Consider the following 55,527-nt stretch of genomic DNA (forward strand, 5'->3'; position numbering starts at 1 on the left):
GGCGCTTCACCGGTCGCGCGCTGGCCATGGCATCGCCCGCCGATACGGACGAGGTGGCGGCCCTGGTCAAGCTTTGCGCCCGGCATGGCGTTCCGATCGTGCCTCAGGGCGGCAACTCCGGCATGTCTGGCGGGGCAACGCCCGACCGGACCGGCAACGCGCTGTTGCTCACCCTGCGCCGTATGAACGCCATCCGTGCCATCGACACCGAAAACCGCACCGCTACCTGCGAAGCGGGCGTCGTGCTGCAAGTGCTGCACGAAGCGGCCGAAAAGGAAGCCTTGCGCTTTCCGCTTTCGCTGGGCGGCAAGGGTTCGGCGACGGTGGGGGGCCTCATCTCCACCAATGCCGGCGGCACGCAAGTGCTGCGCCACGGATCGATGCGCGCGCTGGTGCTGGGGCTTGAAGCGGTGCTGCCCGATGGTTCTGTGTTCGATGCGCTCACCCCGCTGAAGAAGGACAATCGCGGTTTCGACCTGAAGCAGCTGCTGATTGGATCAGAAGGCACGCTTGGCATCGTCACCGCCGCCACGCTCAAGCTGGAACCGGCGGTTGCTGCGCGCGCGGTGCTGTGGGCGGGCGTGGAATCGCTCCCGGTCGCGCGTACCCTGCTGCTGCACGCCGAAAGCGTCGCCGGCGGCGCGCTGGAGGGTTTCGAGGTACTGCCGCAGCACAGCCTCGATGCGGTGATCGATTAGGGTCTGACTCAAATTCCGTGCAGATTTGACATTTCTGCGCTGTGTGCGGCCAACTGGATTGGGGGTCAGCAAGGAGCACACGTCGATGGCCTCGAAAGCATGGGACAGTAGCCTGCAGTTACCGGGATTAATCGTGGAAAGCCGGACTGTGATCGACGGAATCGTCGAGATGTCGGGCCGATTGGCGGCCGTGGGAGCGGATTGCCCGGATTGCGCGATGCCATCGACGTCTCTCCACAGTCGATATGACCGCATGCTTTCGGATTTGCCGGTCAGCGGCAGCATCGTCAGGCTGAGACTGTCGGTTCGACGGTTTCGGTGCACGCATACCCTTTGTCCAAGGCGCACGTTCAGCGAGCCGCTGGCGCCGCCGGTTGGCCGGCGATATGGCCGCAGGGTGGGTCGTTGCGACGCGCTAGTGCGCGCGGTGGCGGTCGCGCTGGGTGGTAGGCCGGGCTCGCGCATGATGGCGCGTCTGTCGGCGCCTTGGTCGCGCGACACGATGCTTCGAGTTCTGAGACGCAGCGATCCTGCCTCCGTGCCGCCGCCACCTGCGCGGGTGGTTGGCATCGACGACTTCGCTTGGCGCCGCGGCCACAGCTACGGGAGCATCGTGGTCGATCTCGAACGACGCGAGGTGATCGACCTGCTTCCCGATCGTCAGCGCGACACGGTCATCGCCTGGCTGCGCCAGAACCCGCAAGTCGAAATCATCTGTCGCGACCGTGGTCCGGGTTATGGTGCGGCCGCAAGCGAGGCGGCGCCGCAGGCACAGCAGGTGGCCGACCGCTGGCACCTGTTCGAGAACGCCTCGGCAGCATTTCTGGCGGCAGTGCGTTCGGAAATGCCATGTTTGCGGCGCGCGCTGGCGCCGACGGGGCCGGTCGATCCGGCGACCCTGACCCGTGCCGAGCGCATCCAGTGGGATGGCTACCAATTGCGCGAGGCCCTCAACCGCCAGATTATCGATCTGGCCGGGCAAGGCGTGCCGATCAGGGTCATGGCACGCACGACCGGCGTGTCGCGCAAGACCATCCGCAAGGTCCTGCGCGGCCAGCGTCACGACACCTTCCGCACGCGCCAGAGTTCGCTCGATGTCTGGTCGCTGACCCTCGAGGCGGAGTGGAATGCAGGCTGCCGGATTGGGGCTGAACTGTGGCGGCGGCTGAAGGCTTCCGGTTTTGGCGGTTCGCTGCGCGTAGTCAGCGAATGGGCGACCCGTCGTCGTCGCGACGAAAAACTTGGCCACACCGGCGGTGCGGGGCTGAGTGCACGGACCATCGCGCGCAGCATGACCACCGAGCGCGACACCGGATCAGCGCAGACCGCCCTGATAAACGCGGTGATCGAAAAGGCCGTGCCAGCGCTAATCAGCGCACGCGAGGCTCTCGATTGCTTCCACGCCATGATGCGCTCAAAGGACAAGGCCCGGCTCGATCCTTGGATCGCCATGGCGGCCGAGACCAAGCTTGCTGGGTTCGCTGCCGGCGTCGAAGCCGACAAGGACGCCGTTGCCGCCGCGATCTCGACGCCGTGGTCCAGCGGTCAAGTCGAGGGCAAAGTCAACCGCCTCAAGGCCATCAAGCGCCAGATGTACGGGCGCGCCAAAATCGACCTTCTCAAAGCCAGAGTTATGGCGCCAGCGTGACCTGGATTGCACGGAATTTGAGTCAGACCCTCGATTACCTGCCGACGGCGCGCGCACCGCTGGCGGAACCCCATCCCTGGCATGTGCTGATCGAACTGGTTGCCGATGCCGACCGAGCGGAAGGCCTGCCCGACCTGGCCGAACGCCTGCTGATCAGCGCGTTCGAGGCGGGGCTGGTCACCGACGCGACGATCGCCGCAAGCGAGACTCAGGCCGAACAGATGTGGCTGATCCGGGAATCGATCGCCCCGGCGGAGCGCGCGATCGGCCCGGCGGTCCAACACGACATCAGCGTGCCGGTGGAGCGAATGCCCGAATTCGTCGAAACGGCCGTTCCACTGATCGAAGCCGCCTGGCCCGGCACCCGCGCGGTGGGCTTTGGCCATCTGGGCGATGGCAACATCCATTTCCACGTTCTGGCGCCCTCCGGGGTCGATGCCGCGGAATGGCAGGCAGGCGATGGCAAGGCGATCAGCCGCCAGGTCCACGATCTCGTCACCCAGTGGAAGGGGTCGATTTCGGCCGAACACGGCATCGGGCAACTCAAGCGCGACGAACTGGAGCGGCTGGGCGATCCGGTGGCGTTGCACATGATGCGTGCCATAAAGCAGGCGCTCGATCCGCAGGGGCTGATGAATCCCGGCAAGCTGATCTGAAACGGTTCGCCGTGGCCCTGCAAGGGTGTGGATGCGTGGTTACCGGCCTTGCCTCGCCCCGATGGACCGCTTAAAGCCCCTGTTCCCGCCGGACCCGCGGCCCGCCCGCGCGTTTTCGCGAAAGTTTTTTCGGAGAGACCTCATGGCCAGCGCGCCGCAAGCCAACCTTCCGTTGTTCTACAATGACCTGATGCCGCTCAACAGCCGCGATCACGCCACCTGGCATGCCCGTGGCGCGAATGCCGCTCCGTGGCTGATCGACCAGCACGCCGTGCCGCTGACGGTGGAAGAGTTTCCGCAGGCCGCGCGCCATTTTCCCATCGTGTTCTCGTCGGGCGACAACCCGGTGCCGCTGGCGCTGATGGGGCTGAACGAAGGCGTCAACGTGTTCGTCGACAGCGAAGGCAAGGTCGATCAGCCGGTCTATCTGCCGGCCTATGCCCGCCGCTATCCGTTCCTGCTGGCCAAGCTCGATCCCAGCAGCGAGGAACTGTCGCTGTGCTTCGATCCGTCCTCCGGTCTGATCGGAGAGTTCGAGGAAGGCGACGCACTGTTCAACGGCGATCAGCCGTCGGACGCGACCAAGGCCGCGCTGGAATTCTGCGAACAGTTCGAACAGGCCGGGATGCGCACGCAGGCTTTCATCGATGAATTGAAGAAGCACAACCTGCTGATGGACGGCGAAGTCTCGATCCAGCAGACCGGTCTGGAGCAGCCGTTCGTCTATCGCGGCTTCCAGATGGTCGATCAAGAAAAGCTGCGCGAAACCCGTGGCGACGTGCTGCGCGGCTGGGCGCAGAGCGGCCTTCTGCCGCTGCTCTACGCCCATGTCTTCTCGCTCGATCTGATGAGCACGATCTTCGGCCTGCAGGCACAGCAGGGCAAGGGTCCGGTTCCGGCGATTCCCGTTCCGGCGGAATGAATCACCAGCCGCAGGCTGGAAACCCGCTTTATTTCAAGAGTGTGAATGCGGTGGTCGGATTAGCGTCCGGCCGCCGCATTTTTTTGCGCGCAGTCGCCAAAACGCAGCAAAAATTCCAAACGAAACCACTTGCGCGCCCATGGCGCCTCACCTATCTTTAGTACGTCGCATCGGTGCTCCCCTCATGGCCCGGTGTGACTGGTGCACTTTGTGCACCTCCTCCCTGAACCTTGGCCACCTGGAGCATGTCTCCAGGTGGTTTTTTATGGGGTTTCTGCGTGAGGATCGTCCGAACCGAGAGCCGGTTGACCGCTCCGGTTTCCTCGCCGGCCCACCTGCCTCGCTGATCTACTCGGCGGCCGCGCGCCACCGTTCGCGTTGCCGATCGCGGCCCAGTTCGGCCACATCGCCGGCCAGCCGCTGGACCATGCCCACCAGCAGCGCGATCGTTTCATCCATGCCCGGCCCCGGTTCGCTGAATCGGGCATCAAGGTAGCAGCGCCGGTCGATCTCGATCTGGATGCAGTGAATGCCTTCCTTGCGCCGCGCATGCCGCTCCAGCACGTAGCCGCCGGCATAAGGCCGGTTGTGCGCCGCCAGCCGCCGCGCCGCCGCGAAGTGCGCGAAGGCAGAAGCGACCAGCGCGCCGGCGCAACTCGCCCCGAACCGGTCGCCCAGCACGAATTCAGGCGCAGGCTCCGCTCCGCAATAGGCCGTAAGCGGCGGCATCGAATGAAGATCGATCAGCAGAGCCGCTCCCCAGCGGTCGCGCGTGTCTTGCAGCGCATCGCCCAGGGCGCTGTGATAGGGTTCGTGGACCAGCGCGATGCGATCGTCCAGTTCGGCCCGGTCCAACCGCCGCTTCCACAGTTCCCCCAGCCCCGGCAGCCGGCGCGGGATCAGGCCCAGCCCGGTGCGCGCCCGATGGGCAAGGCCCTGCAGGGCGGAAGAAGCATCGGGCGGCGGGCCGCCAACCATATCCCAGTCGATGTCGTCGGCAGCGCGATTGAGATCGATCATCGCGCGCGGCGCATGGGCGACCAACAGCGAGGCGCCGGTCTGCCGCGCCACCGCATCGGCCACGAGGTCGACATAGCGGTCTTCCAGGCGCAGCGCGGCGAACGCCGGGTGGCGCATCCGGTCCAGCAAGGTCCGGGCATAGCTGCGCCCGGCGTGCGGCACAGCGATGATGACGGGAATCGCGGACGGCTCCACCAGCCGCAGCGCATAGGCGGGCACATCCGGGCAGCCGGGCACTGCCCCGCCCTGCAGCAGGCGCGAATCGCCCCCTGGATCGCCTTCGTCACGCATGGAATAAAGCTGCAACTGATTCGCGGCTGTGTCAAAGTCGGCCACCGCGAACAAGGGCGCAGAAACTTAACCCATCCCGGTATATATTCGTTTCCTGCCATGCCTTAAACCAAAACGTTACGACATGGCCCGATGAGGCGACCACTCGAATCGCGAAGGTAATCATGATCCGGATTCTACTGGCCGAAGACGAAGAAGCGATGCGCACCTATCTTGCGCGCGCCCTGGAAAACGCCGGGTACAGCGTGGTTGCGGTCGATCGCGGAACGGAGGCCCTGCCCCTGCTGCGGTCGGAACACTTCGATCTGCTGCTGTCCGACATCGTCATGCCCGAGATGGACGGCATCGAGCTTGCCAAGCATTGCGCCGAGATCAGCCCCGAAACGCGGGTTATGTTCATCACGGGCTTTGCCGCCGTCACGCTCAAGTCCGATCGCGAGGCACCGCAGGCCCGTGTCCTGTCCAAACCGTTCCACCTGCGCGACCTGGTGCTCGAAGTCGAACGCGTCTTCGCCGATGGCGCGCTGACGGGGGCCGGGCCTTACGCCTGACAGCCCGCCAGGCGCGCGCACGGGATGGGGAAAAGAGCCTGCAAAAGTCTCTTGCCAGCATTCCCAAGCGCCGCTAATGGGCTGCCTCCCGCGCCGGAAACGGCCGGGCGCACGATGGTTCGGGCGTATAGCTCAGTGGTAGAGCACTATGTTGACATCGTAGGGGTCGCAAGTTCAATCCTTGCTACGCCCACCATCGAAAAAGCCCGCTAAGCCCTTGGCTTGAGCGGGCTTTTTTCATGGCGATCATGACATTCGCCGACACAAGGCGCGGAACGCCCACCCCGCTGCGACTAGCACCACCTGCGGCGGCGCACGTCTCGCTCCCCTCCCGCCCGCGGGAGGGTTTGGGGGTGGGAAATGCCCCAGCCGGCATTTGACCTCCGCGTTTATTATGGCATTATGCGTGCCACAATAATCAACTGGGGGATGCCATGGAGATCCTGCGCACGCCGGACGAACGCTTTGCCGGCCTGGATGGCTTTGATTTTTCGCCGCATTACAGCGAGGTGATCGACGGACAGGACGGTACGCGCCTGCGAATCCACCATCTCGACGAAGGCCCGCGCGATGCCGCGCCGGTGCTGCTCATGCACGGCGAGCCGAGCTGGTGCTACCTCTATCGCCGTTTCATCCCCGATCTCGTCGCGCGCGGTCATCGTGTCGTCGCCCCCGACCTCGTCGGCTTCGGCCGCTCCGACAAGCCCGCGCGGCGCGACGACTATACCTACGAACGCCATGTCCAGTGGATGAGCGACTGGCTGACGCAGCTTGATCTCACCGGCATCACCCTGTTCTGCCAGGACTGGGGCGGCCTGATCGGCCTGCGACTGGTCGCAGCCTTCCCCGATCGCTTCGCCCGCGTGGTCGTCTCCAACACCGGGCTGCCGGTGGGCACGGGTGCAACCGACGGCTTCCGCGCATGGCTCGATTTCAGCCAGAACGTGCCCGTCTTCCCAGTCGGCATGATCGTCAACGGCGGATGCCATCGCGATCTTTCGTCGGCAGAAATCGCCGCCTACGACGCCCCCTTCCCCGACGAAACCTACAAGGAAGGCGCCCGCCAGTTCCCCACGCTCGTGCCGATCACGCCCGAACATGGCTCGGTGGCGGAGAACAAGGCGGCCTGGGACGTGCTGGCGCGTTTCGACAAGCCGCTGCTGACCGCCTTCGGCGCCGAGGATGCCATCACACGCGGCGGCGAACGGCCGTTCATCGATCGCGTTCCGGGCGCGAAGGGGCAGGCGCATACCGTGCTGCAGGGCGCGGGCCACTTCCTGCAGGAAGATGTTCCCGCCGAGCTTTGCACGATCATCGACACACTCATCCGCGGCTAAGGGAGGCCACCATGGAAGTCGTCAACGCCGTCACCCCCGGCCCCGAACAGATCGCCGCCTTCTTCGGCAGTGGCGAGGACGGGCCGTTCGTGATGATCAACCTGCTCAAGTTCAAGCCGCACGCAACCTATGCCGATGGCAGCGAACCCGAACTGACCGGACGCGAGGCCTATGCCCGCTATGGCGCGGCGGTGCAGGCCTGTGTCGCCGCCGTCGGCGGACGGCAGGTCTATGCCGGCGCCGTCACCGGTCTGATGATCGGGGAGGTCGGCGAACTGTGGGACATGGCGGCGCTGGTCGAATACCCCTCACTCGCCGCGATGATGCAGATGATCCAGTCACCGGAATACCAGGCAATCGAGAAGCACCGCCATGCGGGGCTGGCGGGCCAGCTCAACATTCGCACGAAGCCGCTGGGCCGATAGAATGGCGCGGGAGGCGCGAGCCTCCCCGCTTTCACACCGGCGCGAGCGGCTGGTGCGGCTCGGGCGGCAGGCAGACCTCGATAAGGTCCCCCACGGCCATTTCGCCGCCGGACAGGGCCACGCTCATAACCCCGGCCTTGCGCACGAGTTCCCCGTCCGGCCCACGATCGAGCACGGCGGCCAGCAACCCCTTCTGGAATGCCTCGATCTGTGCGCAGGGATTGCGCAGCCCGGTCACTTCCAGTTCTACATCCGGCCCGATGCGCAGCACGGCGCCCCGGGGAGATCGAGAAGGGCGATCCCGGCCGTGACGATGTTCTCGCCAAGGTCGGCAGGCCCAACGGCGAAGCCCTTTTCGCGCAGTTCCTCGAACAGTTCTGCATGGATCAGGTGGACCTGCCGCAAGTTCGGCTGGTCGGGGTTCGCCTTCACGCGGGAGAGGTGCTGGACCTTCTCGCCGGCATGAGCGTCACCCTCGACGCCGATCCCCTGGATCACCTTCACGCGCTCGATCGCCTGTTTCGAGAAGGCATGGTCGCCAGATAGCGCGAGCGAGACCACGCGGGCCGGTGCGGATGGCGCCTTGTCCATATCCGCAACGGCTATCGCGTGCGGCGGCCCGAAGCAACGGAAACCCGGCTACGTCGAATCATCTGACCGACCATGTACGCAGTTCCATGCCCTTGCCGCCGGCCGGCAGGCTGAACACCATGCCGTCCTCGCCCACCGTGATTGTTCCGTCGAATTTCTGGCGCGCGTTGCCGAGATAGGCGGGATACATCGCGCGCGCGGGCAATTGCGGCACGTTGTGGCTGAACACCAGATTCTTCACGCCGGCCTCCTGCGCCTCGGCCGCAGCGGCCTCTGGCGAGGTATGATAACCGGGGATGTCGCTCATGATCTTTGCGAGGCCTGGCTGTCCGCGCTTGCGCAGCGTTTGCTCCATCGGGCTGACCAGCCGGGGCTGCAACCCTTCATGCACCAGCAGGTCCGCGCCGCGCGCGTTGCGCACCAGCAGCGGCGTGGGCGCGGTATCGCCGCTGAACACGATCGAGCGCCCCTTGTAGTCGAAGCGATAGCCCACCGCCGGATCGACCGGCCCATGATCCACGCGGAACGCGGTCACCGTCAGCCCGTCGCGTTGCAACACGGTGACGGGCGTGCCATCGCCCCTTGGCGGCAGCGCGAAAGGATAGGCGGTGCCACCCCTGCCCGATGGCGGCGCAACCGCTGGGCCATGGTGCGCGGTGCGATAGCCCCCGTCGATCGCATAGGCCTCGTTGATGCCCGCCACGACGCGCTCGGTTCCGGCCGGTCCGTAGATCGGCAGCGGCACGGTGGCATTCGCCCCGGTCCAGCGCAGCAGCATCATCGGCCCCAGCCCATCGATATGGTCGGAATGGAGATGCGTGAGGAACACCGCCTCGACATGGCCATTGGGAATGCGCATCAGCGTCATGTTACGTGCGCCGCCCTCACCCGCATCGACGACGAAGACATGCTTGCCGGCGATTACCACGCTGCACGGCCCGGCGCGGGTGGGATCGGGCAGCGGAGAACCGGAGCCGCACAAGGCCACATGCAGCCCCTCGGGCAGTTCCTGCGTGGCATCCACGCCGGCACGCGCATCGATCGCCAGCCGCGCCATCGCCAGTCCGATCGGCGCCGGAAATGCCGCCAGCGCCAGCACGCCGGCGAGCATCGCACCACCAAGGCCCCATTTCACCGCCCCGTGCATCCGCGTTCTCCCTTCCTGTTTTGCGGAAAGATACGCGATATTATGGCATTTACAATGCCGATATATTGCCACGCGCCCGGAACGTGATAGTCTGGCTCGAACAGTGGGGAGAGAATGACATGAAAAATGCCATGCGCGTGATCGCCGGCCTGCTCGGCCTGTTCAATGTGGCGATCGGCCTCGGTTTCCTGCTCGATCCGGCGATCGCGGGCCAGCGCTTCTTTCTGGCCTCGCTCGGGTCGCAGGGAATGGCAACGCTGCGAGCCGATTTCACCGCGCTGTTCGTGGGCATGGGGTTGTTCGCGCTGGCGGGCGCCTGGAAGGCCAGCCGCGCGCTGGTGCTGGTCCCGGTGGCGCTCCTGCCGCTGGCGCTGATCGGACGCGGCGTCAGCCTGATCGCCGATGGCGCGCCCGCCACGGCCTTTCCGCCGATGGTGGTGGAAGCCGCGATGATCGCGATCCTGGTGCTTGCGGCACGCAGTTTCGACGAGAAGCGGGGCTGAGGCCATCCGCGCCTGCCCCTCCACGCTTGACCGTTGCAATCGATCGCGGGCTTGGTAGGGCGCAAAACGGAAATGCAAGCGCATACTGGACATACGGGATTGCCACAGAAACAGGCCACCATGGACATCACCGCGACGGACGGACGCCGCAAGCGTTCGGAAACCAGCCGTCAGCGCATTGTCGAGGCGATGATCGCGCTGGTGGGCGAAGGGCACATGAGCCCCAGCGCGGAACAGGTGGCGACGCGTGCCGGCGTGGGCCTGCGCACCGTGTTTCGCCACTTTGCCGACATGGACAGCCTTTACGCCTCGATGGCGCTACGGCTGGAGCGCGAATACGAGGACTGGCTCGATCCGTTCGAGGGGCCAGACTGGCGGGCCAAGCTGGCGGAAATGATCGAACGCCGGCTAAGCACCTATGAAAAGCTGATGCCCTACAAGCGCGCTGCCGATGGCCACCGCCATTCGCTGCCCACGATCCAGCGCAACTACGGGCAGAGGCTGGCGATGATGCGCGAACGGCTGGTCGCAATCATGCCTCCCGCGATCGCCGAGGATCCGATCCTGCTGGAAACGATGGACCTACTGCTCAGCTTTGAAACCTGGCAACGCCTGCGGCTGGACCAGCACCTGCCCCCGCCTCAGGCGCGCGCGGTGATCGAAAGCGCGGTGGCACGGCTGACCGAAACGGTCAGTCCCTGACCGCGCGGCGCAGCCCGGCGGCAAGTTCGTCGAGCGTCTGCGCCATTTGCCCCAGCCGCGCATGGTCGATGCCGATCGCCTCGCCGATCTGCGGCGGCACGCATTCGATATCGATCGCCAGCGCCCTGCCCGCGTCGCTCAGGCTGACCCGCACCACGCGTTCGTCGCGCGTATCGCGCCGGCGCTCGACCAGCCCGGCCGCTTCCAGCCGCTTGATCAGCGGCGTCAGCGTGTTTGATTCCAGGAACAGCGCTTCGCCCAATTCGCTGACCGTCCGCCCGTCGCGCTGCCGCAGCGCCACCAGCACCAGGTATTGCGGATAGGTCAGCCCGAAGCGATCGAGCACCTGCTTGTACAGGCGGTTAAACGCCAGCCCCGCCGCATAGACGGAAAAGCACAAGTAGCCTTCGAACGGGCCAGCGGCGGTTTGGGAAGCGTCTGTCATTCCCCGAAATATAAATCGCACACGATTTAATCGCAAGAGGTTGACGACTCGGTGCGGCGAACGCATATAGGTCGTACACGATTTAATCGCCCTCGATTTTAACTCTTCTCAAGCAAAAGGAAGCATCCCATGAGCACCAAGATCCTCTATTCGACCAGCGCCACTGCCACCGGAGGCCGCGATGGCCGCTCGCGCACCGCGGACGGTTCGCTGGACGTTGTGCTCGCAAGCCCCAAGGAGCTGGGCGGCAACGGCCAGGGCAACAATCCCGAACAGCTGTTCGCGGCCGGCTATGCCGCCTGCTTCCTGGGCGCGATGAAGTTCGCGGCCACGCAGGACAAGAGCCTGCCCCGCGTGCCGGCGGATGCCACGGTGACGGCCACGGTCGGCATCGGTCCGCGCGCCGACAAGGGCTTTGGCCTCGCGGTTTCGCTGGAAGTGAGCCTGCCGGGCGTGGGCCGCGCCGCCGCCGAGGAGCTGGTGGCGGAAGCCGACACGATCTGTCCCTACAGCCACGCCACGCGCGGCAACATTGAAGTCACGCTCAGCGTCGCCTGAGACCATTTCCCGGACAACAAAAGGCCGGACCATCGCGTGATGGCCCGGCCTTTTGCGCATTCGGTGCGTGGCAGCTGCCGCGCGTTACTTGCCCTGCCAGTTCGGCTTGCGCTTCTCGGCAAAGGCTGCGGCGCCTTCGCGCGCGTCCTGCGAGGTGAACACCGGGGTGATATAGGCCTGCTGCTTGTCCCACATGTCGGCCTCGGTCCATTCGTGCGAATCGCGCACGATGGCCTTCGACGCGGCCAGCGCCAGCGGGCCGTTTTCGGCGATGCGCGCGGCCAGTTCCTTTGCCGCCGGCAGCGACGGGCCTTCGACCACGCGGTTGACGAAGCCCAGCTCGTAGGCCCGGGCCGCATCGATGAAGTCACCGGTCAGCGCCAGTTCCATGGCGATACGCGGCGGAATCTGGCGCGGCAGCTTGATGAGGCCGCCGGCCGCCGCGGCCAGCCCGCGCTTCGCTTCGGGAATGCCGAACTTGGAGGCGGAACTGGCCACGATCAGATCGCACGACAGCGCCAGTTCCATGCCGCCCGCCAGCGCATAGCCATCGACCGCCGCGATGATCGGCTTCTTCGGCGTCCACTGCGAAAGGCCGCCGAACCCGCGCCCGGGAAGCGACGGCGATTCCCCGCGCAGGAAGCCCTTGAGGTCCATGCCGGAACAGAAAGTTCCGCCCGCGCCGGTCAGGATCGCGACCTGCAGGCCGGCTTCCGCGTCAAGCCGGTCCATCGCCGCGCTGATGCCTTCGGCCGCCGCCTTGTTCATGGCGTTCTTGGCGTCGGGCCGGTTGATCGTGACCACCAGGACGTTGCCGTCCACTTCGGTCAGCACTTCAGGTTCGCTCATCCCCATCACTCCTGCAAAATTCCCGGACCTTTAACCGGTCACTTAAAATTCTTGGACCGGACCGCTTCCCGTGTCCAGAGGGAGCGGCCGGCGGGGATGCAGAAAATTGCGCTCTAAGACGGAAGTCCGGGGCGTCCTTGCCTTGCACCACGGCGCGCCTCTGCTAAGGGGAGCCTAACTTTTCTCCCCCAGACGAGGCACGGAACGGCTATGGCGAAGATCAAGGTGAAGAACCCGATCGTCGAAATCGACGGCGATGAAATGACGCGGATCATCTGGGAATGGATTCGCGAACGCCTGATCCTCCCCTACCTCGATGTCGATCTCAAGTACTATGACCTGTCGGTCGAAAAGCGCGACGAGACCAACGACCAGATCACCATCGATTCCGCCAACGCGATCAAGCAGTATGGCGTGGGCGTGAAGTGCGCCACGATCACCCCCGACGAACAGCGCGTCGAGGAATTCAGCCTCAAGAAGATGTGGAAGTCGCCCAACGGCACGATCCGCAACATCCTGGGCGGCGTGGTGTTCCGCGAACCCATCGTGATCCAGAATGTGCCCCGGCTTGTTCCGGGCTGGACCGACCCGATCGTGGTCGGCCGTCACGCCTTCGGCGATCAGTACAAGGCTACCGACACCCTGATCCCCGGCCCCGGCAAGCTGCGCCTGGTGTGGGACGGCGTGGACGGCGAGAAGATCGACCTCGACGTGTTCGACTTCCCCTCGCCCGGCGTCGCCATGGCGATGTACAACCTGGACGATTCGATCCGCGACTTCGCCCGCGCCAGCCTCAACTATGGCCTCAATCTCGGCTGGCCGGTCTATCTCTCGACCAAGAACACCATCCTCAAGGCATATGACGGGCGCTTCAAGGACCTGTTCCAGGAAGTCTACGAGACCGAAGGCTTCAAGGAAAAGTTCGCCGCCGCCGGCATCGAATACCAGCACCGCCTGATCGACGACATGGTCGCCTCCGCGCTCAAGTGGAGCGGCAAGTTCGTCTGGGCCTGCAAGAACTACGATGGCGACGTCCAGTCCGATACCGTGGCGCAGGGCTTCGGCTCGCTGGGCCTGATGACCTCGGTACTGATGACGCCGGACGGCAAGACCGTGGAAGCGGAAGCCGCCCACGGCACCGTCACCCGCCACTACCGCCAGCACCAGCAGGGCAAGCAGACCTCGACCAACCCGATCGCGTCGATCTTCGCCTGGACGCGCGGCCTGATCTATCGCGGCAAGTTCGACGATACGCCCGATGTGGTGAAGTTCGCCGAAACGCTGGAACGTGTCTGCATCGAAACCGTCGAAAGCGGCAAGATGACCAAGGACCTCGCGATCCTGATCGGTCCCGACCAGCCGTGGATGACCACCGAAAAGTTCTTCGAGGCGATCGTTGCCAACCTCGAAAAGGAAATGACCGCCTGGAACTGAGCCAGACGCGTTCCTGACGGATACGAACAGAGGCCCCGGCAATGCCGGGGCCTCTTTCGTTTGGCGCGTGCATCCTTGGCGGGCGATGGGGCGCTGCCCACCCCCTACCCCTCCCGCCAGCGGGAGGGGAGAATAAGGGGCATCCCTCGCGAAGCGCTTGCAAGCGATATGATCGCCTTTCATTTTGTTGCTGAGGGCGTTTTCTCTACCGCCGGGGTTGGCAAGGCCGGTTAACGAAGGTTACGGTGCCCCATGGCCGGTTCCCTTGCTCCTTCCGCTGCGCTTTCCGATGCACTGGTCATTCTCGGCGCCGCCGGAATCGTGATCCCGGCTTTCGCCCGTTTCCGCATCACCCCGATCATCGGGTTCATTCTGGTCGGCCTCGCGGTCGGCCCCTATGGCCTGGGCTCGCTGGTCGGGCAGACTCCGTGGCTCTATCACATCACGATTTCCGATCCGGAGGCGATCGCGCCGTTCGCGGAGTTCGGCATCATCCTGCTGCTCTTCGAGATCGGGCTGGAACTGTCGTTCAACCGCCTGTGGTCGATGCGGCGGCTGGTGTTCGGGCTGGGCGCGATGGAGCTTGCGGGCGGCGCGCTCCTGATCGGCCTCGCCCTGATGAGCATCATGGGAGAAAGCCTTTACGCCGCGCTCGGGCTGGGCCTCGCGCTGGCGCTGTCCTCCACCGCGCTGGTCCTGCCCATCTCGGGCACGCAGGGTCCGGTCGGGCGCGCGGCGCTGTCGATGCTGCTGTTCGAGGATATCGCGCTCGTTCCCATCATCTTCCTGCTCGGCGCGATCGCGCCCACGGCGGCGGCGGATGGCGGGGCGGTGCTGCTGGATACGCTGTGGCGCGGCGGTCTCGTCATCATTGCCCTGCTACTGGCCGGGCGCTTCCTGCTGCCAAGCCTGTTCGCGCAGGCCGCGCAGACCAAAAGCCCCGAACTGTTCCTCGCCGCCAGCCTGCTCGTCGTCATCGTCGCGGCGCTGGCCACGGGTGCGGTCGGCCTTTCGCCAATCATGGGCGCGCTGCTCGCCGGCCTGCTGATCGCGGAGACCGAATACCACAACGAGGTCGAGGCGATCACCAAGCCGTTCAAGGGCCTGGCGCTGGGCGTGTTCCTTATCACCATCGGCATGGGCATAGACCTGCGGGTGGTGTGGGCGAACCTTGGCCCGCTGGCGGCGGGCGTGGTTGGCGTGGTGGTGATCAAGGCGCTCGTCACCGGGCTGCTGCTGCGCGTGATGGGCAAGGGCCGGGGCACCGCGCTCGAGACGGGCATTCTCATGGCCAGCCCTTCGGAAACCACCCTGATCGTACTGGCGACGGCCACGCAGGCACAACTGATCCTGCCCGCGACCGCGCAGTTCTGGCAGATCGTCACCGCGATCGGCCTCACCATCACGCCGGCGCTGGCCAAGGTGGGTGAAGCCTTCGCCAAGCGGCTGGAAGCGCGCGAGCCGGCCTCGGCCGACCTGCCGCGCGAGGAGCCGGCCGGCGACCGTGCCGTGATCCTCGGCTTCGGCCGCGTCGGCAGGCTGGTGGGCGAGATGCTGGCAATGCACGATGCGCCTTACATCGCCATCGATTCCGACCCCCGGCTCGTCCGCGAAGCACGCCTCGCCGGCTTGCCCGTACTGTTCGGCAACGTCGCCAGCGAAACGGTGATCGACCGGCTCGATCTCGATCACGCCCGCGCGCTGATCGTCACCATGGACGAGCCGGTGCTGGTCTCGCGCATCGTCAAGAAGCTGCACAAGCTGCGGCCGGAACTGCCGATCATTGTGCGCGCCCGCGACGCGGACCATGCTGGCGAACTCTACCGCGCAGGCGCCTCCCATGCGGTGCCGGAAACGCTGGAAAGCTCGCTGCAACTGTCCGAAGCCGTGCTGGTTGATCTGGGCGTGCCGATGGGGCCGGTGATCGCCTCAATCCACGAAAAGCGCGACGAGCTGCGCCAGCAGATCATGGAAGATGGCGATCTGGCCATAGCTCCCAAGCTGAAGTCCGCGACCCTGCGCGAACGAACTGTCTAATTCCCGTCAGCCTGATCCGACTCAGGCAACCGGGCGCGGCTGGAATACCGACCAGCCCGTCCGCTGGGTCAGCCGTTCCAGCGCCAGCGCGCCCAGCTGCGAATTGCCCTTGTCGTTCAGCCCCGGCGACCATACCGCTATCGACGCGATGCCCGGCGCCACGGCGAGTATCCCGCCCCCCACGCCCGATTTGCCCGCAAGGCCGGTGCGGAACGCGAATTCGCCAGAATTGTCGTAGTGCCCGCACAGCATCATCAACGCGTTGATGCGGCGCGCACGGCGTGGCGATACGACGCTAAGGCCCGTGGCGGGGTTGCGCCCGTCGTGCATCAGGAACCGCCCCGCCATGGCCAGCTGGCGACAGCTCATCGCCAGCGCGCACTGGTGGAAATAGACACCGAGCGTGCGCTCCACGGGATGGCGAATATTGCCGAACGCCCGCATGTAGTTGGCCAGCGCGAAGTTGCGGAAGCCGGTTTCTCGCTCGGCATTGGCCACGCGTTCGTCGATGATCACGCTCTCGTCGCCCGCCAGCGCGCGCACGAAGTGCAGGATGCTGCCGATCGCCTCGCGCGGTTCGTGGCCGGACAGCAGCACGTCGGCCACCACGATCGCGCCGGCGTTGATGAACGGATTGCGCGGAATGCCGTGCTCGCTTTCAAGCTGCACGATCGAGTTGAAAGCGCTGCCCGATGGCTCCCGGCCCACGCGGCGCCACAGGGCATCGCCCACCGCGCCCAGCGCCAGCGTGAGGGAAAACACTTTCGAGATCGACTGGATCGAAAACGGTTCTTCCGCATCCCCGGCCGTGAACACGTCCCCTTCGGCCGTCACCACCGCGATACCGAAGCGATCGGGCGATACGCAGGCCAGCGGCGGGATATAGTCGGCCACCTGCCCGCGCTCGGTGGCCTCGCGCATTTCGGCGGCAATCTCGGCAACGATGGCGGCGATATCGCTCACTTCAGATAGCGCTTATACCAATCGGCGATCCGCTCGAACCGGTCGCGCAGGAAGCTTGGCCGGACAAGTCCGTGGTGTTCGCCAGGATAAGCCACCAGCCGCGTCGGAACCCCCGTCAGCTTGAGCGCCTGATAGAGCTGCTGCCCACCGATCAGCGGCACGTTGTCGTCCGCCGTGCCGCCCAGGAACAGCGTTGGTGTCTTGATCCGGTCCGCATGGAGCAGCGGCTCGGAAAGGCGCGTCCACAGTGCCGTGTTCTGCCACGGTGGGCCAAGCTCCTGCACATATTGCTCGATGGACTGGTCCACGCCGAAGAAGGCGAAGATGTTGCCCACCCCCGCCCCGCTGACACCGGCCTTGAAGCGGCTGTCGCGCACGATCAGATAGTCGGTGAGAATGCCGCCATAGCTCCACCCGCCAACGCCAAGGCGCGCAGGATCGGCAATGCCCTGCGCCACCGCCCAATCGACGGCGGCGTGCAGGTCGAGCACTTCCTTGTTGCCCCAGTCGGCGGCGATCGCGGCACCATAGGCATCGCCCCGGCCCGAACTGCCGCGGTAGTTGACCGCGAGCACGGCATAGCCCTGCGTGGCGATCCATTGCCGCATCGTGTCGGTCTCGTGCGCGTCCTGCGCCGTAGGCCCGCCGTGAATCCACAGCACGGTAGGATAGCGTTGCCCCGGCACGTAGCCGGCCGGGAGCGTCAGAATCCCGTGCACCTCGCTGCCGTCGCTCGCCATGGCGGCAAAATCGCGCACCGGTGACCAGGCAATGCCCGCGTTGAGCGCGCGGTTGTGCGCGGTCAGCGGCCGCATCGTCTTGCCTTCCAGCGCATAGACTTCGGGCATCGCGTCATCGCCGCTGGCAATCACCGCGCGCGGCGCCCTGGCATCTTGGCCGCCGCACTGGTCGAACACCGCCAGCCGGGAATCGCCCAGGCGCTGCACGCCGCCCGTCGCCAGATCGAAGACGGCGGGAACCTCGTGCCGGTCCTCGGCCAGGATGGCGCCCACGCGCCCGCCGCCCAGATCGACGGGCCGTTGCACATAAGTGCCCACCGATGTCGCCACGGTCCGGGTTTGACCGGTCGCCAGCACCGTTTCGGCAAGGCGCGGCTGGCTATACTGGTTTAGCTTGGGCACATCGCCCACCAGATGCGCGATTTTCGCGCCATCGGCAGACCAGATCAGCGCCTGCCCCAAAGCCCCGGCAAGCTTCGTCACCACGCGCGGAGCCGCGCCCGCCTTCGCTTCCACAACGGTGAGCCACTGGGTTGCCGGCGCGGCGGGATCGATGCCGTGATTGGCAAGGTAGGCCACGCTCTTGCCATCGGGTGACCATTCCGCCGCGATGACGTCGAACGAATCCGAAGCCGTCAGCCGCATCTCGGTGCGCGTGGCCACGTCGAACAGCGCCAGATGGGTATGGCTCGCGGCGGTGATGAAGCCCTGGCCGTCTTCCTTGAACTTTGCATCATCGACCACGACCGGCAGCGGCCGCTCGGCATCGTCCTTGGGCGGCTCCGGCGCGGGATCGCTCAACGTCAGCAGTAGCTGGCGCGAATCGGGCGACCAGCGGAAGGCGGCGATATCGCCCTTAACATCGGTCAGCTTCTGCGCCTCGCCCCCGCGCCGGTCGAGCAGCCATATCTGGGCCTGCTTGTCCTTGCCGCGCTTCGAAAGGAACGCGATGGTCTTGCCATCCGGACTGAACGCGGGCGCGCTGGCGCTCTCTTCGCCGTCTGTCAGCTGCAGCGCGGGCGCCCCGGCCAGATCGGCAAGCCAAATCACCGATCGGCGCTTGTCCGTCTTCACGTCCGCATCGCTCACCACGTAGGCGGCCTGCCGGCCATCGGGCGCGCAGGCCATTTCCGAGAGCGATCGCATCGCGAGAATGTCGTCGATAGTCACCGCGTGACGTGCCGGCGCGGATTCCCCCGCGACCGCGAAGGCCGGCAGTGCAGCCAGCGCCAAAATCGTGCCACACCGCAGCGCGCGTGAAGCCTGACGCCATTTCGCGATACCCATCTCTTCCCCCCAACAATCCGTGAAGCAGAGCGTAACCGGGCGGGCCCCAACCGGCAATCGCTCCGGCAAAAAGGGTGCCCGCTGCGCAATCAGCCCCCGATGCCCGCTTTCAGCCCGCCCCCCGCGCGTACGCCCGATACATTTTGCGACAAAGCGCCCCGTGGCTGACATACCCCGGTTACAACTTGTCTATAACTTTAGATCATGAATCTTTATATCTCCTCCATAGGGGCAGCCCGTCCTGGCTCAGGGGGAAATCGTATCCGTTCAGGGTCCAGCCAGGGATGAGGGAGCCCACGACGGCAGCAGCGGCGTCCCCGCCCGCACGTCTGTGGGAACGCATTTGCAACGCCCGGATACCGTTGTGGGCAGTCGGCCTCCTGAGCCTTTGCGGGGCGGTCATCACCATCGCGTTCGGCGCGATCGTGGCACAGGCCGATCGCCATGGCGCGCTGGGCAAGGCTGCGGCCCAGATCGCCAGCATCCCCAACACGCTGGCCGGCGTCTATCATGGACTGTTCCCCAACCGGCCGAAGCTGGTGCTCGATTACGTGCCGGAACCCGGCGGGCTGCACTATGCGGCCGGCCAGAGCTTTGTCGATCCGGGCTATGTCCTGCTTACGGAATTCAGCAATGCCCGCCAGCAGCGGGTCATCCGCCTGATGCGGCTGAGCGATGGCAAGATGCTTCGCGAATACGCGCCGGACGTGCGCGCCATGCTGCAAGGGTCCACGTTCCGATCGGCCATCGTCGACCTGCAACGCGACAAGACCCAGCGGCTCTACTTTCCGATGCATCCCATGCTCACCAATGATGGCGGGCTGATCCTGCACGATACCTCGCCGCTCACGCGGATCGATGCCTGCGGGAAGCGGCAGTGGATGATCGACGGCATCTTCCACCACGCGGTCGAACGCGCGCCTGACGGCACGCTGTGGGCGGCCGACCGGCAACCCCGATCGCGCCGCCCCGGGCTTGGTCCGCTGTTCGGGGACGAGAATATCGTGCATCTCCGGGCGGACGGAACCGTCCTGCGGCGCGAAGCGATCATCGACATTCTCGATCGCAACGGCCTTGGCTATCTCTGGCGCAGCCGCCCCTACCAGGACGATCCGATCCACCTGAACGATGTGCAGCCGGTGCCGGGCGATGGCCCCTACTGGCATGCCGGCGATCTCCTGCTCAGCCTGCGCAACCTTTCGATGATCGCCCTTTACCGGCCGACGGAAGGCCGCATCGTGTGGCATCGCGAAGTGCCGTGGCGGTTCCAGCACGATGTCGCCGTGATCGACGATCATCGCATCTCGGTGTTCGACAACAACTGGCGCTGGAACTGGCAGGCACCCGAAAAGGTAGAAACCGACGGGCACAACCGCCTCCTTGTCTATGACTTCGCGGCCGACACGGTCAGCGATCCGCTGGGTGAGGCCTTCCGCAAGCTGGACATCCGCACGCACGCGCAGGGCAGGGCGATGCCCCTGCCCGGCGGCGATTTCCTGATCGAGGAAACCGAACGCGGCCGCCTGTTCCGCATCGCGCCCGATGGCTCCGTCCGCTGGCGCTACGTATCCGCCGATCCCGACCAGCACCGGTATGAACTGCGCTGGAGCCGGTATCTCGATCCCATCGCCGACAAGGTCGGCATTCAAGCAGCGGTGAACGCCAAATGCGAATGAACCTTCAGAGCATGGCCCATGGCCTTTCGATCGCTTCCCTTGCCGCCATCGCCCTGATGGCCACGACCGTTCCGGCGCAGGCCTATGTCGGCCCGGGCCTGGGCCTTGGCGCCATTTCCACCGCACTGGGCGTGGTGGGAGCCATTCTTCTCGGGATCGTGTCCTTCGTCTGGTATCCGGTCAAGCGGCTGGTCCGCGCGGCGCGGCGCAAGCCGGCTACGCCGGCGCAAAGCGATCCGCTGCCGGAATCCGAGCTGTGATTCCCGCCGCGCTGGTCCTGTTCGCCGCGCTTCTGGCCTCCGTGCATCTGGCGCGCCGGTGGATGCTGCTGCGCCATTTCGGCGATCTTGCGGCAATCGGTCGGCGCTCGGCGCGTACGCTCGCCCGCAGCGGCGTTTCCGATTGGAGCAAGGAACGCGCGACGCGCATTCTCGCGATCCGGATGATGGGCAAATCGCTCGCGGCCGGCGGCCTCCTGCTGATGATCGTCCTGCCCATCGCAGCCGTGCTGGCGATCGGCCCGGTCGCGGGCATTCCAACGCAGGACGCACTGTTCGATCCCACCGCCCGCCTGTCCATTCTTGCCGCAGGTATCGCCCTTGCCTTCCTCCGCTCCCGCGTCCGCCGCTTTGGCTTACGGCCCGCTTGACCGCCGGCTGCACCGCATCGCCCTGGGCAGCGACGCGGTGCTGGAGTTGAGCTTCGATCTGGAACGCGCCCGCCATGGCAAGGCGGCGGCGGCGCGGGAACTCGGCCCGCCGGTCTTCGTCACCGGCCTCGCCCGTGCCGGCACGACCATCCTGATGCGGCTGATCCACGCGGCCGACGATTTCGCCGCTCTCCGCTATCGCGATCTGCCCTTTCCGCTGGCGCCGAACAGCTGGGCGCGGATAACCGCCCGCCTGAAGCGCCGGGTCGAAACGCGCGAACGTGGTCACCTCGATGGACTGGAGCACGATCTCGACAGCCCCGAAGCGATCGAGGAAGTGTTCTGGAAGCTCCACGATGGCAAGCGCTATTGCGGTCCGGACGGCTTGGTCCCCTATCAGCCCGATACCGAAACCCTGGCCGACTTCGGCGATTACCGGCGGCTCGTCTGCCTTCGCTATGGCGCTCAGCGCTATCTTTCCAAGAACAACGCCAACGTGCTGCGCGTGAGCAGCCTGGCGCGGAACGTTCCCGGCGCGCGCATCATCCATCCCTTCCGCGATCCGCTGGCGCAGGCCCGTTCGCTCCACCGCCAGCACCGGCAAGCCTGCATGCTGGCAGCGGACGATCCGTTTCGTGGCGCCTTCATGCGGTGGCTGGGCCACCACGAATTCGGCGCGCACCAGTTGCCTTTCCTGCTGCCCGCCGGCTCAGGCCCCCAGGGCGATCCCGATACGCTGGCGTACTGGCTGGCGACGTGGATCGGCGTCCATACCCACCTGCTCGGCCAGCCCGAGGACGTGCGCGAAACCCAGGTTTTCGTGGACTACGACCTGCTGGCCACCGGCGATCCCGAATTGCTGGACCGGCTTGGCAGGCGGCTCGATCTGGCCCGCCCGCTCTCGCCCGTAACACTGCGTCCGCCGACGGCGCTGCCACACCGGGACGTGAAATTGCCCGCTGACCTGATGGATGAGGCCAACCGGGTACACGCCGCGCTGCGGAAGCGCGCGGCGGCCCTGTAAGGAGCCACCGCCCGGCTTGTCGCTATCCCGCGATCACGGCCTTGACCGCGGCGATGGCTGCGGCCGCCTTCGCGCCATCCGGACCGCCGCCCTGCGCCATGTCGGGGCGCCCGCCGCCGCCCTTGCCGCCCAGCGCTTCCACGCCCGCGCGCACCAGATCGACGGCGCTGACCTTGCCGGTCAGGTCGTCGGTCACCGCAGCCGCGATCGAGGCGCGGCCATCGTTGACCGCGACGATCACGGCCACGCCCGAACCAAGCCGCTGCTTCGCCTGATCGAGCAACCCGCGCAGTTCCTTGGGGTCCAGCCCTTCGAGCACCTGGCCGGCGAACTTCACCCCGCCCACGTCCTCGTCGGCCGCTTCGGGCTTCGTCCCGCCACCGCCACCCAGCGCGAGGGCCTTTTTCGCCTCGGCCAGTTCGCGTTCCAGCTTGCGCCGCTCGTCGAGCAGCGCGGCAATCCGGCCTTCGACGTCCTCTGGCGTGGTGCGCAGCAGGCTGGCGGCGTGCTTCAGCGCTTCCTCGCGGCCCACCAGCCACTGGCGCGCGCCTTCACCGGTCAGCGCCTCGATCCGACGCACGCCGGAGCTGACCGCGCTTTCGGACACGATGCGGAACACGCCGATATCGCCCAGCGCGCGAACGTGCGTGCCGCCGCACAGCTCCACCGAATAGGGATGCTCCGCGCCCGCGCTGCCCATGCTCAGCACGCGCACCTCGTCGCCATACTTTTCGCCGAACAGCGCCATGGCCCCGGCGGCGATCGCGTCGTCGGGCGTCATCAGGCGTGTGGTCACCGGCTCGTTGCCGCGGATCTCGGCGTTCACTTCGGCCTCGATCACCGCGATGTCCTCGGCGCTGAGCGCCGTCGGGTGCGAGAAATCGAAGCGCAGGCGATCAGGCGCGACCAGCGAGCCCTTCTGCGTCACGTGCGCGCCCAGGCGGTGGCGCAGCGCCGCGTGCAGCAGGTGCGTGGCGGAATGGTTCGCGCGCGTGGCATCGCGGCGCGCGGTATCCACCGCCAGCGCCACAGCGTCGCCCACCTTGATCGTGCCGGCTTCGACCTTGCCGTGGTGCGCGTGCAGCCGGCCCAGCGGCTTTGCCGTATCGCTGATGGCGATCTGCAGGCCATCGCTCCCCGTGATCGTGCCGCTGTCGCCGGTCTGGCCGCCCGATTCGCCATAGAACGGGGTCTGGTTGGTCAGGACGACCACCTCGTCGCCCGCGCTCGCCGACGGGACTTCCTTGCCGTCCTTCACCAGCGCGACCACCTGCCCCTCGCCGCTTGTCGCGGTGTAGCCGGTGAATTCGGTCGCTCCCTCGCGCTCGGCGATGTCGAACCACACTTCGCTGTCGGCGGTCTGGCCGGACCCCTTCCACGCCGCGCGCGCCGCCGCTTTCTGCTGCGCCATTGCCGTGTCGAAGCCGTCCTTGTCGACGGCGATCCCGCGGGAACGCAGGGCGTCCTCGGTCAGGTCATAGGGGAAGCCGAAGGTATCGTAGAGGCGGAACGCCGTCTCGCCCGGCAGCTTGTCGCCCTCGCCCAGCTCCGTCGTCGCCTCGTCCAGCAGCTTGAGACCGTTCGAAAGCGTGCGGCGGAACTGCACTTCCTCGCGCAACAGGGTTTCCTCGATCAGCGGTTGCGCACGACCGAGTTCGGGATAGGCCTGGCCCATCTCCGTCACCAGCGCGCCGACGAGCCGGTGCATCAGCGGCTCCTTCGCGCCCAGCAGGTGTGCATGGCGCATGGCGCGGCGCATGATCCGGCGCAGCACATAGCCGCGCCCTTCGTTCGACGGCAGCACGCCGTCCGCCAGCAGGAAGCTGGTCGAGCGCAGGTGGTCCGCGATCACGCGATGGCTGGCGCGCTGGTCGCCTTCCGCCTTCACCCCGGTCAGCCCTTCGGACGCGGCGATCAGCGCTCGAAACGTGTCGGTATCGTAGTTGTCGTGCTCGCCCTGCAGCACCGCCGCTACGCGCTCCAGCCCCATGCCGGTATCGATCGACGGTTTGGGCAGGTTGCCGACGATTTCGCCCGCCGCCTGCTCGAACTGCATGAACACGAGATTCCAGATCTCGATGAAGCGGTCGCCGTCTTCCTCGGCCGATCCCGGAGGGCCGCCCCATATGTGGTCGCCGTGGTCGAAGAAAATTTCCGAGCATGGCCCGCACGGGCCATCATCGCCCATCGCCCAGAAGTTGTCCTTGGTGGCGATGCGGATGATGCGGTCCTCAGGCAGGCCGGCGATCTTCTTCCACAGCTCGAACGCCTCGTCGTCGGTGTGATAGACCGTGGCGAGCAGCTTGTCCTTGGGCAGGCCCCATTCGCGCGTCAGCAGCGTCCAGGCGTGGGTGATCGCCTGTTCCTTGAAATAGTCCCCGAACGAGAAGTTGCCGAGCATCTCGAAGAACGTGTGGTGGCGCGCGGTATAGCCCACGTTGTCGAGGTCGTTGTGCTTGCCGCCGGCGCGCACGCACTTCTGCGAGGACGTGGCGCGCGGCACGGCGCGCGTTTCCAGCCCCGTGAACACGTTCTTGAACGGGACCATGCCCGCATTCGTGAACATCAAGGTCGGGTCGTTGTAAGGCACCAGCGGCGCGCTGTGCACCACCTCGTGCCCTTGCGAGCCGAAGTATTCGAGGAAGGACCGGCGGATTTCGTTCGTCGACGTCATGAGCCGCCGATTAAGCGAGCGTTCGGCCCGGAACAAGCACGTTTCGCCGATCAATGTGATCGCACATGCTATTCGGCCGTCGCGCGCACCAGCCAGACCGCCGCGGGGAACGAGACGACATCGCCTGAACGGTGGCTTTCGAGCAGATTTGCCAACCGTTCCAGGAAGGCTGGCCGCTCCGCTTCGGACATCACGCGAATCGCCCGCGCCGCGGGACCGATCCGGCCGAAGAACGCCAGCGCTTCGGCCACGGCATCGGGTCCGGCTCCTGCGATATAGTCGAAATCGACCGGGGTGAACGTCACGTCCCGCCATCCGCGCAGGCAGGTGCGCACATGATCGGGATCGGCGAACGCGAACGGCCCCGGCGCGAAGGGATCGCCTGAAGTTGGGGGTGGGGCTGACGCGGATGCGCCGGATTCCGGCAGCAGCGAAGCGATCCCGCTCGCCCAGCGATTCTCGCGCGGGGTGCGGAAGCAGGAGAAGACGATTCGCGCGCCCGGCGCGGCTATGGCGGAAAGGTGCGCGAAAGCGGCCGGCGGTTCGGGAAAGAACATCACGCCATGGCGCGAGACATACAGGTCCGGGGCCTGCTCCGGCTGCCAGGTCGAGGCATCGGCAACGGCGAAACGCACGTTGTCCAATCCGGCAGCCCGTGCCGACGCAGCCGCCACCAGGTCCGCCGAAACGTCGACACCGGTCACCATCGCATTGGGGCGGCCCCGCGCGAGCGCAAGCGAGAGTTCGCCGGCGCCACAGCCAATATCGACGACGTACCGCCCCGGCTCTTCATCGATCGCCGCCAGCAGATGCGGCGTCATCCGGGAAAAGCTGCGGTCCGTTCGGGCCTGCTCGTCCGCCCAGCTCCGACCCACGCCGCCCTGCCATTCGCCGATGTCCGTCATGTCCGTTCGCCTTCTTCCCGACCCCTCCCGACGCCAAGAAACCGGCACCGCTCCTGCCGGGGAGCGTGCCGGTTCTTTGGTCTGGCTGGACGGACGCGAGCGAGAGGAAGATGCCCGCGCCCGTCAGCCTGAAGGATCAGATGTCGTCGTCCGCGTCCGGCCCCGCCATCAGTCCTTCGGCAACCTGTTCGGTGCGGCCGCGAATGGCGGCTTCCAGACGGTCGCAAACTTCCTTGTTCTCGCGCAGGTAATTCTTCGCGTTCTCGCGCCCCTGGCCGATGCGGATCGAATCGTAGCTGAACCACGCACCCGACTTTTCGACGAGCCCGGCCTTGACCCCGAGATCGAGAATCTCACCGATCTTGGAGATGCCCTCGCCGTACATGATGTCGAATTCGACTTGCTTGAACGGAGGCGCGACCTTGTTCTTGACGACCTTGACGCGGGTGGAGTTGCCGACGATCTCGTCACGGTCCTTGATCTGCCCGGTGCGGCGGATGTCGAGCCGGACCGAGGCATAGAACTTGAGCGCGTTGCCGCCGGTGGTGGTTTCGGGATTGCCGTACATCACGCCGATCTTCATGCGCAGCTGGTTGATGAAGATCACCATGCAGCGCGAACGGCTGATCGAACCGGTCAGCTTGCGCAGGCTCTGCGACATCAGGCGCGCCTGCAGGCCGACGTGGCTGTCGCCCATCTCGCCCTCGATTTCCGCCCGGGGCACCAGCGCGGCGACCGAGTCGACCACCAGCACATCGATCGCGTTGGAACGGACCAACGTGTCGGTGATTTCCAGCGCCTGTTCGCCGGTATCGGGCTGCGAGACGATCAGCTCGTCGATGTTGACGCCCAGCTTCTTGGCATAGACCGGATCAAGCGCGTGCTCGGCGTCGACGAACGCGGCGGTACCGCCGTTCTTCTGCGCTTCGGCGATGACGTGCAGCGCCAGCGTGGTCTTGCCCGAGCTTTCCGGCCCGTACACTTCGATCACGCGGCCGCGCGGCAGGCCGCCAACCCCGAGCGCGATATCCAGCCCGAGCGACCCGGTGGAAATCGCTTCCACCTGCATGGTCTCCTTCGAGCCGAGCTTCATCACCGAGCCCTTGCCGAATGCCCGGTCGATCTGGGCGAGCGCCGCGTCGAGCGCCTTCTGACGATCCATTTCCTTGTCTTTGCCTTCCTGAATGAGCTTGAGCTGCGCCGCCATGGCTTCTCGTCCCCTTGCTAGAGATGGCTGACCTGAACCGTCAACAGGGACTATGTACCCACTTTGTTCCATAAGAACAAGATGGGAACGAAAATTTTTCCCGGCATCGCCGGAAAATCATCCATACCATTGTAGATTATAGATTTTATGCGCCTCGCAGCACTTTTTCCACGGCCGCGACGATCTGCGCGACCGAGAACGGCTTGGCGATAAAGTGCATATTGGGGATGTCGATATCGCGCCGCAGCTGCTCTTCGGCATAGCCCGACATGAACAGCACCGGCAGATCGGGCTTCAGCCGGCGAATCTCCCGCGCCATGGCGGGGCCGTCCATCGAAGGCATCACCACGTCGCTCACCACCAGGTCGAACGGCCCGTTCCGGCCGATCGCTTCCAGCCCTTCCTCGCCGTCGGCGGCGGTGGTCACCTCGTAGCCTTGCCGCACCAGCGCGCGCTCGGCCACGGCGCGGACGGTGTCCTCGTCCTCGACCAGCAGCACGCGCCCACCGCCGCTCCATTCGCGCCGGACATCAGCCTTCGGCTTCGGGCCTTCCAGGCTGGTTGCCGGATCGGGGGCATGGACCGGCAGGTAGATCGAAAACCGCGTACCCCGGCCTACCTCGCTTTCAGCGAAGATGAACCCGCCCGATTGCTTGACGATGCCATAGACCGTCGAAAGCCCGAGCCCGGTGCCCTTGCCCTTTTCCTTGGTGGTGAAGAAAGGTTCGAAGATCTTGCCGAGCAGCGCCGGCTTGATACCGTGGCCGTTGTCCTCGACGATCAGCGCGGTGTAATCGCCGATCGGCAGGATATCGCTTTTCATCCCGCGCACGTCGGCGGCGGTGATGCGCCGGGTCATCAGCCGCAGCACCCCGCCGCTCTTGTTGTCGGCCATGGCATCGCGCGCGTTGACCGCCAGGTTAAGCAGCACCTGTTCCAGTTGCACCGGATCGGCCCGCACGAAGCCAAGGTCGCGGTCATGCGTCACTTCCAGCTGGATCTTGCCGCCCAGCAGCCGCTTGAGCAGGGTGGACACCTCGGCCACCACGTCGGGCAGTTGCAGCACTTCGGGGCGCAGCGTCTGCTGGCGCGAGAAGGCGAGCAACTGGCGCGTCAGCGATGCCGCGCGGTTGGAATTGGCCTTGATCTGCTGGATATCGTCGTAATCGCTGTCGCCCGGCGTGTGGCGCATCAGCATGAGATCGCAATACCCGATGATCGCGGTCAGCACGTTGTTGAAATCGTGCGCCACGCCGCCGGCAAGCTGGCCCACGGCTTGCATCTTGGTGGCTTGCGCGATCTCGCGCTTGAGGCGGGTTTCCTCGCTCGAATCCTTGAGGCTGAGCAGCACCGCGCCATCGCCCAGCCCACGCACGCCGGCAAGGCTCAGCGAAACCGGCTCCTCGGGCGAGGACCGCAGCCGCACCGCCACATCGCCCGCCGTCGGCGCCCCTTGCGCGTAACGGCGCACGGCATCGGCGAGCGCGCCCTTGTCCTCGCGGATGACGAGGTCCGAGGGATAGGGAGGCGGCATCGTGTCGTCATGGCCGGCGGCGCGCAGGAAAGCCCGGTTGGCGAACAGGAAGCGCCCGTCGCGGTCCGTCATGGCCAGGCCCAGCGGCAGCCTTGCGAGCAAAGCCTCGATCTGCGGCAGGCCGGTGCGCGCGTCGCCCACCCCGCCCTGGTTGTCGAGCAGGATGAACAGCGAGGCGGTGTGCGAGGGATCGGCATCGATGCCCCCGTCCGGATCGGCTACCGGCAGGTGGATGAAACGCACCGGGATGCCCTTGGCCCCCTCGCGCGCGTAGTAGATCCGCTCCTGCTCGTCCGAGCGGAACCAGGCCACGAATTCGGTCCCGGCAACCGCGCCGTTCTCTTCCCCGCTGGCGCGGCTGGCGAACGCGGTATTTCCGGCAAGGATGCGCCCGTCCGGCGCCACGACCGCCGCCTGGATGCTTTCGCGGGCCAGCGCGCGGCCCACCTTACCGCCGATGTGCTGCACCATCTCCGCCACCAGATCGCGCTGGTTCACGGGCGTGAAACGCCACACGAGGTAATCCTCGCCCCGCCCTGCGCGGGCGACTTCACCGCTCCAGCGGCCGGTCGCGGTTTCGATCAGGTCCAGCGTGGCGCGCCCGTCGCGCCAGGCGGTGCGGGCGGCGGCGTCGAGCGCCTCGGCCTGCGGCTTCGACACCGGCAGGCGCGGCGGCGCGGCACCAAGGCCGAACCATTCGCTGAACCGCAGACTGGCGCAGGCCAACCGGCCGGCGCGGTCGGTGATGGCGATGCCCATGTCCGGCCGCTCGATCGCGGCATGGGTCACCGACCAGTCGGGCGCGGCGAAATCGGGCGCGGCCACCTGCGGGCGCAGGCGCAGGGCCAGCCGAAGCGCACCGCCCAGCAGCAGCGCGCCACCGGCAAAGGCCACCGCGACCACCGGCTCGCCCGATACCGCCCACAGCAGAACGGCCGTCGCCACCAGCGCCCCGCCCAGCAACAGCCATTCGCGCCAGGGCGCCCTGGCGTCCTGCGCCACGGGACCAAGCGCGAGCGGCGATTCGTTCATTCGGCGTGATCCCGCGCGGCCGCGCGCATCAGCCGCGTGCGGCGCTTGTGCCCGGTCCACCAGCGCCAGCCGAGCGCCGAGAGGACATAGCCCGCCACCGCCGCCAGCAGCGAAATCAGGAACAGACCGATCAACAGCGATGGCGCGGCATCGCTGCCCAGCCACGCGAGCCATTCCCCCACACCCGCTCCGCGCGTAACCAACTCACGCACCGTCAGGAAATCGGCGTGATAGCCGAAGCTGTTGCCCACCCAGATCGCGCCGGGCAGGAACACGAACAGCGTCGTCGGCGGAATCGAGATGAACGTCATCAGCGCAGCCAGCGGGATATTGCCGCGGACGGGAACACACATCAGTGCTGCGCCAACGATCTGCACGCCGGGAATCAGCGCGAAGATGCCGATGAACAGGCCCGCCGCCACGCCGCGCGGCACCGACCGGCGGGTGAACCGCCACAGCTCATGGCGCGCGGCGAGCGGACGGGCGAAGCGGTTCTGCTCCATCTGCTCGCGCGTTGGCATGTTGGCCTGCGCCCATTTCACGATCCTGTCGAACATCGCGTCCTGCGTTCCACCCGTTTCCCGCCGCCCCACCTTCGGGCCGATTTCGCCGCTCTAGCCCTGCCCGCTTTCGAACCGGTGAAGCGCGTCAGCCGTGCTCCTTCATGATCCGCGCCTTTTCGCGCTTCCAGTCGCGTTCCTTGATCGTGGTCCGCTTGTCCGCCGCATTCTTGCCCTTGGCCAGCGCCAGTTCCACCTTGGCCCGGCCCCGACCGTTGAAATAGACCGACAGCGGCACCAGCGTCATGCCCTTGCGTTCCACCGCGCCGTGGAACTTGGAAATCTCGCGTTCCTTCAGCAGCAGCTTGCGCGGACGCTTGGGCTCGTGGTTGAAGCGGTTGCCGTGGCTGAATTCGGGCACGTTGGAATTGATCAGCCACACCTCGCCGCCTTTGACCTCGGCATAGCTTTCGGCGATCGATCCCTCGCCGAAGCGCAGCGATTTCACTTCCGTGCCGGTCAGCACGATTCCCGCCTCGTACACGTCCTCGATATGGTAATCGAAACGCGCACGGCGGTTCTCTGCGACGATCTTCTTCTTGTCGAAAGCAACGGGAGTCGGACGGGCCATGGTATCGAGCATGTAGGTGCGCGGCGGGCGAATTGGAACCCCGCAGGCAAATAGCGGCCGCTCCCGCCCGAAACGGTGCGAAACAAGGTCGCCGGCACGGGAACCGCTCTTGCACTTCCTTCGTTGCAGTGCACAAACCGGACCGGGATTTCCTCTGCGGGGATTCGCAAGCGGAGCAGCGCATGGCCAGATCGAAGGTCCGGCAATCTGAAGACCGAAATCAGGCGGATGACCGGGAACAAGTCGTTCTCGTCCTCCAGGGCGGCGGCGCGCTCGGTTCCTACCAGGCCGGCGTGTTCGAGGCACTGGCCGAAGCCGGGCACGATCCGGACTGGATCGCCGGCATCTCGATCGGCGCGGTCAACGCGGCGCTCATCGCCGGCAACCCGCCCGAACGGCGCGCGCGGCGGCTGCGCGAGTTCTGGGAACAGGCGTCCTCGCGCGTCCCCTTCCCGTCGCCTTTCGCGGAAGGGTTGGGGCGGCGCGTGTTCAACGAGGCAGCGGCGGCAACAGTGGCGCTAACCGGCATCCCCGGTTTTTTCGCCCCGCGCCTGACCCCGCCGTGGCTGGCGCTGCCCGGATCGCCCGAAGCGATCAGCCTCTACGATACCGCCCCGTTGCGGCAGACCCTTCTCGATCTCGTCGATTTCGACCTGCTGAACGAAGGGCCAATTCGTTTCAGCGTGGGGGCGGTCAACGTGCTGACCGGGAACTTCGCCTATTTCGACAACCACGACCGGTTGATCGAACCCGAACACATCATGGCCAGCGGCGCGCTACCGCCGGGCTTCCCGCCGGTGATGATCGACGGCGAGCCGTACTGGGACGGCGGCATCGTTTCCAACACGCCGCTGCAATACGTGCTCGACGAAAGGAACGGGCGCCCGCTGCTGGTGTTCCAGGTGGACCTGTTCAGCGCGCGCGGACTGATGCCGCGCACGCTGGCGGAAGCCGCGCAGCGCGAGAAGGACATCCGCTATTCCAGCCGCACCCGGCTCAACACCGACATGCAGAAGCGGATCGAGGCGCTCGAAGCCGCCGCAGCGCGGCTGGCGGACAAGCTGCCGGAGGACTTGCGTAACGATCCCGACGTGGCGCTGCTGCGCGCCAATTCGTGCGACAGCCCCGTCACCATCCTGCATCTCATCAACCGGGGCGAGGATTACGAAACGCAGAGCAAGGACTATGAATTTTCGCGCATGACGATGGAAGGCCACTGGCAGGCGGGCATGCACGACGTGCGCCGTTCCTTCGCCAGCCCGCGCTGGAAGAAGCGGCACCCGCCCGCCCGGGGCATCGCCACGCTGGATCTCGCCTGAATCTCAGAATCTTTTCGGGGACCGCCCCTAAAGCAACCGGAGCAAGTAAATGGAACTCAAGGACAAGGTCTGCATCGTCACCGGCGCGGCCAGCGGCATCGGCCTCGCCATCGCGAAGCGCTATGCCGCGGCGGGCGCCAAGATCGCGATCGCCGACCTCAAGATCGAGGCGGCGCAGGCGGCGGCCGACGGCATCAACGCCGACCATCCCGGCCAGGCGATCGCGGTGGCGATGGACGTGACGCAGGAAGATCAGGTCAATGCCGGCGTCCAGCAAGTGGTCGATGCCTGGGGCACCGTGGACGTGCTGGTCTCCAACGCGGGCATTCAGATCGTCAACCCGGTCGAACAGTTCGCCTTTTCGGACTGGAAGAAGATGCTGGCGATCCACCTCGACGGCGCCTTCCTCACCTCGAAGGCGGTGCTGCCGCACATGTACAAGCAGGGGTCGGGCACCGTGCTGTTCATGGGCTCGGTCCATTCCAAGGAAGCCTCGCCGCTGAAGTCCGCCTATGTCACCGCCAAGCACGGGTTGCTCGGCCTGTCACGGGTGATCGCCAAGGAAGGCGGGCCGAAGGGCGTGCGCACCAACGTGATCTGCCCCGGCTTCGTGCGCACGCCGCTGGTCGACAAGCAGATCCCGGAACAGGCCAAGGAACTCGGCATTTCCGAAGAGGACGTGATCAAGAAGGTCATGCTCGGCCAGACCGTGGATGGCGAATTCACCACGGTCGACGACATCGCCGAAGTCGCACTGTTCCTGGCCGCCTTCCCCACCAACGCGCTGACCGGGCAATCGCTGGTGGCCAGCCATGGGTGGTACATGAACTGACGCTCCGACCGTTCACAACCGACCATCGTCATTGCGAGCGCAGCGAAGCAACCCAGAAGTTTCACGCGGGACTCTGGATTGCTTCGCTATGCTCGCAATGACGAAACTACGAGGCGAAAACGCGGAGCGTTACACCAGCCCGGCGTGCTCCAGCGCCGCGTCCACCGCCTTGCGCGCGGCATCGCTGCACGGCACCAGCGGCAGGCGCATGTCCTCGGTCATCCAGTCGTGCACCCGGGTCAGCGCGTACTTGAGTGGTCCCGGCGAAGCGTCCTCGAACATCGCGTAGTGCAGCGGATAGAGCCGGTCGTTCAGCTCGCGCGCCTTGGCGATGTCGTTGTCGGCGCAGGCCTGCTGGAATTCGGCGCAGAGCTTGGGCGCGACGTTGGCGGTCACCGAAATGCAGCCCACCGCGCCCGCCGCGTTGGCGGGCAGAGCCAGCTCGTCATCACCCGAAAGCTGGCAGAAATGCTTGCCGATGCCCATGCGGTGATCGGTAACGCGCGAAAGATCGCCGCTGGCGTCCTTGATGCCCACGATCTTGTCCGGATAGCGCTTGGCCAGCTCGCATACCGTTTCCGGCAGGATGTCCGTCACCGTGCGGCCGGGCACGTTGTAAAGAATGATCGGCAGTTCGTTGTGCTCGGCCAGATAGCTGAAATGCGCGATCAGGCCTGCCTGGCTCGGCCGGTTGTAATAAGGCGCGACGCAGAGCGCCGCCGCCGCGCCGCTCTTGCGCGAGAACGTCATGTGCAGCAGCGCGTTCATCGTATCGTTGCTGCCGCAGCCCGCGATCACCGGCACGCGCCCCGCCGCCTGCTCCACGCAGACTTCGATCACGCGATGGTGTTCCGCGTTCGACAGCGTGGAGGCTTCGCCAGTGGTGCCGCACGGAACCAGCGCTTTCGAACCATTCTCGATCTGCCAGTCGACAAGGCGGCGAAACGCCTTCTCGTCAAACACTCCGTCGCGAAAAGGAGTCACCAGAGCCGGAATGGAGCCGGAAAACATGGACTTTGTTCCTCATTTTGCCGCAAGAACGGCGGTGATCGCCCCGTTGTGGTTGGTTTTGACCGACGAACCGGGCATGTTCAGCGCCTGATAAGGAGCCGTTCCATAGGATGTCCAGCATGGACGTGAAAACCGTGCTTCGCAAATTCGCCTGTACCGCGCTGGTCCTGCCGGGCCTCGCCGCATCCGTCGCCTGCCACGCGAGCGACAATGACGGCAGCGCGTGGGACCAGGCGCGCGCGCAACTGTCCGCCTCGCAACAGGGGCCGATGTCGTTCGCCGTCGAACGCTGGAAGCTGCTGACCTCGTCGAACCGCTTTGCCTTCAACGATTATGCGGGCTTCGTGCTTTCCTACCCCGGCTTCCCGGACGAGGAGAAGCTGCGCCGCTATGCGGAAAGCGCGCTGGACCGGGATTTCGCCGATCCCGCGCGGCTGGTGGCGTTCTTCGACCGGGAACCGCCGCTGACCAATCCCGGCCGCGCGCAATATGCGCTGGCGCTGCAAGCGCTGGGCCGGCCTGAAGCCGCGCAAGTCGCCAGGGCCGCATGGCGCGGCGGAGCGATGAGCGATTCGGCCGAATCCTCGCTGCTGGCGGGCTGGGGCACCACCTTCACGCAAGACGATCATGACGCGCGCATGGACGCGCTGCTGTGGGCCGGCGCGGCAGGCCAGGCGGCGCGCGAACTCGCCTGGGTTTCGCCGGCGCGCCGTCCGATCGACGCGGCACGCCTTGCCGCGCTGCAGGGAACCGACCCCTATGCCGCGGCCGCCGGGATCAACGGACAGGTCCTGAACAGCGATCCGGGCTTCGTCTACCAGCGCGTGCGCCAGTTGCGGAAGAACGGCGACGGTGTCTCGGCGCGGGCCTTGCTCTCCAGCCGGCCGCCGCTCGCGCGCAAGCCGCTGGATCGTGCCAAGTGGGTCGATGAACTGCTGATCAACGCGCGCGGCGCGGCATCGGCCGGCGATTCGCGCAGCACCGTGCGAATCGCGGCGGGAATAGACGATGCCTTCGATCAGGGCGAAGACGTCAGCCAGATGCCCTATGACCTGCGCGACGATTATACCTCGCTGATGTGGCTCGGCGGCACGCAGGCGCTGTGGAACCTGGGGTCGGGCAGCGACGCGGCCCCTCTGTTCTACCGCTATGGCGCCGCCGCGCGCACGCCGGGAACGCGGTCCAAGGGCTTCTACTGGGCCGGGCTCGCCTCGGCACAGGCGGGGCGCGGGACCGACGCGCAGCGCTATTTCGCCATGGCCGCGCAATATGCCGACCAGTTCTATGGCCTGCTTGCGCTGGAACGGCTGGGCAAGCCGGTGCCGCGCTTTGCCGTGGATTCGACCGCGCAGCCGACCCCGGACGAACGCGCCCGCTTCCAGAACGCGCCGATCACGCAGGCCGTGCGCGAAGTCGCCCGCAACGCCGACTGGCGCACCACCGTCCGCTTCTTCAAGGAAATCGCGGAACAGCAGCAGAGCGAAGGGCAGCACATGCTGGTGGCGGACCTTGCCCGGTCGCTGGGCCGGCGCGATCTGGGCGTGATCGTGGGGCAAGCCGCCGGTGCGCGCGGCTACCTCGATTTCCAGCACATTGCCTTCCCGCTGATTCCCGTGCCCGACAACAGCCGCGATACCTGGACGATGGTCCACGCCATCACGCGGCAGGAAAGCCAGTTCGCGCAGAACGCGATCAGCCATGCCGGCGCGCGCGGGCTGATGCAGCTGATGTCCGGCACCGCCAACGAACAGGCCGGCAAGCTGGGCCTTTCGTTCAGCTCGCAGGCGCTGATCGACGATGCCGGATTCAACATCCAGCTGGGATCGGCCTATTTCCAGCGGCTGATGAGCTACTACAACGGCAGCTATCCGCTGGCCGTCGCCGCCTATAACGCCGGCGCGGGCAACGTGAACAAGTGGCTGCGCGCCAATGGCGATCCCCGCACCGGCGGCATCGCCTGGGTCGACTGGCTGGAACGCATCCCGATTTCGGAAACGCGCAACTACGTGCAGCGCGTGCTGGAAAACGCGGTGGTCTACGAGGCAATGAACCCCGACAAGGCAAGCTACACCGGCGCCAATCCGATGAGCCACTTCCTCGGCAAACCGTCTCCCGGCTGATTTGGGTTCGCGCGCAGGCGCGGATGCGCGAACCAAATCCTCTTTCCAGACACGGCGCTTGGGCTAATACCGCACCGATGAAACCAGACGGCAATCCCATAACCCCCGCCGGCCTCGCCGCCCTGCGCGCGCGGTACGATCATCTGCTCGGCACTGAACGCCCGCAGATCGTCGAGGTGGTGAGCTGGGCCGCCGGCAACGGGGACCGGTCCGAGAACGGGGACTACCTCTACGGCCGCAAGCGGATGCGCGAGATCGACCGCGAACTGGCGTGGCTGGCGCGGCGAATGAAGGCTGCGCGGATGGTCGACCCGGCACGGCAGGAAGACCGTTCGCGCGTACTGTTCGGCGCCACGGCCGAGATCGCGGACGAGGATGACAACCGCAAGGTGCTGACTCTGGTGGGCGACGACGAGCAGGACGCGAGCGCTGGACGGATCGGCTGGAGCGCCCCGATCGCCCGTGCCCTGCGCGGCGCGCGGGTGGGCGATCTGCGCGTGGTGCGGCTGCCCGGCGGGGAGAAGGAGTGGGAAATCGTCTCCATCTCCTACCCTGATCCCGCCTGACCCCTTGGAATGTGCCGCGCTTTGCTGATACCAGCGGCGCATGAAATCCGGCCGCTTCTTCATCATGCGCCACGGCGAAACGGTGTACAACGCCTCCGCCCGGCTCCAGTCCAACCACATCCATACCCCGTTGACGCGGCAGGGATTCGAACAGGCGCTGGCCATGGGCAAGGCGCTGCGCGAGGAACTGGGCGCGCGGCCGCCGGTGGTGCTGCACATCTCGGAAACCGGGCGCGCGCTGCAGACCGCGGCGATCATCGCCGAGGCGCTGGAACTCGACTGGTTCGAGGCGCGCCGGTCGAACGCGCTCAAGGAAATCGACATGGGATCGTGGTGCGAACGCCGCTACGCCGATGTGGAAGCGGAGGAAGGGCCGGTGATCCTGGCCGATCACCTGCTGCGCCCAGCCCCCGATGGCGAGAACTATCCCGCCATCGCCAGCCGGCTCGAATGCTGGCTGGACGCCATCGAGTACGAAGGGCTCACCGACGGGCGCGATCACATCGTGGTCATGCACGGCATTTCCAGCCGCGTGCTGCGCGGTATGATGGCCGGCTATCCGGTCCACCCCGATCATGGCGTGCCGATCGCGCCGTCGCTGGTGCAGGGATCGGTGGCGCTGATCGAAGGTGCCCGGGAACGGGTTTTGTTCGGCGCCGAACGCGGAATCGAGCACGCCTGATGGGCGATGTCGTCAACCTGCGCCTTGCCCGCAAGGCCAAGGCCCGCGATGCGGCGCAGGGGCAGGCGGCGTCCAACCGCGCGAAGTTCGGCCGGACCAAGACGGAAAAGCAGCGCGATGCGCGGGAGACGGCGCGCGCGGAACGCCTGCTCGAAGGCGCGCGGCGCGGCACCGGGCGCGAGACGGACTGATGCGCACCACCCATGACGACGCGACGGTGCGGCTTTACCATCTGGATGGCGGCCCCGAAGGCGGCGCGGCGGAAACGCTGTTCTACGGCCCGCTGACCAAGGCGCTGGACATCGCCGCCGCGCAGTCCGAGGCGGTGCAGGACTGCCTGTTCCTGGCGACCGACAACGACGTGATCGCCTATCTCGACCTCATCGGGGAATAGCTCTTGCGCCGCCTTCTGCTCCCTGCCTGTCTGATCGGGGCCTGCCTGATCGGCCTGTTGCCCGCCGCGCCGGCCACGGCGCGCGACAGCCTGGGCATCTGGAACGTCTGGGGCGCTTTCCGCGATGCCGCCGTGCCGCGCTGCTACGCCATCGCCATGGCGCAGCCCGTCACTGGCCGCCCGCGCGATTTCCAGCCGTTCTTTACCGTTGGCATCTGGCCCCGGCGCAACGCCCGCAACGAAATCCACATCCGCCTTTCGCGTCGGATCGGGCCAAGCGGCCGTGCGGTGCTGTCTCTGGGTGGCCAGTCGTTCGAACTGGCGACCGGGCAGGCCGATGCCTGGGCGCAGGACCCGCGCATGGATGCAGCCATCGTCGCCGCGCTGCGATCGGCGCGGGAAATGACAGTCTCTGCCCGCGGGCGTGACGGCCGGCTGTTTCGCGATACCTATCGCCTTCCCGGCGCGGCCAGCGCGATGGACGCTGCCGCGCTGGGATGTGCCGGGCGGTAGAGCAATCCCGCACAATCGTTCGCGCATGGAAAAGCGGGCCGGAGTTTCCCCCGGCCCGCCCTTCCCGCCCGCAAGCGGATCAGCCTGCTTCCGTCAGAAGCGCAGACCGTAGGTCACCGCGATCTGGTGACGGTCGGTATCCACGTTGAAGCGGCTGCTGTCCGGCGTCTGGCCGCCGAAATCGAACTCGCCCTTGCCGTAGTGCGAATAGCGGTATTCGATGCGGCCGAAGGTCTTCGGGCTGAACGCATATTCCAGACCGCCGCCGACGCGGTAGCCATCGAGGTCGATCCGCTGGTCCAGCGTGGTCGTGCCATCGCTGCCAAGCACGCCGTAACGGGCGTTGGTATAACCGCCCTTCACGTAGAGCAGTGTCTTGGGCGACATCGCATAACCGACCCGCGCGCCCACATAGACGTCACGACCAGCCGAAACCCGGCCCAGGTTGAACGTGTTGGGGCGCGCGCCCTGCGCGGTCCACTTCGCGGTGCTGTCGGTCAGTTCCGCATCGGCGCCGACCACAAGGTTGCTGCCCAGCGGCACGTCATAGCCGATCTCGCCACCATAGAGCAGGCCATCGATCGACTGCTTGAAATTGCGGGTATTGTCGATGTCGACGCTGCTGCCCGACCGGCTCTTGTCGTAGCCCAGCGTCACGCCGACGCGCGGGCCCTTGAAGGTTTCCGAAGGGGCAGCCTCCTGCGCGGACGCGGGGGCTGCCAGCGCAAGCGCGGTGCCGGTGGCGAGGATGGCGCAGATAGTCTTCATTGTTCACTCCATTCGCTTGTTGTCTGTCGGTTTTGCGACCCGACAGGACTTCTCGAATGGATGAAGCCGCAGCTTGTTTCATGAACCTAACACAACGAAAATGCTGCGATATTTTTACAACACCTCGTGCGATGAGGCCCCCTGTGCACGGGACGGGCGGGGGAACCCGTCAGCGCCCGTCATGTTCGCGCGCGTGCGAGCGGAGATTCCACCGTCGATGTTCGCGTTTCCCTCGGGACTGGCGATTTCGGGGAAAATCCGTATATGGCCAGCCATGACATCCATTCCGATCATGCCGATCCCCGGACACGTCGATCCGGTTCCCGTTCCTCGCGACGTTACGCCACGCGCTGACGGGCGCGTCGATCTGATCGGTCTTCCCCGCCCGCGCATCGCCGAACTGTTCGCCGAAGCCGGGCTGGACGCCAAGGCGGCGAAGCTGCGCGCCAAGCAGGTTTTCCACTGGCTGTACCATCGCGGCGTCACCGATTTCGACGCGATGACCGACATCGCCAAGACCATGCGCCCGTGGCTGGCGGAGCGCTTCGTCATCGGCCGGCCCGAGATCGTCACCGCGCAGGTTTCCAGCGACGGCACGCGCAAGTGGCTGCTCCAGACGGCGGACGGCCATGACTTCGAGATGGTGTTCATCCCCGATGCCGACCGGGGCACGCTGTGCGTCTCCAGCCAGGTGGGCTGCACGCTCAACTGCCGCTTCTGCCACACCGGCACGATGCGCCTGGTCCGCAACCTTACGCCTGGCGAGATCGTCGGCCAGGTCATGCTGGCGCGCGATGCGCTGAGCGAATGGCCCAAGGGATCGATGGCGGGCCTCGAGGAAGACGAGGACGAGCGTACCTACACGTCCGACGGACGCCTGCTCACCAACATCGTGATGATGGGCATGGGCGAACCGCTCTACAACTTCGACAATGTGCGCGATGCGCTGAAGCTGGTGATGGATGGCGACGGCCTGGCCCTGTCGAAGCGGCGCATCACCCTGTCCACCAGCGGCGTGGTGCCGATGATGGAACGCTGCGGCGAGGAAATCGGCGTCAATCTGGCCGTGTCGCTCCACGCCGTGACCAAGGACGTGCGCGACGAGATCGTCCCGATCAACCGCAAGTTCGGTCTGGATCAACTGTTGCAGGCCTGCTCCGATTACCCCGGCGCATCCAACGCCCGGCGCATCACGTTCGAATACGTGATGCTGAAGGACAAGAACGACAGCGACGACGACGCCCGCGAACTCGTGCGCCTGATCCGGCAATACAAGCTGCCCGCCAAGGTCAACCTGATTCCGTTCAATCCCTGGCCCGGCGCGCCCTATGAATGCTCGACGCCGGAGCGGATCAAGCGCTTTGCCGAGATCGTGTTCGAAGCCGGCATCAGCGCCCCGGTGCGCACACCGCGTGGCCGCGACATCGATGCGGCCTGCGGCCAGCTCAAGACCGCCGCGCAGAAGATGAGCCGCGCGGAACTCGACCGGCTGGCGGACGAAAAGCAGGCGGCGCTCGGCTGAAGGAACAGGCAGGTTCAGCCGATCCGGTCTATCTATCGGGTTTGCGGCGCAATTTCCTGTCCCCAATCCGCCTAACCATCGTTAGGCTGCGTCCTCGAACACCGAAATGAGGTCGCCCGCGATGTCGATGCTGCTGCTGGACCGCGTGCTCAGGCGGATCATCCGCCGGGGTACGCTCACCCTGACCGAACACTCCGGCAAGGTCCGCACCTATGGCACGGCGGAACCTGGCTGGCCGGATCTCGGTCTGCGCCTGCTGGACGCGGGCGTGCCCGGCTATATCGCGCGGCACCCCACGCTGGGCCTTGCCGAAACCTTCATGGACGGCCGCATCGCCATCGAGGGCGGCGACATCCTGGACTTCATCACGTTCGCGCGGCGCAACAACCCGTGGGAGCGCTCGGGCGATTTCGAGGCCAAGGGGCTGGGCGGCCGGATCGTCGAACGGATCGTCAGCCGGATCGACCAGATCAACCAGCGCACCGCCTCGCGCCGCAACGTGGCGCATCACTATGACCTGGGCGATCCGCTCTATGACCTGTTCCTCGATGCCAGCCGGCAGTATTCCTGCGCCTACTGGGCGGACGGCGTCACCACGCTGGAGCAGGCGCAGATCGCCAAGATGGACCACATCGCCGCCAAGCTGGCGCTGAAGCCGGGGATGCGCGTGCTCGACATCGGCTGCGGCTGGGGCGGCCTGGCGCTCCACCTGCACCGGGTGGCTGGCGTGGACGTCCACGGCGTGACGCTGAGCCGGGAACAGATCGCCTATGCCAAGGCCTGGGCGGAACGCGAGGGCGTGGCGGACAAGGTGACCTTCGGCCTCACCGATTATCGCGACGTGACGGGGCGGTTCGACCGGATCGTCTCGGTTGGCATGTTCGAGCATGTCGGCGCGGCCAACTTCCCCGCCTTCTTCCGCAAGTGCCACGATCTTCTGACGGACGACGGCGTGATGCTGCTCCACACCATCGGCCGGTCCGATCCGCCGGGCGGCACCGATGCCTTCACCCGGAAATACATCTTCCCCGGTGGCTATATCCCGGCGATGAGCGAGACGCTGGCGGCGATCGAGCCACACAAGCTGATGCTGGGCGATATCGAGATCCTGCGCCGGCATTATGGCCTGACGATTCGCGAATGGTACAAGCGGTGCGCCGCCAACCGGGCACGGATCGAGGAGCTCTATGACGAGCGGTTCTACCGCATGTGGATGTTCTATCTGGCCGGCGCCGCGACAGCGTTCGAATACGGCGGGCTGGTCAACTTCCAGTTCCAGATCGTGCGCAACCGCGATGCCGTGCCGCTGACGCGCGATTACATCGGCAGGGCCGAAGCGGAGATGCGTGCCGCACGCGGCAGCACCTCCGCCCCCGATCCCTGTGCTGCGTCAGCGCTTCACTTGCCGGAAAGTTCCCTGACCAGCGCCGAAGCGGGGGTAAATCCTTTCCAGCGCCTGCTGCACCGCCGCCGTGCTGACCACCACGGTGCGGTTCACATCGGGCTGATAGCCATAGTTGCCGCCGAGCGAATGGATGTTGCCATCGAACGCGGCGCCAATCACCGCGCCGTCCTTGTCCACCACGGGCGAACCGGAATTGCCGCCGATGATGTCGTTGGTCGTCACGAAGTCATAGGGCGTGGACTTGTCGATCTTTGCCTCGTTGGCAACGAAGGCCTTGGCCAGCACGAACGGATCGGCCCCCGTGGCGCGCGCGAACGCGCCGCCCATGGTGGTTACCGGGGCCACGTCCTGCCCGCGCTCCTTCCAGCCCGCGACCTTGCCGTAGCTGATGCGCAGCGTGAACGTGGCATCGGGATAGACGCTGTCACCATAGGCAGCGAAACGCGCGTCGGCGAGCTTTGCGCCGGCGGCCGCCAACGGTCCCTGATAGCGTTCGTCGACCTGCTTCTGGAGTTCGCGATCGCGCGCGTCGAGCTGGCGGGCATAGGCGATCAGCGGATCGGTGGACGCATCGATCGCCGCCTTGCCGCCCTGCCACAGCGCCTTGCGCACCGCCGGATCGGCCAGCGTGGTGCCGCCCACGAGCCGCGCCGCCAGCCCTTCGGGCGATTCCCGGCCCAGCATCAGCCTGGTCTGCGCATCGTCCGCGCCCAGCGCCTCGCGCGCCTTGGACAGGCTCCATTCCAGCTTGAGCTGCTCCAGCCACGGATAGATCGGCCGTTCGTCCAGCACTTCCTTTTCCAGCAGGGGCAGCTGCGAATCAGTGAAGCCGGGCAGCCGCTCGGCATTGGGCTTGGCCCGTTCGTCCGCGGCACGCACCAGCGACTGCGCATAATCGTAAAGGTCGCTCATCGGGTGGATGAAGCGATAGGGCAGGTAGAGATCGCGATAGGCGCCGACGGCCTTGGCGACATCGCCCCATGGATTGCCGATCGCCGCGTTGCCGGCGGCCTTCGCCTTGAGCGCGGCTTCGTTATCGGCCAGCACCTTGACGAACGCCGGATCGTTCAGCGCCTGCTCACGGCCGATGAACATCTTGAGGGTGTTCTCGATGCCGAACAGGGTATCGCCGCCTTCACGCTTGCGTTCGGCACTCTGCTCCATCGCCGAAAACAGGCGTCCGCGCAGTTCGGACAGGACGCGGTTGTTCAGCGGCAGCGAAACCGCGCGCTGGAAAGCCAGCTGGTCGGACGTGAACAGGCGCTGCGTGGAACCCGGATTGCCGACCACGAACGTCGCCTCGCCCGGCTGCGGCGCGCGCGGGCTCCACTTGAGGAACGCCGCCACCTTCACCGGCTTGCCGTTCTCGTAGGCCCGCAGGAACGAGGCATCGAGCGCATAGCGCGGATAGTTGAAGTTATCCGGATCGCCGCCGAAGAACGCGGCCTGGAACTCGGGCGCCCAGACCAGGCGCACGTCGGAATACTTGCGATAGGTGTAGAGCTTGTACTGCCCGCCGCCGAACAGCGTGACGACCTGGCAGCGCGTGGTCGCCGTATCCTTGCAACCCGCCTTCTCGATCTCGGCGATCTTGGCGTCGCGCGCCTTGACCAGCGCCTCGCCCGCCAGCGCGCCGATCGCGCCTTTCACGTCCGCCGTCACATCGGTGATCGCGGTAACGACCTCGGCCTGCTGGCCGGGGCACTTGCGCTCCTCCTCGCGCCGGGCGGCGATGAAGCCGTTGGCGACGAGATCGGCCTGCTGCGTCGAAAGGTTCTGCGCGCATTCGACCACGCAGTGATGGTTGGTGAGGATCAGGCCATCGGGCGAAACGAAGCTGGCCGAACAGCCGCCGGTCAATCGCACAGCGGAGGCACGCACGCGATCGAGCCATTTCTGATCGGGCGCCCAGCCATAGTCCTTCTTCATCGTCGCGGCGGGGAACGCATCAAACGTCCACATGCCTTCATCGGCATGGGCCGGCGCGGCAAGCAGGAACGGTGCGGCAACGGCCGCGGAGGCGAGCAGAAAACGGCGCATGAGCAGAGGTGTCCTTGTTGAGATAGGCAGCGAAGTTGACGACGTTGACACGGTCCTGCGAACCATCGTCAACCGTCCTCCAGCCGGCATCGCGGGCGCAAAGCTACGGGCGCGCGCAGACGGAAAAGCGGTTCCGGCTGAAATCATGCGCCGGGGGGTGCTACGGCCAGGAAAGCCTGATTTATTTGCTTTTATTCGCCGGCGGAGAAGCAATTTATCTTATTTAACCCCTTTTTCCATATAAGGCTGAATGAAAATTGTAATAATTAATGGAACAAAGACCGTCAGAAATACTGTAAATATCAAATTCCGAACGTCAGCGTCCCTCCTTGATCTTCCAAAAGAGAAATCTATTATAGGAAATATGCGCCTATACAATCTCGAAGACCAAGGAACTACAATAAATAGTAAAATGCTGCAAGGATATATAATTATATATAAATTATCAATTTTATTCTTTCCATACATATTATTTAAAATGGATATTAAAAATATGATGCATAAAATCATCATCACGGCGACAAAAATAGATAAGATAATATGAGAGAATCTGTGATGCAAAAAAAATGATTGAGGCTGATATTGCTTCATCAAATTATCAAACACAGCTTCTAAATGATTTCTACGGTCATGTTCAGATTTTATTGTCAATCTTACAAAAGGACTATATTCTCCACCAATCCTAAATCTTATACAGTAATCACTAGAATAACCTACATCTGCATTTACAACAAAGGGCTTAGAAGGTTCGAATTTAAGAATTTTAATCATTTCATGAATATTAATACGGTCAGTCTTTACGCCATTAATCCACTCAACTTCATATTTGACTAGATTTATCCTCATAGCCTCACGAACTACGTCACGCATTGGGTCATCGTATGATGGCGAGACTTGGCTTGCCAGCGCTATATCTAATGAGGCACGAGAAATTTCATTTTTCTTCGCTAAGTCATCTAAAAAAAAAGAAGCAATCTCTTGAAGTCGATCGTCAAGCGCGGTCAAAAAATCCTCATCCACAAGAAGAGGCGTGAAATATTTCTTTTCTTGTGTAACCAGCATACCCATCGCCTTCAACGCAGCTAAAACTGAGCCCCTCGGCCTTCATCCGTATTGATAGAAAATTACGGACGATGGTCAACTGACAGTTGAAGGGTCGCCGTAGTAATCAGTTGGACCCTCGTCGATAGAAGGTTTCAGCATTAAGAAGCTCTACCTACAAACCTTTACCCCCAAAGCCGGCATTCCTGCCCCCCCACGCAACCTACGCCATTGTCCGCCACATGGTTCGATTCCCCCTTGCCTCGCCTCCGCTTTGCCATAGTCTCCCATGTCGATGTGGCTGCTTGACCAGATGCTTCGCCGGCTGATCCGCAAGGGTCGGCTCATCGTCATCGATCACGATGGCAAGGAATACGCCTATGGGCCGGGCACGGACGCGCCCTTGCGCATCCGGCTGACCGACAAGGGCGCCTCGACGCACATCGCGCGCTATCCGCGCGTGGGCGCCGGCGAGGCCTATATGGACGGGCGGATGGTGATCGAACCGCCGCACGACATCCGCGATCTGGTGCTGTTCGTGGCGCTCAATGCCGAAGGCGATCACGAGCGCGCGCTGGGCGCCAAGGGGCCGCTGCGCAAGCTGCTGGACCGGGTCGCCGCCACGGTCGACAGCTTCAACGACCGGCGCTCGGCCCGCAAGAACGCCGAATATACCTACAACCTCACCCGCCGGCTCTACGAGCTGTTCCTCGATGAGGACCGGCAATACACCATGGCCTATTACCGCGATCCGGCGATCAGCCTGGAACAGGCGCAGCTCGACAAGAAGGCGCACATCGCGGCCAAGCTCAATCTCGACCGCGCCACCTCATCGGGCAAGCGCGTGCTCGATATCGGCTGCGGCTGGGGGGGCCTGGCGCTCTATCTGCACCGGCATTACGACGTGGACGTGCTGGGGGTGGCGCTCGCGCCCGACCAGATCGAGTTCTGCCGCGAACGCGCGGCCGAGCTGGGCGTTGCCGACCGCGTGAAGTTCGAGCTGATGGACTATCGCGACGTGCAGGGCGAATTCGACCGGATCACCTCGGTCGGTCTGCTGGAGCATGTGGGCACGCCGCAGTATCCGGCGTTCTTCGAGCATACCCACCGCCTGCTCAAGCCTGATGGCGTGATGTTCTCGCATTGCTGCGGCCGCGCCGGCCCTCCCGGCTCCACCGATGCCTGGACGCGCAAGTACATCTTCCCCGGCGGCTACATCCCCGCGCTGTCCGAACTGGTGAGCGAGAGCGAGAAGGCCGGCTGGCAGGTGACCGACGTGGAAGCCATGCGCTTCCATTACGCGCACACGCTGGAAGAATGGTACAACCGCACCCGACTGCACCGCGACGAGATCGTGGCGCTCTATGACGAGCGGTTCTACCGCATGTGGGAATTCTACCTGGCCGGGGCGGAGCAGGCGTTCCGCTATGGCGGGCTGGTCAACTGGCAGCTCCAGTACGTGAAGCGGCGCGACGCGATCCCGATGATCCGCGACCGGATGGTGGAGGAAAGCGCCCGCCTGCGCGCCAACGATACCGCGCCGGCCTGGCATCTCGATCCCGCGCTGAAGCAGGCGGCGGAATAGCCAGCCCGCGCGGCAACGATACCAAAAGGGGAAAAAACCCGGGTAAGTGGAGAGGAACGATCATGATCAAGAGACTGGCTGCCGAGGGATTCGGCACGTTCTGGCTTGTGTTCGGCGGGTGCGGATCGGCCGTGCTGGCCGCCGCCTTCCCCCAACTCGGCATCGGGTTCGCCGGCGTGGCGCTGGCGTTCGGGCTGACGGTGCTGACCATGGCCTATGCGGTGGGCGGCATCTCGGGCGGGCATTTCAACCCGGCCGTGTCGCTGGGCCTCGCCGTGGCCGGGCGCTTCGGCTGGAAAGACCTGATCCCCTACTGGATCGCACAAGTGCTGGGCGCGGTGATCGCGGCGGCGGCGCTCTATGCCATCGCCAGCGGCAAGGCCGGCTTCGAAGCGGGCGGCTTCGCCTCGAACGGCTATGGCGCGCTCTCGCCCGGCGGCTATTCGCTGCATTCGGCGCTGCTGATCGAAACGATCCTGACCGCCGGCTTCCTGATCGTGATCCTGGGATCGACGTCCTCCGCCGTTCCGGCCGGGTTCGCGCCGATCGCCATCGGCCTCGCGCTCACGCTGATCCACCTGATCTCGATCCCGGTGACCAACACCTCGGTCAACCCGGCGCGTTCGACCGGCGTGGCCTTCGTCGCCACCACCGACGCCCTCCACCAGCTCTGGCTGTTCTGGGTGGCGCCGCTGGCGGGCGCGGCGATCGGCGGGCTGATCTGGAAGACGCTGCTGACCACCTCGGACTGACGGCGCCCTTCAACCACCGCTTTCCTGCGCGGCCGGTCCGGATGGGCCGGCCGCTTGCGATACGGCCCCCGTCCTGTTACGCGCCGCGCGCTTATCTCACGGGGAATCGCCGATCATGTCCGATATCAAGCGCGTCGTCCTTGCCTATTCCGGCGGCCTTGACACCTCCGTCATCCTCAAGTGGCTGCAGGTGACCTACAATTGCGAGGTGGTGACTTTTACCGCCGATCTCGGACAGGGCGAGGAACTCGGGCCGGCGCGGGCCAAGGCCGAACTGATGGGCGTGAAGGCCGAGCATATCTACATCGACGACCTGCGCGAGGAATTCGTGCGCGATTTCGTGTTCCCGATGATGCGCGCCAACGCCCGCTACGAAGGCGATTACCTGCTCGGCACCTCGATCGCGCGGCCGCTGATTTCCAAGCGCCTGATCGAGATCGCCAAGGAAACCGGCGCCGACGCGGTTGCGCACGGCGCCACCGGCAAGGGCAACGACCAGGTCCGCTTCGAGCTTTCGGCCTATGCGCTCGATCCCTCGATCAAGGTGATCGCCCCCTGGCGCGAATGGGACCTCACCAGCCGCACCGCGCTGATCGCCTGGGCCGAAAAGCACCAGATCCCCGTGCCCAAGGACAAGCGCGGCGAAAGCCCGTTCTCCACCGACGCCAACCTTCTGCACACCTCGTCCGAAGGCAAGGTGTTGGAGAACCCGTGGGACGAGACGCCGGACTACGTCTATTCGCGCACGGTCAACCCGGAAGACGCGCCCGACCAGCCGGAATACATCACCATCGATTTCGAGAAGGGCGATGGCGTAGCGCTCAATGGCGAGGCGATGAGCCCGGCCACGCTGCTGACCGCGCTCAACGAACTCGGCCGCAAGCACGGCATCGGCCGGCTCGACCTCGTCGAGAACCGCTTCGTCGGCATGAAGAGCCGCGGCATGTACGAAACGCCGGGCGGCACGATCTATGCCGTCGCGCACCGGGGCATCGAATCGATCACGCTCGACCGCGGGGCCGCGCACCTCAAGGACGAGCTGATGCCCAAGTATGCGGAGCTGATCTACAACGGCTTCTGGTTCGCGCCCGAGCGCGAGATGCTGCAGGCCGCGATCGATCATTCACAGGCGCGCGTAAACGGCACCGTGCGGCTCAAGCTCTACAAGGGTCTTACCTCGGTGGTCGGCCGCAAGTCGCCCGACAGCCTCTATTCGGAACGGCACGTGACGTTCGAGGACGATGCCGGCGCCTATGACCAGAAGGACGCGGCCGGCTTCATCAAGCTCAACGCGCTGCGCCTGCGTCTGCTGGCCCAGCGGGACCGCTGAGCGGTCGGGAACCGGTCAGCATCCGAATCAGAAAACGAAAGCCGGCCTCTCTGACGGGGCTGATTCAAGTTGTCCACCGCAAACCGATTGCCTGTGGATAACTTCCGGGGTTTCCGCTTGCGCGACTCAGGCCGCAGGCGCAGCATTGCCTTGTCGAAAGGGAAAGCGACCCGAAATCTGAAGCGCAAGCCGATGAGTTCAGGAGTTTTTCTCCAGAGACCCGATCTGGAAAGTACGCGTTTCAATCGGCCGCAGGGTATCATCCGTGCCCGGTGGAGCGAGGACGTGTGACCGGACAGATCGTCACGGTGAGTGCATCGAAAACGCCAGCGGGGCGTATCGCGCGGCAAGGGCTCTGCCTCCACCCGGCGCGAAAGGTCTGGCTACGGCGAAAGCGGAACGCAGCGCCGATCCTTCAGACCCGCGGGGGTCCGTCCGACGGCGCGCCATCTCGGCTCGACCCGAGGGAGCGGTGCCCGGACACGAAGGGAAAACGCCCGCCCATGGCCGCAAGGCCGGCAGCGGGAACCAACGCCGCCCCTGCTCCGCCGGCAGGATCCGGCCCGGATGCAGGAAGCGTCAGTTGCCGAAGGTATGCGCAAGCATCGCCCAGGCAACGGCCTAGGGGCTTCGCGCCCCGGATGGCGCGCTTTCGGACAGAAGGCACGGTCTGGCGAAGGAACCCGCCTGAGGGCGGCGGCAGTGGAGGCCGGCAGCGATGCCGGCCTCCATTTGCGTTAGGGCGATTGTATCGCTGGCGAATGAGACGCTTGGATTGCCCACCCCGCTGCGACTAACGCCGCCTGCGGCGACGCAAGTCTCGCTCCCCTCCCGCTTGCGGGAGGGGCTGGGGGTGGGAATCACCTTGCTCCCTGCCTCGCGAAGATCACGGCTTGGCGAGCTGTCCCCGCACCGCGCCCTTGGGGAAATCGTCGGTGTGGATGTTCACATAGAACCCTGCCGGGTCCGCGAGGATCTTCTTGATCTGGTCCGGCTCCATGGCGATGCAGGCATCGCTGGTCGGCCCGGTGACTTCCAGCGTGGCCAGCGGCGGCCCATCGACGCCGGCCGCGCCGGTGTGCACGTGGGCCATGGTCGGCTTGGCGATCTTCGCGCCGGACAGCGTGTAGCAGAAATCGCCGCTGTCGGGATCGAGTTCCGCGCGGAACGAACCCGTGCCGTCGGGATCGCCGCCCGCCGGCTCGTTGGCGCCGGCCAGCGTCGCGGTCAGGATCGTGGTCGCGGCGAATGCGGGGGTAACGGCAAGCGACAGCGCCAGAGCGGGCGCCAGCAGGATAGCCTTGTTCATTGCAACGTCTCTCCATCGACCGGAGATACGGACTCGCCCCCGGCCCGCCGCTAGCGATACACCGCACGCGCGCCGCAAGGAACCATGGCCTTGCCGGATCCGCGCCGTCGATCCATGAGCGGCACATGACGTCCCCCAACGCCTTGCCCAACGCCTTGCAGAGCATCGACATTCTCGTCACCGCCCCGATCCGCTCGGGCGTTACCGAAGCGCTCGAAGCGACCTTCACCGTGCACCGGCTGTGGGAGCAGGACGATCCGGACGCCTTTTTCGCCGCACACGGCGCGCGGATCCGGGGAATCGCCACGACCACACTGTTCGGCAAGGTCCGCGCCGACCTGATCGAACGCCTGCCCGCGCTGGAGATCATCGCCAGCTTCGGCGTGGGCTACGACAACGTGGACGTCGCCGCCGCCGTGCAAGCCGGCGCGATCGTGACCAACACCCCCGGCGTGCTGGTGGACGAGACGGCGGACCTCGCCCTGGGCCTGCTGCTGGCGACGATCCGGCAGATCCCGCAAGCCGAACGGCATTTGCGCGCCGGGCTGTGGCCGCAGGAGCGCTTCCGCCTGTCCCCCTCGCTGCGCGGCCGGCGCGTGGGCATCCTCGGGCTAGGGGCCATCGGCAAGGCGATCGCGCGGCGGCTGGAAGGGTTCGGGGTGGAAATCGCCTACCACGGACGGACCCGGCAGCCAGGCGTGGATTACCCGTGGTATCCCGATGCCCGTGCGCTGGCGCAGGCCTGCGATGTGCTGATCGTCGCCGCGCCGGGAACGGCCGAGACCGACAAGATGGTCGATGCCGCGGTGCTCGCCGCGCTCGGCCCCGACGGCATCCTCGTCAATATCGGGCGTGGCTCGATCGTGGACGAGGACGCGCTGGTGGCGGCGCTGGCGAATGGCACCATCCTCGCCGCCGGGCTCGACGTCTACGCGCACGAACCGCGGGTGCCCGAAGGCCTGCTTGCCCATCCCCGGTCGGTGCTGCTACCGCATGTCGGTTCCGGTTCGGAACGGACGCGCGCGGCGATGGGCGCATTGCAGGTGGAAAACCTCGTCCGCTGGTTCACCGATCGCGCGCCGGTAACCCCGGTGCCCGAAACGGCACACCTCGTGCCGCGTTGAGAGTTCGGCTTACCCCTTCTGGCTGCGGCCGCGTTCGATCACCGCGCGGCGTCGCGCCTCGACGTCGCCGGCGCTGACCTGGCTGTTGGCCGCCACGGACACGCGATGTTCCAGCGCGATCGCCTCGCCGAACGGCAGCGCATAGCCATCGTCGATCAGCTTCTTGTAGGCGGTGACCATCGCCGGATCGGCCCCGGCAATGTCGTGCGCCAGCCGCTTCGCCGTGGCGAGCAGGTCCGCCGGCGGGACCACGCGATTGACCAGCCCCCAATCGACGGCAGTGCGCGCATCGATGAAATTGCCCGACAGCGAAAGCTCCTTGGCACGGGCGATGCCGATCAGGCGCGAGAGTTTCTGCGAAAGGCCCCAGCCCGGCATGATGCCCACGCGCGCATGGGTATCGGCGAAGCGCGCGTTCTCGGACGCGATCAGGATGTCGCAGGCAATCGCCAGTTCGAACCCGCCGGTGATGGCGACGCCGTTGATCGCGCCGATCACCGGCTTGCGGCACTGCTCGATCGCCTTGACCGGGTTCTCCTCCGCCGCCTCTGCATTCGCCGCGCCCAGGTTGGACGTGTCCGCGCCCAGTTCCTTGAGGTCCAGCCCGGCGGTAAAGGCGCGCTCCCCTGCTCCGGTCAGAACCACAGCGCGGATGCCGTCGTCGCCGTCCAGTTCCTGCATGGCGCGGGCAAGGCTGGCCCGCATGGCGCGCGACAGCGCGTTCATCGCCTCCGGCCGGTTGAGCGTGACGATGGCAACCGCTCCTTCGCGATCGACGGTAACGGGCATCGGACATCCTCCCGGAGTTGTTTCGTGCCATTATGACCCCTTGCGTGACGCGCGATCAAGCCCGCGAACGGACCGAAGCCCCTTGCGTTCCGCCTGGAATCCGCTAAGGGCCGCAGCTTCCCGTGACTTACGGGATTCGAAGAAAGCCGGAGGGGCCCCGCAATCCCGCGGATCAGCCAGCGATCGGTTAGAAGATGAAAGGACGCGAAGCATGCCGCTTTACGAGCATGTCTTTCTGGCGCGCCAGGATCTGAGCCAGGCTCAGGTCGATGCGCTTGCCGCCACCGCCACGGAAATCGTCGAGAGCAACAACGGCAAGGTCACCAAGACCGAGACCTGGGGCCTCCGTTCGCTGGCCTACAAGATCCAGAAGAACCGCAAGGCGCACTTCGTGATGCTCAACATCGACGCCCCCGCCGGCGTGGTGGCCGAGCTGGAGCGCCAGACGCAGATCAACGAAGACGTCATCCGCTACATGACGATCCGCGTGGACGAGCACGAAGGCGGCCCGTCGGTGATGATGCGCAAGAACGAACGCGACCGTAGCCGTCGCCGCGAACGCGAAGGGGAATAAGAGATGGCTCGTCCGTTTTTCCGCCGCCGCAAGAGCTGCCCGTTCTCGGGCAAGAACGCGCCGAAGATCGACTACAAGGACGTGCGCCTGCTGCAGGGCTTCATGTCCGAACGTGGCAAGATCGTCCCCAGCCGCATCACCGCGGTTTCGGCCAAGAAGCAGCGCGAGCTGAGCCAGGCGATCAAGCGCGCCCGGCACATCGGCCTGCTGCCCTACATCGTCAAGTAAGGAGCGCTACCCATGCAGATCATCCTGCTCGAGCGCATCGAGAAGCTGGGCACCATCGGCGACGAAGTGACCGTCAAGGACGGCTACGCGCGCAACTATCTGCTGCCCAACAAGAAGGCGCTGCGCGCCAACGAAGCCAACCGCAAGGTCTTCGAAGCCAACCGCGCCCGCATCGAAGCCGATAACGCGGCCCGCCGCGAGGAAGCCGGCAAGGAAGCCGGTTCGGTCGAAGGCAAGGAAGTCGTGCTCATCCGCGCGTCGTCGAACGCCGGCCATCTCTATGGTTCGGTTTCGGTCCGCGACATCGTGGAAGCCCTGGTCGATCAGGGCGCCAAGGTGTCAAAGGCGATGATCGTTCTCGAACGCCCGATCAAGACCATCGGCGTGTTCCCGGTCCGCGTTGCGCTGCACCCGGAAGTTTCGGTTCAGGTCAAGGTGAACGTCGCCCGTTCGCCGGACGAAGCCGAACTCCAGTCGCAGGGCGTCAACGTGATCGACGCGATGTTCGACAACGAAGCCGGCGGCTTCACCGAGGAAGTCGATCCGAACCTCGAACCCGGCGAAATCCCGGCGGAACTGCTGGAAGAACGCGCCGCGGAAGCCTGATCGCTTCGCGACAAGCAAACGGAAAAGGGGCGCCCCACGGGTGCCCCTTTTTTGTTGTGTCAGAACCCCGCCGCCGAAAGCTGGCCGCGCAGGTTGCGCAGGATCGGTTCGGGAACGGGCGGCAGCGGGCGCGCGGGCTGGCCCCGGCGCAGGCGGGCACGGTCCTCCTCGGCAGGTTCCACCCGGCGCACGCGCACCGCCACCTGGCCCTGCGCGCGCACGCCGAGTTGGTCCGCCGCGCCGCGCGACAGGTCGATGATCCGCGCACGGCCGGCGAACGGTCCGCGATCGTTGACCCGCACGATGATCCGGCGGCCGCTATCAAGCGCGGTAACTTCCACGTAGCTCGGCAGCGGCAGCGTGGTATGCGCGGCGGTGATCCAGCCGGGAATGAACGCTTCCCCGTTGGCGGTGCGGTTACCCGATTCACGGCCATACCAACTGGCATAGCCGAGCATATCATAGGTGGGGCTGGCGGCGGGCACGTAAGTCTGCCCACGCACGGTATAGGCCGGACCGATCCGCACCGGCGTATCGCTGACCGGACGGAAACCGCCACCACCGCCGCCCGCGCAGCCGGACAGCGCCAGCAAAAGCGCCATTGCCCCACCGATATTCGCCCGAAACCGCATCATACCTTCTTAACCTGCCGGTCCCGCCCCGGCCATAGCGGTCCGCTCCGCCGTGGCGGCATAAGCCGTCTTTGCAGCGTCACCGATTGCGCGCTACATACTGCCGATGGATACACCTGAAACGATCATCACCGAGCTTTCCCGCATTTTCGACGCCGCCGTGGCCTGCCTGCGCGCGGATATCGCCGCTTTCGCCACGCAAGGCACCCCGCCCCCGCCCGAACGGCGCCACGATGGCAGCTACTGCTATCCCGAACTGCGCATCCACTTCGATGGGCAGACATTGGGCGACCATTCGACGCGCTCGTTCGGCCGGCTGATCGAGCGCGGCACCTATGCCTGCACCGTGACGCGGCCGGCGCTGTTCGAGGACTACCTGGCGGAGCAGCTCGCGCTGATCCTGTCCGACTACGAAGTGCGGATCGAAGTCTGCCCGTCCCGGCAGGAAATCCCGTTTCCCTACGTGCTGGACGGCAGCGACGGCGCGCAGATGAACGGGGTGACGCCGCAGGATCTGGCGCAGCACTTCCCCACCACCGAACTGGCCCGCATCGGCGACGAGATTGCCGACGGGCTGGACGTGCCCGAATACGAAGGACTGCTGCCGCTGTCCTTGTTCGATGGCCTGCGCACCGATTTCAGCCTTGCCCGGCTGGCGCATTACACCGGCACCCGGCCCGACGATTTCCAGCGCTACGTGCTGTTCACCAATTACCACCGCTATGTGGATGAATTCGTGGACTGGGCGGCGCAACAGGTGGGCGATGGCCATCACATCGCGCTGTCGGGCGCGGGCGGGCTGTACCTTGATGCGCCGGTCGACAACGCCCGTGCGCGCCTGTCCGACACCGCCTGGCGGCGGCACCAGATGCCGGCCTACCACCTGATCGCTCCCGATCGTTCAGGCATCACGCTCGTCAACATCGGCGTCGGCCCGTCCAACGCCAAGACGATCTGCGATCACCTGGCCGTGCTGCGCTCCGAAGCCTGGCTGATGATCGGCCATTGCGGCGGGCTGCGCCCCACCCAGAAGATCGGCGATTACGTGCTCGCCCACGCCTATCTGCGCGATGATCACGTGCTTGATCCCGTGTTGCCGCCGGAAATCCCGATTCCCGCCATCGCCGAGATTCAGCGAGCGCTGGCGCAGGCGGCGGAGATGGTCAGTGGCACCGGCGGCGCGGACCTCAAGAAGCGTATGCGCACGGGCACGATCGTCACGACCGACGATCGCAACTGGGAGTTGCGCTACACCCAGTCCGCACGGCGGTTCAGCCTGTCGCGCGCGGTCGGCATCGACATGGAAAGCGCCACGATCGCGGCGCAGGGCTATCGCTTCCGCGTGCCCTACGGAACGCTGTTGTGCGTCTCCGACAAGCCGCTGCACGGCGAGATCAAGATGCCGGGGCAGGCCAACCGGTTCTACGAGGAAGCCATCGCCGCGCACCTGGCCATCGGCACCACCACCTGCGCGCTGCTGCGTGCCGAAGGCCCGCGCCTGCACAGCCGCAAACTGCGCGCGTTTAACGAGCCTCCGTTCCGGTAAACCGCTCGCTCCGATTGTGACAGTGCCGCCGGATGCGATTCGCGTGGCGGCACCGGTCACAATCGGCGTTCCGATTGAAAAAGGTGGATGGCGCGGCCAGCTTTCGCCGCACCGCCAAAGCCGCACAAATTACTGATTTTTTTGTACTATATTCGGCAGCACCTCGCCAGCGCAGCGCGGGTTGCAAACATGGCACTTTCACG

The 55,527-nt window shown here is 65.7% G+C and carries 52 protein-coding genes, 1 tRNA gene and 3 pseudogenes (1 of these 56 cut by a window edge); 35 read left to right on the forward strand and 21 right to left on the reverse strand.

Going from position 1 to position 55,527, the window contains the following annotated elements:
- The 4 genes and pseudogenes from F1640_RS00850 to F1640_RS00865 all read left to right on the forward strand — a co-directional run.
- Positions 1-695, forward strand: a pseudogene (locus F1640_RS00850) (FAD-binding oxidoreductase) (its annotated part extends 115 nt beyond the left edge of the window); the annotation flags it as partial.
- A gap of 88 nt (positions 696-783) precedes the next feature.
- Entirely contained in the window at positions 784-2,346 is a 1,563-nt protein-coding gene (locus tag F1640_RS00855; protein WP_194917272.1) for an ISL3 family transposase, read from the forward strand.
- A 14-nt stretch (positions 2,347-2,360) separates the two neighbouring features.
- A pseudogene (locus F1640_RS00860) lies at positions 2,361-3,002 on the forward strand (FAD-binding oxidoreductase); the annotation flags it as partial.
- 142 nt (positions 3,003-3,144) lie between these two features.
- On the forward strand, positions 3,145-3,924 hold the full coding sequence (locus F1640_RS00865; RefSeq protein WP_124808658.1) for a SapC family protein: 780 nt from the start codon (positions 3,145-3,147) through the stop codon (positions 3,922-3,924).
- Positions 3,925-4,272: 348 nt separating this feature from the next.
- On the opposite strand, the gene F1640_RS00870 is transcribed toward F1640_RS00865, so the two are convergent.
- Complete coding sequence (locus tag F1640_RS00870; protein WP_124808659.1) at positions 4,273-5,235, reverse strand: N-formylglutamate amidohydrolase; 963 nt, start codon at positions 5,233-5,235, stop codon at positions 4,273-4,275.
- Between the two features lie 164 nt (positions 5,236-5,399).
- Between F1640_RS00870 and cpdR the strand changes: the two genes are divergently transcribed.
- From cpdR to F1640_RS00890, 4 genes are all read left to right on the forward strand, one after another.
- A complete protein-coding gene (cpdR, locus tag F1640_RS00875; RefSeq protein ID WP_124808660.1) occupies positions 5,400-5,786 on the forward strand; it encodes a cell cycle two-component system response regulator CpdR in 387 nt (128 codons plus the stop codon).
- A 121-nt stretch (positions 5,787-5,907) separates the two neighbouring features.
- Positions 5,908-5,982: transfer RNA gene (locus tag F1640_RS00880), tRNA-Val, on the forward strand.
- 238 nt (positions 5,983-6,220) lie between these two features.
- The gene (locus F1640_RS00885; RefSeq protein ID WP_194917276.1) at positions 6,221-7,123 is read left to right on the forward strand and encodes a haloalkane dehalogenase; all 903 of its coding nucleotides are present in this window, start codon (positions 6,221-6,223) and stop codon (positions 7,121-7,123) included.
- Positions 7,124-7,134: 11 nt separating this feature from the next.
- Complete coding sequence (locus F1640_RS00890; RefSeq protein WP_125955790.1) at positions 7,135-7,548, forward strand: DUF1330 domain-containing protein; 414 nt, start codon at positions 7,135-7,137, stop codon at positions 7,546-7,548.
- A 31-nt stretch (positions 7,549-7,579) separates the two neighbouring features.
- Here the strand turns inward: F1640_RS00890 and F1640_RS25010 are convergent, their stop codons facing one another.
- The 3 genes from F1640_RS25010 to F1640_RS00900 are packed head-to-tail and all read right to left on the reverse strand — an operon-like array spanning position 7,580 to position 9,286.
- On the reverse strand, positions 7,580-7,819 hold the full coding sequence (locus tag F1640_RS25010; protein WP_255530143.1) for a hypothetical protein: 240 nt from the start codon (positions 7,817-7,819) through the stop codon (positions 7,580-7,582).
- Positions 7,795-8,139, reverse strand: coding sequence for an MOSC domain-containing protein (locus F1640_RS25015; protein WP_255530144.1), 345 nt, complete (start codon positions 8,137-8,139; stop codon positions 7,795-7,797). The genes F1640_RS25010 and F1640_RS25015 overlap by 25 nt, the downstream gene beginning before the upstream one ends.
- A gap of 58 nt (positions 8,140-8,197) precedes the next feature.
- A complete protein-coding gene (locus F1640_RS00900) occupies positions 8,198-9,286 on the reverse strand; it encodes an MBL fold metallo-hydrolase (RefSeq protein WP_194917278.1) in 1,089 nt (362 codons plus the stop codon).
- A gap of 119 nt (positions 9,287-9,405) precedes the next feature.
- Here F1640_RS00900 and F1640_RS00905 point away from each other — a divergent pair, with 119 nt between their 5' ends.
- Together F1640_RS00905 and F1640_RS00910 are read left to right on the forward strand one after the other, a co-directional pair.
- Positions 9,406-9,789, forward strand: coding sequence for a hypothetical protein (locus F1640_RS00905; protein WP_194917280.1), 384 nt, complete (start codon positions 9,406-9,408; stop codon positions 9,787-9,789).
- A 99-nt stretch (positions 9,790-9,888) separates the two neighbouring features.
- The gene (locus F1640_RS00910) at positions 9,889-10,491 is read left to right on the forward strand and encodes a TetR/AcrR family transcriptional regulator (protein ID WP_206694601.1); all 603 of its coding nucleotides are present in this window, start codon (positions 9,889-9,891) and stop codon (positions 10,489-10,491) included.
- Here F1640_RS00910 and F1640_RS00915 read toward each other — a convergent pair.
- Positions 10,481-10,936 (reverse strand): MarR family winged helix-turn-helix transcriptional regulator, encoded by a 456-nt coding sequence (locus F1640_RS00915; RefSeq protein WP_194917282.1) that lies wholly within the window; start codon positions 10,934-10,936, stop codon positions 10,481-10,483. The genes F1640_RS00910 and F1640_RS00915 overlap by 11 nt on opposite strands.
- A gap of 129 nt (positions 10,937-11,065) precedes the next feature.
- Here F1640_RS00915 and F1640_RS00920 point away from each other — a divergent pair, with 129 nt between their 5' ends.
- Positions 11,066-11,494 (forward strand): organic hydroperoxide resistance protein, encoded by a 429-nt coding sequence (locus tag F1640_RS00920; RefSeq protein WP_194917284.1) that lies wholly within the window; start codon positions 11,066-11,068, stop codon positions 11,492-11,494.
- An 84-nt stretch (positions 11,495-11,578) separates the two neighbouring features.
- Here F1640_RS00920 and F1640_RS00925 read toward each other — a convergent pair whose 3' ends face one another.
- Positions 11,579-12,343 carry a crotonase/enoyl-CoA hydratase family protein gene (locus F1640_RS00925; RefSeq protein WP_124808669.1) on the reverse strand — a complete coding sequence of 255 codons (765 nt, stop codon included), beginning with the start codon at positions 12,341-12,343 and terminating at the stop codon, positions 11,579-11,581.
- A 210-nt stretch (positions 12,344-12,553) separates the two neighbouring features.
- Here F1640_RS00925 and F1640_RS00930 point away from each other — a divergent pair, with 210 nt between their 5' ends.
- Together F1640_RS00930 and F1640_RS00935 are read left to right on the forward strand one after the other, a co-directional pair.
- A complete protein-coding gene (locus F1640_RS00930; RefSeq protein ID WP_194917286.1) occupies positions 12,554-13,777 on the forward strand; it encodes an NADP-dependent isocitrate dehydrogenase in 1,224 nt (407 codons plus the stop codon).
- 252 nt (positions 13,778-14,029) lie between these two features.
- On the forward strand, positions 14,030-15,814 hold the full coding sequence (locus tag F1640_RS00935; RefSeq protein ID WP_194917288.1) for a cation:proton antiporter: 1,785 nt from the start codon (positions 14,030-14,032) through the stop codon (positions 15,812-15,814).
- A gap of 21 nt (positions 15,815-15,835) precedes the next feature.
- Here the strand turns inward: F1640_RS00935 and F1640_RS00940 are convergent, their stop codons facing one another.
- Together F1640_RS00940 and F1640_RS00945 are read right to left on the reverse strand one after the other, a co-directional pair.
- A complete protein-coding gene (locus tag F1640_RS00940) occupies positions 15,836-16,777 on the reverse strand; it encodes a glutaminase (RefSeq protein WP_194917290.1) in 942 nt (313 codons plus the stop codon).
- Positions 16,774-18,804 (reverse strand): S9 family peptidase, encoded by a 2,031-nt coding sequence (locus F1640_RS00945; protein WP_194917291.1) that lies wholly within the window; start codon positions 18,802-18,804, stop codon positions 16,774-16,776. Before F1640_RS00945 ends, F1640_RS00940 begins: the two co-directional genes overlap by 4 nt.
- Before the next feature lie 362 nt (positions 18,805-19,166).
- Here F1640_RS00945 and F1640_RS00950 point away from each other — a divergent pair, with 362 nt between their 5' ends.
- Genes F1640_RS00950 through F1640_RS00965 form a run of 4 tightly spaced genes read left to right on the forward strand, consistent with a single transcriptional unit; the run spans position 19,167 to position 22,153 of the window.
- Positions 19,167-20,480: an arylsulfotransferase family protein gene (locus F1640_RS00950; protein ID WP_194917294.1), complete on the forward strand. Its 1,314-nt coding sequence runs from the start codon at positions 19,167-19,169 to the stop codon at positions 20,478-20,480.
- Complete coding sequence (locus F1640_RS00955) at positions 20,477-20,740, forward strand: hypothetical protein (RefSeq protein WP_206694602.1); 264 nt, start codon at positions 20,477-20,479, stop codon at positions 20,738-20,740. The genes F1640_RS00950 and F1640_RS00955 overlap by 4 nt, the downstream gene beginning before the upstream one ends.
- Positions 20,737-21,129: a hypothetical protein gene (locus tag F1640_RS00960; protein ID WP_194917296.1), complete on the forward strand. Its 393-nt coding sequence runs from the start codon at positions 20,737-20,739 to the stop codon at positions 21,127-21,129. Before F1640_RS00955 ends, F1640_RS00960 begins: the two co-directional genes overlap by 4 nt.
- Complete coding sequence (locus F1640_RS00965; protein ID WP_194917298.1) at positions 21,110-22,153, forward strand: sulfotransferase; 1,044 nt, start codon at positions 21,110-21,112, stop codon at positions 22,151-22,153. Before F1640_RS00960 ends, F1640_RS00965 begins: the two co-directional genes overlap by 20 nt.
- A gap of 22 nt (positions 22,154-22,175) precedes the next feature.
- Here F1640_RS00965 and alaS read toward each other — a convergent pair whose 3' ends face one another.
- From alaS to smpB, 6 genes are all read right to left on the reverse strand, one after another.
- On the reverse strand, positions 22,176-24,827 hold the full coding sequence (gene alaS, locus F1640_RS00970) for an alanine--tRNA ligase (protein WP_194917300.1): 2,652 nt from the start codon (positions 24,825-24,827) through the stop codon (positions 22,176-22,178).
- Between the two features lie 68 nt (positions 24,828-24,895).
- Positions 24,896-25,732, reverse strand: a complete 837-nt coding sequence (locus tag F1640_RS00975; RefSeq protein WP_194917302.1) for a trans-aconitate 2-methyltransferase — start codon at positions 25,730-25,732, stop codon at positions 24,896-24,898.
- A gap of 136 nt (positions 25,733-25,868) precedes the next feature.
- Positions 25,869-26,939 (reverse strand): recombinase RecA, encoded by a 1,071-nt coding sequence (gene recA, locus F1640_RS00980; protein ID WP_124808679.1) that lies wholly within the window; start codon positions 26,937-26,939, stop codon positions 25,869-25,871.
- 145 nt (positions 26,940-27,084) lie between these two features.
- Positions 27,085-29,505: a response regulator gene (locus F1640_RS00985; RefSeq protein ID WP_194917304.1), complete on the reverse strand. Its 2,421-nt coding sequence runs from the start codon at positions 29,503-29,505 to the stop codon at positions 27,085-27,087.
- Positions 29,502-30,062, reverse strand: a complete 561-nt coding sequence (locus F1640_RS00990; protein WP_124808681.1) for a DUF2062 domain-containing protein — start codon at positions 30,060-30,062, stop codon at positions 29,502-29,504. The genes F1640_RS00985 and F1640_RS00990 overlap by 4 nt, the downstream gene beginning before the upstream one ends.
- A 91-nt stretch (positions 30,063-30,153) precedes the next feature.
- Positions 30,154-30,636 (reverse strand): SsrA-binding protein SmpB, encoded by a 483-nt coding sequence (smpB, locus tag F1640_RS00995; protein ID WP_124808682.1) that lies wholly within the window; start codon positions 30,634-30,636, stop codon positions 30,154-30,156.
- A gap of 182 nt (positions 30,637-30,818) precedes the next feature.
- Here smpB and F1640_RS01000 point away from each other — a divergent pair, with 182 nt between their 5' ends.
- Both F1640_RS01000 and F1640_RS01005 read left to right on the forward strand, forming a co-directional pair.
- The gene (locus tag F1640_RS01000; protein ID WP_194917306.1) at positions 30,819-31,955 is read left to right on the forward strand and encodes a patatin-like phospholipase family protein; all 1,137 of its coding nucleotides are present in this window, start codon (positions 30,819-30,821) and stop codon (positions 31,953-31,955) included.
- Positions 31,956-32,004: 49 nt separating this feature from the next.
- The gene (locus tag F1640_RS01005) at positions 32,005-32,787 is read left to right on the forward strand and encodes a 3-hydroxybutyrate dehydrogenase (protein WP_194917308.1); all 783 of its coding nucleotides are present in this window, start codon (positions 32,005-32,007) and stop codon (positions 32,785-32,787) included.
- A gap of 129 nt (positions 32,788-32,916) precedes the next feature.
- Here the strand turns inward: F1640_RS01005 and dapA are convergent, their stop codons facing one another.
- Positions 32,917-33,798: a 4-hydroxy-tetrahydrodipicolinate synthase gene (dapA, locus tag F1640_RS01010; protein WP_124808685.1), complete on the reverse strand. Its 882-nt coding sequence runs from the start codon at positions 33,796-33,798 to the stop codon at positions 32,917-32,919.
- Positions 33,799-33,917: 119 nt separating this feature from the next.
- On the opposite strand from dapA, the gene F1640_RS01015 reads away from it, so the two are divergent.
- The 6 genes from F1640_RS01015 (at position 33,918) to F1640_RS01040 (ending at position 38,073) form a co-directional block, all read left to right on the forward strand.
- Entirely contained in the window at positions 33,918-35,918 is a 2,001-nt protein-coding gene (locus F1640_RS01015) for a lytic transglycosylase domain-containing protein (protein ID WP_255530146.1), read from the forward strand.
- A gap of 77 nt (positions 35,919-35,995) precedes the next feature.
- A complete protein-coding gene (locus F1640_RS01020) occupies positions 35,996-36,484 on the forward strand; it encodes a GreA/GreB family elongation factor (protein WP_124808687.1) in 489 nt (162 codons plus the stop codon).
- A gap of 40 nt (positions 36,485-36,524) precedes the next feature.
- Positions 36,525-37,166 carry a phosphoglycerate mutase family protein gene (locus F1640_RS01025; RefSeq protein WP_194917311.1) on the forward strand — a complete coding sequence of 214 codons (642 nt, stop codon included), beginning with the start codon at positions 36,525-36,527 and terminating at the stop codon, positions 37,164-37,166.
- Entirely contained in the window at positions 37,166-37,357 is a 192-nt protein-coding gene (locus tag F1640_RS01030) for a DUF4169 family protein (RefSeq protein ID WP_194917313.1), read from the forward strand. The genes F1640_RS01025 and F1640_RS01030 overlap by 1 nt, the downstream gene beginning before the upstream one ends.
- On the forward strand, positions 37,357-37,560 hold the full coding sequence (locus F1640_RS01035; protein WP_194917314.1) for a hypothetical protein: 204 nt from the start codon (positions 37,357-37,359) through the stop codon (positions 37,558-37,560). The genes F1640_RS01030 and F1640_RS01035 overlap by 1 nt, the downstream gene beginning before the upstream one ends.
- A gap of 3 nt (positions 37,561-37,563) precedes the next feature.
- Positions 37,564-38,073, forward strand: coding sequence for a hypothetical protein (locus F1640_RS01040; protein WP_255530147.1), 510 nt, complete (start codon positions 37,564-37,566; stop codon positions 38,071-38,073).
- A gap of 93 nt (positions 38,074-38,166) precedes the next feature.
- Here the strand turns inward: F1640_RS01040 and F1640_RS01045 are convergent, their stop codons facing one another.
- Positions 38,167-38,841 carry an outer membrane protein gene (locus F1640_RS01045; RefSeq protein ID WP_124808691.1) on the reverse strand — a complete coding sequence of 225 codons (675 nt, stop codon included), beginning with the start codon at positions 38,839-38,841 and terminating at the stop codon, positions 38,167-38,169.
- Positions 38,842-39,115: 274 nt separating this feature from the next.
- Here F1640_RS01045 and rlmN point away from each other — a divergent pair, with 274 nt between their 5' ends.
- Positions 39,116-40,363: a 23S rRNA (adenine(2503)-C(2))-methyltransferase RlmN gene (rlmN, locus tag F1640_RS01050; RefSeq protein ID WP_194917316.1), complete on the forward strand. Its 1,248-nt coding sequence runs from the start codon at positions 39,116-39,118 to the stop codon at positions 40,361-40,363.
- A gap of 127 nt (positions 40,364-40,490) precedes the next feature.
- A pseudogene (locus F1640_RS01055) lies at positions 40,491-41,717 on the forward strand (class I SAM-dependent methyltransferase); the annotation flags it as partial.
- 36 nt (positions 41,718-41,753) lie between these two features.
- Here F1640_RS01055 and F1640_RS01060 read toward each other — a convergent pair.
- Positions 41,754-43,808, reverse strand: a complete 2,055-nt coding sequence (locus tag F1640_RS01060) for a S46 family peptidase (protein WP_194917319.1) — start codon at positions 43,806-43,808, stop codon at positions 41,754-41,756.
- Between the two features lie 219 nt (positions 43,809-44,027).
- A complete protein-coding gene (locus tag F1640_RS01065; protein WP_194917321.1) occupies positions 44,028-44,870 on the reverse strand; it encodes a hypothetical protein in 843 nt (280 codons plus the stop codon).
- 274 nt (positions 44,871-45,144) lie between these two features.
- On the opposite strand from F1640_RS01065, the gene F1640_RS01070 reads away from it, so the two are divergent.
- The 3 genes from F1640_RS01070 (at position 45,145) to F1640_RS01080 (ending at position 48,516) form a co-directional block, all read left to right on the forward strand.
- On the forward strand, positions 45,145-46,434 hold the full coding sequence (locus F1640_RS01070; RefSeq protein WP_194921019.1) for a cyclopropane-fatty-acyl-phospholipid synthase family protein: 1,290 nt from the start codon (positions 45,145-45,147) through the stop codon (positions 46,432-46,434).
- A 62-nt stretch (positions 46,435-46,496) separates the two neighbouring features.
- Positions 46,497-47,186, forward strand: a complete 690-nt coding sequence (aqpZ, locus tag F1640_RS01075; protein ID WP_124808694.1) for an aquaporin Z — start codon at positions 46,497-46,499, stop codon at positions 47,184-47,186.
- 115 nt (positions 47,187-47,301) lie between these two features.
- On the forward strand, positions 47,302-48,516 hold the full coding sequence (locus F1640_RS01080; RefSeq protein ID WP_194917323.1) for an argininosuccinate synthase: 1,215 nt from the start codon (positions 47,302-47,304) through the stop codon (positions 48,514-48,516).
- A gap of 886 nt (positions 48,517-49,402) precedes the next feature.
- Here the strand turns inward: F1640_RS01080 and F1640_RS01085 are convergent.
- Positions 49,403-49,825 (reverse strand): CHRD domain-containing protein, encoded by a 423-nt coding sequence (locus F1640_RS01085; protein WP_124808696.1) that lies wholly within the window; start codon positions 49,823-49,825, stop codon positions 49,403-49,405.
- Between the two features lie 125 nt (positions 49,826-49,950).
- On the opposite strand from F1640_RS01085, the gene F1640_RS01090 reads away from it, so the two are divergent.
- Positions 49,951-50,949, forward strand: a complete 999-nt coding sequence (locus F1640_RS01090; RefSeq protein WP_194917325.1) for a 2-hydroxyacid dehydrogenase — start codon at positions 49,951-49,953, stop codon at positions 50,947-50,949.
- A 9-nt stretch (positions 50,950-50,958) separates the two neighbouring features.
- On the opposite strand, the gene F1640_RS01095 is transcribed toward F1640_RS01090, so the two are convergent.
- Positions 50,959-51,738: an enoyl-CoA hydratase gene (locus F1640_RS01095; protein WP_194917327.1), complete on the reverse strand. Its 780-nt coding sequence runs from the start codon at positions 51,736-51,738 to the stop codon at positions 50,959-50,961.
- Between the two features lie 211 nt (positions 51,739-51,949).
- On the opposite strand from F1640_RS01095, the gene rpsF reads away from it, so the two are divergent.
- From rpsF to rplI, 3 genes are read left to right on the forward strand one after another with little or no spacing between them, the layout of a single operon-like run.
- Positions 51,950-52,312 (forward strand): 30S ribosomal protein S6, encoded by a 363-nt coding sequence (gene rpsF / locus F1640_RS01100; RefSeq protein WP_124808699.1) that lies wholly within the window; start codon positions 51,950-51,952, stop codon positions 52,310-52,312.
- A 3-nt stretch (positions 52,313-52,315) separates the two neighbouring features.
- The gene (gene rpsR, locus F1640_RS01105; protein WP_011445073.1) at positions 52,316-52,540 is read left to right on the forward strand and encodes a 30S ribosomal protein S18; all 225 of its coding nucleotides are present in this window, start codon (positions 52,316-52,318) and stop codon (positions 52,538-52,540) included.
- Between the two features lie 12 nt (positions 52,541-52,552).
- The gene (gene rplI / locus F1640_RS01110; RefSeq protein ID WP_124808700.1) at positions 52,553-53,146 is read left to right on the forward strand and encodes a 50S ribosomal protein L9; all 594 of its coding nucleotides are present in this window, start codon (positions 52,553-52,555) and stop codon (positions 53,144-53,146) included.
- 59 nt (positions 53,147-53,205) lie between these two features.
- Here the strand turns inward: rplI and F1640_RS01115 are convergent, their stop codons facing one another.
- Positions 53,206-53,778: a septal ring lytic transglycosylase RlpA family protein gene (locus F1640_RS01115; protein ID WP_194921021.1), complete on the reverse strand. Its 573-nt coding sequence runs from the start codon at positions 53,776-53,778 to the stop codon at positions 53,206-53,208.
- 106 nt (positions 53,779-53,884) lie between these two features.
- Here F1640_RS01115 and F1640_RS01120 point away from each other — a divergent pair, with 106 nt between their 5' ends.
- The gene (locus F1640_RS01120) at positions 53,885-55,324 is read left to right on the forward strand and encodes an AMP nucleosidase (RefSeq protein WP_124808701.1); all 1,440 of its coding nucleotides are present in this window, start codon (positions 53,885-53,887) and stop codon (positions 55,322-55,324) included.
- The last annotated feature ends 203 nt before the right edge of the window (positions 55,325-55,527 follow it).

This window comes from Novosphingobium sp. NBM11 (assembly GCF_015390225.1).
Taxonomy (GTDB): Bacteria; Pseudomonadota; Alphaproteobacteria; order Sphingomonadales; family Sphingomonadaceae; genus Novosphingobium.

What these genes read in the sequence shown, in the direction of transcription:
- F1640_RS00865 (WP_124808658.1), top strand. Translation starts at nt 3,145, where the DNA reads ATGGCCAGCGCGCCGCAAGCCAACCTTCCGTTGTTCTACAATGACCTG.
- F1640_RS00930 (WP_194917286.1), top strand. Translation starts at nt 12,554, where the DNA reads ATGGCGAAGATCAAGGTGAAGAACCCGATCGTCGAAATCGACGGCGAT.
- F1640_RS01060 (WP_194917319.1), bottom strand. Translation starts at nt 43,808, where the DNA reads ATGCGCCGTTTTCTGCTCGCCTCCGCGGCCGTTGCCGCACCGTTCCTG.
- F1640_RS00920 (WP_194917284.1), top strand. Translation starts at nt 11,066, where the DNA reads ATGAGCACCAAGATCCTCTATTCGACCAGCGCCACTGCCACCGGAGGC.
- F1640_RS01080 (WP_194917323.1), top strand. Translation starts at nt 47,302, where the DNA reads ATGTCCGATATCAAGCGCGTCGTCCTTGCCTATTCCGGCGGCCTTGAC.
- F1640_RS01020 (WP_124808687.1), top strand. Translation starts at nt 35,996, where the DNA reads ATGAAACCAGACGGCAATCCCATAACCCCCGCCGGCCTCGCCGCCCTG.
- F1640_RS00900 (WP_194917278.1), bottom strand. Translation starts at nt 9,286, where the DNA reads ATGCACGGGGCGGTGAAATGGGGCCTTGGTGGTGCGATGCTCGCCGGC.
- F1640_RS01000 (WP_194917306.1), top strand. Translation starts at nt 30,819, where the DNA reads ATGGCCAGATCGAAGGTCCGGCAATCTGAAGACCGAAATCAGGCGGAT.
- F1640_RS25015 (WP_255530144.1), bottom strand. Translation starts at nt 8,139, where the DNA reads ATGGACAAGGCGCCATCCGCACCGGCCCGCGTGGTCTCGCTCGCGCTA.
- F1640_RS01015 (WP_255530146.1), top strand. Translation starts at nt 33,918, where the DNA reads ATGGACGTGAAAACCGTGCTTCGCAAATTCGCCTGTACCGCGCTGGTC.
- alaS (WP_194917300.1), bottom strand. Translation starts at nt 24,827, where the DNA reads ATGACGTCGACGAACGAAATCCGCCGGTCCTTCCTCGAATACTTCGGC.
- F1640_RS01065 (WP_194917321.1), bottom strand. Translation starts at nt 44,870, where the DNA reads ATGCTGGTTACACAAGAAAAGAAATATTTCACGCCTCTTCTTGTGGAT.
- smpB (WP_124808682.1), bottom strand. Translation starts at nt 30,636, where the DNA reads ATGGCCCGTCCGACTCCCGTTGCTTTCGACAAGAAGAAGATCGTCGCA.
- F1640_RS00885 (WP_194917276.1), top strand. Translation starts at nt 6,221, where the DNA reads ATGGAGATCCTGCGCACGCCGGACGAACGCTTTGCCGGCCTGGATGGC.
- F1640_RS00890 (WP_125955790.1), top strand. Translation starts at nt 7,135, where the DNA reads ATGGAAGTCGTCAACGCCGTCACCCCCGGCCCCGAACAGATCGCCGCC.
- F1640_RS00990 (WP_124808681.1), bottom strand. Translation starts at nt 30,062, where the DNA reads ATGTTCGACAGGATCGTGAAATGGGCGCAGGCCAACATGCCAACGCGC.
- F1640_RS01030 (WP_194917313.1), top strand. Translation starts at nt 37,166, where the DNA reads ATGGGCGATGTCGTCAACCTGCGCCTTGCCCGCAAGGCCAAGGCCCGC.
- F1640_RS00870 (WP_124808659.1), bottom strand. Translation starts at nt 5,235, where the DNA reads ATGCGTGACGAAGGCGATCCAGGGGGCGATTCGCGCCTGCTGCAGGGC.
- F1640_RS01035 (WP_194917314.1), top strand. Translation starts at nt 37,357, where the DNA reads ATGCGCACCACCCATGACGACGCGACGGTGCGGCTTTACCATCTGGAT.
- F1640_RS00935 (WP_194917288.1), top strand. Translation starts at nt 14,030, where the DNA reads ATGGCCGGTTCCCTTGCTCCTTCCGCTGCGCTTTCCGATGCACTGGTC.
- rlmN (WP_194917316.1), top strand. Translation starts at nt 39,116, where the DNA reads ATGACATCCATTCCGATCATGCCGATCCCCGGACACGTCGATCCGGTT.
- F1640_RS01120 (WP_124808701.1), top strand. Translation starts at nt 53,885, where the DNA reads ATGGATACACCTGAAACGATCATCACCGAGCTTTCCCGCATTTTCGAC.
- F1640_RS01045 (WP_124808691.1), bottom strand. Translation starts at nt 38,841, where the DNA reads ATGAAGACTATCTGCGCCATCCTCGCCACCGGCACCGCGCTTGCGCTG.
- recA (WP_124808679.1), bottom strand. Translation starts at nt 26,939, where the DNA reads ATGGCGGCGCAGCTCAAGCTCATTCAGGAAGGCAAAGACAAGGAAATG.
- F1640_RS00915 (WP_194917282.1), bottom strand. Translation starts at nt 10,936, where the DNA reads ATGACAGACGCTTCCCAAACCGCCGCTGGCCCGTTCGAAGGCTACTTG.
- rpsF (WP_124808699.1), top strand. Translation starts at nt 51,950, where the DNA reads ATGCCGCTTTACGAGCATGTCTTTCTGGCGCGCCAGGATCTGAGCCAG.
- F1640_RS00945 (WP_194917291.1), bottom strand. Translation starts at nt 18,804, where the DNA reads ATGGGTATCGCGAAATGGCGTCAGGCTTCACGCGCGCTGCGGTGTGGC.
- F1640_RS00855 (WP_194917272.1), top strand. Translation starts at nt 784, where the DNA reads ATGGCCTCGAAAGCATGGGACAGTAGCCTGCAGTTACCGGGATTAATC.
- F1640_RS00955 (WP_206694602.1), top strand. Translation starts at nt 20,477, where the DNA reads ATGAACCTTCAGAGCATGGCCCATGGCCTTTCGATCGCTTCCCTTGCC.
- F1640_RS01005 (WP_194917308.1), top strand. Translation starts at nt 32,005, where the DNA reads ATGGAACTCAAGGACAAGGTCTGCATCGTCACCGGCGCGGCCAGCGGC.
- F1640_RS01115 (WP_194921021.1), bottom strand. Translation starts at nt 53,778, where the DNA reads ATGCGGTTTCGGGCGAATATCGGTGGGGCAATGGCGCTTTTGCTGGCG.
- F1640_RS01025 (WP_194917311.1), top strand. Translation starts at nt 36,525, where the DNA reads ATGAAATCCGGCCGCTTCTTCATCATGCGCCACGGCGAAACGGTGTAC.
- aqpZ (WP_124808694.1), top strand. Translation starts at nt 46,497, where the DNA reads ATGATCAAGAGACTGGCTGCCGAGGGATTCGGCACGTTCTGGCTTGTG.
- dapA (WP_124808685.1), bottom strand. Translation starts at nt 33,798, where the DNA reads ATGTTTTCCGGCTCCATTCCGGCTCTGGTGACTCCTTTTCGCGACGGA.
- F1640_RS01070 (WP_194921019.1), top strand. Translation starts at nt 45,145, where the DNA reads ATGTGGCTGCTTGACCAGATGCTTCGCCGGCTGATCCGCAAGGGTCGG.
- rpsR (WP_011445073.1), top strand. Translation starts at nt 52,316, where the DNA reads ATGGCTCGTCCGTTTTTCCGCCGCCGCAAGAGCTGCCCGTTCTCGGGC.
- rplI (WP_124808700.1), top strand. Translation starts at nt 52,553, where the DNA reads ATGCAGATCATCCTGCTCGAGCGCATCGAGAAGCTGGGCACCATCGGC.
- F1640_RS01090 (WP_194917325.1), top strand. Translation starts at nt 49,951, where the DNA reads ATGACGTCCCCCAACGCCTTGCCCAACGCCTTGCAGAGCATCGACATT.
- F1640_RS00905 (WP_194917280.1), top strand. Translation starts at nt 9,406, where the DNA reads ATGAAAAATGCCATGCGCGTGATCGCCGGCCTGCTCGGCCTGTTCAAT.
- F1640_RS01085 (WP_124808696.1), bottom strand. Translation starts at nt 49,825, where the DNA reads ATGAACAAGGCTATCCTGCTGGCGCCCGCTCTGGCGCTGTCGCTTGCC.
- cpdR (WP_124808660.1), top strand. Translation starts at nt 5,400, where the DNA reads ATGATCCGGATTCTACTGGCCGAAGACGAAGAAGCGATGCGCACCTAT.
- F1640_RS00975 (WP_194917302.1), bottom strand. Translation starts at nt 25,732, where the DNA reads ATGACGGACATCGGCGAATGGCAGGGCGGCGTGGGTCGGAGCTGGGCG.
- F1640_RS00985 (WP_194917304.1), bottom strand. Translation starts at nt 29,505, where the DNA reads ATGAACGAATCGCCGCTCGCGCTTGGTCCCGTGGCGCAGGACGCCAGG.
- F1640_RS01095 (WP_194917327.1), bottom strand. Translation starts at nt 51,738, where the DNA reads ATGCCCGTTACCGTCGATCGCGAAGGAGCGGTTGCCATCGTCACGCTC.
- F1640_RS00925 (WP_124808669.1), bottom strand. Translation starts at nt 12,343, where the DNA reads ATGAGCGAACCTGAAGTGCTGACCGAAGTGGACGGCAACGTCCTGGTG.